The 55,934-nt window shown below is 65.7% G+C and carries 53 protein-coding genes (2 of these 53 cut by a window edge); 26 read left to right on the top strand and 27 right to left on the bottom strand.

The features are described 5' to 3' along the window. From FHR22_RS18465 to FHR22_RS18455, 3 genes are all read right to left on the bottom strand, one after another. Window positions 1-1,127: the 5' portion of a M2 family metallopeptidase gene (locus FHR22_RS18465; protein WP_166945158.1), read on the bottom strand. The gene continues 718 nt to the left of window position 1, outside the view; the window shows 1,127 of its 1,845 coding nt (coding positions 1-1,127); its start codon is at window positions 1,125-1,127; its stop codon lies off the left edge, out of view. A gap of 75 nt (window positions 1,128-1,202) precedes the next feature. Further along, window positions 1,203-1,967, bottom strand: coding sequence for an alpha/beta fold hydrolase (locus FHR22_RS18460; RefSeq protein WP_166945157.1), 765 nt, complete (start codon window positions 1,965-1,967; stop codon window positions 1,203-1,205). Window positions 1,968-2,009: 42 nt separating this feature from the next. Next, on the bottom strand, window positions 2,010-2,657 hold the full coding sequence (locus tag FHR22_RS18455; RefSeq protein ID WP_166945156.1) for a 2-hydroxychromene-2-carboxylate isomerase: 648 nt from the start codon (window positions 2,655-2,657) through the stop codon (window positions 2,010-2,012). 132 nt (window positions 2,658-2,789) lie between these two features. Between FHR22_RS18455 and FHR22_RS18450 the strand changes: the two genes are divergently transcribed. The 3 genes from FHR22_RS18450 to FHR22_RS18440 are packed head-to-tail and all read left to right on the top strand — an operon-like array spanning window position 2,790 to window position 6,002. After that, on the top strand, window positions 2,790-3,239 hold the full coding sequence (locus FHR22_RS18450) for a MarR family winged helix-turn-helix transcriptional regulator (protein WP_166945155.1): 450 nt from the start codon (window positions 2,790-2,792) through the stop codon (window positions 3,237-3,239). Continuing rightward, window positions 3,239-4,372 (top strand): HlyD family secretion protein, encoded by a 1,134-nt coding sequence (locus FHR22_RS18445; protein ID WP_166945329.1) that lies wholly within the window; start codon window positions 3,239-3,241, stop codon window positions 4,370-4,372. Before FHR22_RS18450 ends, FHR22_RS18445 begins: the two co-directional genes overlap by 1 nt. A gap of 40 nt (window positions 4,373-4,412) precedes the next feature. Beyond that, a complete protein-coding gene (locus tag FHR22_RS18440; RefSeq protein ID WP_166945154.1) occupies window positions 4,413-6,002 on the top strand; it encodes an MDR family MFS transporter in 1,590 nt (529 codons plus the stop codon). Window positions 6,003-6,148: 146 nt separating this feature from the next. Here FHR22_RS18440 and FHR22_RS18435 read toward each other — a convergent pair whose 3' ends face one another. Continuing rightward, window positions 6,149-6,346: a DUF1192 domain-containing protein gene (locus FHR22_RS18435; protein WP_166945153.1), complete on the bottom strand. Its 198-nt coding sequence runs from the start codon at window positions 6,344-6,346 to the stop codon at window positions 6,149-6,151. A gap of 140 nt (window positions 6,347-6,486) precedes the next feature. Here FHR22_RS18435 and FHR22_RS18430 point away from each other — a divergent pair, with 140 nt between their 5' ends. Next, window positions 6,487-7,485: an NAD(P)H-quinone oxidoreductase gene (locus FHR22_RS18430; protein WP_341786856.1), complete on the top strand. Its 999-nt coding sequence runs from the start codon at window positions 6,487-6,489 to the stop codon at window positions 7,483-7,485. Window positions 7,486-7,545: 60 nt separating this feature from the next. Here the strand turns inward: FHR22_RS18430 and FHR22_RS18425 are convergent, their stop codons facing one another. After that, window positions 7,546-7,692 carry a DUF4177 domain-containing protein gene (locus FHR22_RS18425; protein WP_166945152.1) on the bottom strand — a complete coding sequence of 49 codons (147 nt, stop codon included), beginning with the start codon at window positions 7,690-7,692 and terminating at the stop codon, window positions 7,546-7,548. Between the two features lie 11 nt (window positions 7,693-7,703). Further along, window positions 7,704-8,837, bottom strand: a complete 1,134-nt coding sequence (locus tag FHR22_RS18420) for a dipeptidase (protein WP_166945151.1) — start codon at window positions 8,835-8,837, stop codon at window positions 7,704-7,706. Between the two features lie 247 nt (window positions 8,838-9,084). Between FHR22_RS18420 and FHR22_RS18415 the strand changes: the two genes are divergently transcribed. The 3 genes from FHR22_RS18415 to FHR22_RS18405 are packed head-to-tail and all read left to right on the top strand — an operon-like array spanning window position 9,085 to window position 11,828. Next, a complete protein-coding gene (locus FHR22_RS18415; protein WP_166945327.1) occupies window positions 9,085-9,714 on the top strand; it encodes a DUF1013 domain-containing protein in 630 nt (209 codons plus the stop codon). A gap of 3 nt (window positions 9,715-9,717) precedes the next feature. Further along, complete coding sequence (locus tag FHR22_RS18410) at window positions 9,718-10,857, top strand: MBL fold metallo-hydrolase (RefSeq protein ID WP_166945150.1); 1,140 nt, start codon at window positions 9,718-9,720, stop codon at window positions 10,855-10,857. Next, window positions 10,854-11,828, top strand: a complete 975-nt coding sequence (locus FHR22_RS18405; protein WP_243853844.1) for a TraB/GumN family protein — start codon at window positions 10,854-10,856, stop codon at window positions 11,826-11,828. Before FHR22_RS18410 ends, FHR22_RS18405 begins: the two co-directional genes overlap by 4 nt. Here the strand turns inward: FHR22_RS18405 and FHR22_RS18400 are convergent. Then, on the bottom strand, window positions 11,800-12,075 hold the full coding sequence (locus tag FHR22_RS18400; protein ID WP_166945149.1) for a hypothetical protein: 276 nt from the start codon (window positions 12,073-12,075) through the stop codon (window positions 11,800-11,802). The genes FHR22_RS18405 and FHR22_RS18400 overlap by 29 nt on opposite strands. A 130-nt stretch (window positions 12,076-12,205) precedes the next feature. Between FHR22_RS18400 and FHR22_RS18395 the strand changes: the two genes are divergently transcribed. Next, window positions 12,206-13,387, top strand: a complete 1,182-nt coding sequence (locus tag FHR22_RS18395) for a DUF481 domain-containing protein (protein ID WP_341786852.1) — start codon at window positions 12,206-12,208, stop codon at window positions 13,385-13,387. Window positions 13,388-13,775: 388 nt separating this feature from the next. On the opposite strand, the gene FHR22_RS18390 is transcribed toward FHR22_RS18395, so the two are convergent. From FHR22_RS18390 to FHR22_RS18335, 12 genes are all read right to left on the bottom strand, one after another. Then, on the bottom strand, window positions 13,776-15,272 hold the full coding sequence (locus FHR22_RS18390) for a M20/M25/M40 family metallo-hydrolase (RefSeq protein WP_425057479.1): 1,497 nt from the start codon (window positions 15,270-15,272) through the stop codon (window positions 13,776-13,778). Between the two features lie 123 nt (window positions 15,273-15,395). After that, window positions 15,396-15,881 carry a hypothetical protein gene (locus FHR22_RS18385; protein WP_166945147.1) on the bottom strand — a complete coding sequence of 162 codons (486 nt, stop codon included), beginning with the start codon at window positions 15,879-15,881 and terminating at the stop codon, window positions 15,396-15,398. Window positions 15,882-15,966: 85 nt separating this feature from the next. Further along, window positions 15,967-17,502 carry a M20/M25/M40 family metallo-hydrolase gene (locus FHR22_RS18380; protein WP_166945146.1) on the bottom strand — a complete coding sequence of 512 codons (1,536 nt, stop codon included), beginning with the start codon at window positions 17,500-17,502 and terminating at the stop codon, window positions 15,967-15,969. A gap of 249 nt (window positions 17,503-17,751) precedes the next feature. After that, a complete protein-coding gene (locus tag FHR22_RS18375) occupies window positions 17,752-18,042 on the bottom strand; it encodes a GIY-YIG nuclease family protein (protein WP_166945145.1) in 291 nt (96 codons plus the stop codon). A gap of 290 nt (window positions 18,043-18,332) precedes the next feature. After that, window positions 18,333-19,856, bottom strand: a complete 1,524-nt coding sequence (locus FHR22_RS18370) for a fumarate hydratase (RefSeq protein WP_166945144.1) — start codon at window positions 19,854-19,856, stop codon at window positions 18,333-18,335. A 229-nt stretch (window positions 19,857-20,085) separates the two neighbouring features. Next, window positions 20,086-20,808 carry an acetoacetyl-CoA reductase gene (phbB, locus tag FHR22_RS18365; RefSeq protein WP_166945143.1) on the bottom strand — a complete coding sequence of 241 codons (723 nt, stop codon included), beginning with the start codon at window positions 20,806-20,808 and terminating at the stop codon, window positions 20,086-20,088. A gap of 150 nt (window positions 20,809-20,958) precedes the next feature. Further along, a complete protein-coding gene (locus tag FHR22_RS18360; protein WP_166945142.1) occupies window positions 20,959-22,629 on the bottom strand; it encodes a DUF1963 domain-containing protein in 1,671 nt (556 codons plus the stop codon). A gap of 90 nt (window positions 22,630-22,719) precedes the next feature. Beyond that, a complete protein-coding gene (hemH, locus tag FHR22_RS18355; protein ID WP_166945141.1) occupies window positions 22,720-23,715 on the bottom strand; it encodes a ferrochelatase in 996 nt (331 codons plus the stop codon). Beyond that, the gene (locus FHR22_RS18350; protein WP_166945140.1) at window positions 23,712-26,000 is read right to left on the bottom strand and encodes a xanthine dehydrogenase family protein molybdopterin-binding subunit; all 2,289 of its coding nucleotides are present in this window, start codon (window positions 25,998-26,000) and stop codon (window positions 23,712-23,714) included. The genes hemH and FHR22_RS18350 overlap by 4 nt, the downstream gene beginning before the upstream one ends. 102 nt (window positions 26,001-26,102) lie before the next feature. Continuing rightward, window positions 26,103-26,825 (bottom strand): SIMPL domain-containing protein, encoded by a 723-nt coding sequence (locus FHR22_RS18345; RefSeq protein ID WP_166945139.1) that lies wholly within the window; start codon window positions 26,823-26,825, stop codon window positions 26,103-26,105. 85 nt (window positions 26,826-26,910) lie between these two features. Next, the gene (locus FHR22_RS18340; protein ID WP_166945138.1) at window positions 26,911-27,333 is read right to left on the bottom strand and encodes a CoA-binding protein; all 423 of its coding nucleotides are present in this window, start codon (window positions 27,331-27,333) and stop codon (window positions 26,911-26,913) included. Window position 27,334: 1 nt separating this feature from the next. Then, on the bottom strand, window positions 27,335-28,315 hold the full coding sequence (locus FHR22_RS18335; protein ID WP_166945137.1) for an Mrp/NBP35 family ATP-binding protein: 981 nt from the start codon (window positions 28,313-28,315) through the stop codon (window positions 27,335-27,337). Between the two features lie 90 nt (window positions 28,316-28,405). Here FHR22_RS18335 and hflK point away from each other — a divergent pair, with 90 nt between their 5' ends. The 7 genes from hflK to FHR22_RS18300 all read left to right on the top strand — a co-directional run bounded on the left by hflK (window position 28,406) and on the right by FHR22_RS18300 (window position 36,721). Then, complete coding sequence (gene hflK, locus FHR22_RS18330; protein WP_166945136.1) at window positions 28,406-29,575, top strand: protease modulator HflK; 1,170 nt, start codon at window positions 28,406-28,408, stop codon at window positions 29,573-29,575. Then, window positions 29,575-30,426 (top strand): protease modulator HflC, encoded by an 852-nt coding sequence (gene hflC, locus FHR22_RS18325; RefSeq protein WP_166945135.1) that lies wholly within the window; start codon window positions 29,575-29,577, stop codon window positions 30,424-30,426. The genes hflK and hflC overlap by 1 nt, the downstream gene beginning before the upstream one ends. 135 nt (window positions 30,427-30,561) lie before the next feature. Continuing rightward, a complete protein-coding gene (locus FHR22_RS18320) occupies window positions 30,562-32,058 on the top strand; it encodes a Do family serine endopeptidase (protein WP_166945134.1) in 1,497 nt (498 codons plus the stop codon). A gap of 139 nt (window positions 32,059-32,197) precedes the next feature. Beyond that, entirely contained in the window at window positions 32,198-32,509 is a 312-nt protein-coding gene (locus FHR22_RS18315; RefSeq protein ID WP_166945324.1) for a VOC family protein, read from the top strand. Between the two features lie 819 nt (window positions 32,510-33,328). Further along, entirely contained in the window at window positions 33,329-34,924 is a 1,596-nt protein-coding gene (locus FHR22_RS18310) for a helicase HerA-like domain-containing protein (RefSeq protein ID WP_425057468.1), read from the top strand. 150 nt (window positions 34,925-35,074) lie between these two features. Next, window positions 35,075-36,361 carry a cytochrome P450 gene (locus tag FHR22_RS18305; RefSeq protein ID WP_166945133.1) on the top strand — a complete coding sequence of 429 codons (1,287 nt, stop codon included), beginning with the start codon at window positions 35,075-35,077 and terminating at the stop codon, window positions 36,359-36,361. A gap of 126 nt (window positions 36,362-36,487) precedes the next feature. Beyond that, window positions 36,488-36,721 carry a hypothetical protein gene (locus FHR22_RS18300; RefSeq protein WP_166945132.1) on the top strand — a complete coding sequence of 78 codons (234 nt, stop codon included), beginning with the start codon at window positions 36,488-36,490 and terminating at the stop codon, window positions 36,719-36,721. Between the two features lie 69 nt (window positions 36,722-36,790). Here FHR22_RS18300 and FHR22_RS18295 read toward each other — a convergent pair whose 3' ends face one another. Together FHR22_RS18295 and queF are read right to left on the bottom strand one after the other, a co-directional pair. Continuing rightward, window positions 36,791-37,201, bottom strand: a complete 411-nt coding sequence (locus tag FHR22_RS18295) for an acyl-CoA thioesterase (protein ID WP_166945131.1) — start codon at window positions 37,199-37,201, stop codon at window positions 36,791-36,793. Between the two features lie 70 nt (window positions 37,202-37,271). Beyond that, window positions 37,272-37,742 carry a preQ(1) synthase gene (gene queF / locus FHR22_RS18290; RefSeq protein WP_166945130.1) on the bottom strand — a complete coding sequence of 157 codons (471 nt, stop codon included), beginning with the start codon at window positions 37,740-37,742 and terminating at the stop codon, window positions 37,272-37,274. Between the two features lie 124 nt (window positions 37,743-37,866). Between queF and FHR22_RS18285 the strand changes: the two genes are divergently transcribed. From FHR22_RS18285 to FHR22_RS18270, 4 genes are all read left to right on the top strand, one after another. Then, window positions 37,867-39,192 (top strand): hypothetical protein, encoded by a 1,326-nt coding sequence (locus FHR22_RS18285; protein WP_166945129.1) that lies wholly within the window; start codon window positions 37,867-37,869, stop codon window positions 39,190-39,192. 469 nt (window positions 39,193-39,661) lie between these two features. Then, window positions 39,662-40,504 (top strand): 3-mercaptopyruvate sulfurtransferase, encoded by an 843-nt coding sequence (gene sseA / locus FHR22_RS18280; protein WP_166945128.1) that lies wholly within the window; start codon window positions 39,662-39,664, stop codon window positions 40,502-40,504. 92 nt (window positions 40,505-40,596) lie between these two features. Beyond that, a complete protein-coding gene (metC, locus tag FHR22_RS18275; protein ID WP_166945127.1) occupies window positions 40,597-41,802 on the top strand; it encodes a cystathionine beta-lyase in 1,206 nt (401 codons plus the stop codon). After that, window positions 41,799-42,725, top strand: coding sequence for a mechanosensitive ion channel family protein (locus FHR22_RS18270; protein WP_166945126.1), 927 nt, complete (start codon window positions 41,799-41,801; stop codon window positions 42,723-42,725). Before metC ends, FHR22_RS18270 begins: the two co-directional genes overlap by 4 nt. Window positions 42,726-42,829: 104 nt before the next feature. Here FHR22_RS18270 and ppa read toward each other — a convergent pair whose 3' ends face one another. The 3 genes from ppa to FHR22_RS18255 all read right to left on the bottom strand — a co-directional run bounded on the left by ppa (window position 42,830) and on the right by FHR22_RS18255 (window position 46,302). Beyond that, the gene (gene ppa / locus FHR22_RS18265) at window positions 42,830-43,366 is read right to left on the bottom strand and encodes an inorganic diphosphatase (RefSeq protein WP_166945125.1); all 537 of its coding nucleotides are present in this window, start codon (window positions 43,364-43,366) and stop codon (window positions 42,830-42,832) included. Between the two features lie 274 nt (window positions 43,367-43,640). Beyond that, complete coding sequence (locus FHR22_RS18260) at window positions 43,641-45,578, bottom strand: M61 family metallopeptidase (protein WP_166945124.1); 1,938 nt, start codon at window positions 45,576-45,578, stop codon at window positions 43,641-43,643. An 85-nt stretch (window positions 45,579-45,663) separates the two neighbouring features. Next, the gene (locus FHR22_RS18255; protein WP_166945123.1) at window positions 45,664-46,302 is read right to left on the bottom strand and encodes a DUF1345 domain-containing protein; all 639 of its coding nucleotides are present in this window, start codon (window positions 46,300-46,302) and stop codon (window positions 45,664-45,666) included. Between the two features lie 78 nt (window positions 46,303-46,380). Between FHR22_RS18255 and hisS the strand changes: the two genes are divergently transcribed. The 6 genes from hisS to FHR22_RS18225 all read left to right on the top strand — a co-directional run bounded on the left by hisS (window position 46,381) and on the right by FHR22_RS18225 (window position 53,718). Beyond that, entirely contained in the window at window positions 46,381-47,628 is a 1,248-nt protein-coding gene (gene hisS / locus FHR22_RS18250) for a histidine--tRNA ligase (protein ID WP_166945122.1), read from the top strand. Beyond that, window positions 47,628-48,695, top strand: coding sequence for a peptide chain release factor 1 (prfA, locus tag FHR22_RS18245; RefSeq protein ID WP_166945121.1), 1,068 nt, complete (start codon window positions 47,628-47,630; stop codon window positions 48,693-48,695). The genes hisS and prfA overlap by 1 nt, the downstream gene beginning before the upstream one ends. Further along, on the top strand, window positions 48,688-49,512 hold the full coding sequence (gene prmC, locus FHR22_RS18240; RefSeq protein ID WP_166945120.1) for a peptide chain release factor N(5)-glutamine methyltransferase: 825 nt from the start codon (window positions 48,688-48,690) through the stop codon (window positions 49,510-49,512). The genes prfA and prmC overlap by 8 nt, the downstream gene beginning before the upstream one ends. Before the next feature lie 269 nt (window positions 49,513-49,781). Then, window positions 49,782-50,657 (top strand): DUF4167 domain-containing protein, encoded by an 876-nt coding sequence (locus FHR22_RS18235; protein ID WP_425057478.1) that lies wholly within the window; start codon window positions 49,782-49,784, stop codon window positions 50,655-50,657. 90 nt (window positions 50,658-50,747) lie between these two features. Continuing rightward, a complete protein-coding gene (locus FHR22_RS18230) occupies window positions 50,748-52,124 on the top strand; it encodes a DUF4139 domain-containing protein (protein WP_425057477.1) in 1,377 nt (458 codons plus the stop codon). A gap of 28 nt (window positions 52,125-52,152) precedes the next feature. Then, a complete protein-coding gene (locus tag FHR22_RS18225; RefSeq protein WP_425057476.1) occupies window positions 52,153-53,718 on the top strand; it encodes a DUF4139 domain-containing protein in 1,566 nt (521 codons plus the stop codon). A gap of 370 nt (window positions 53,719-54,088) precedes the next feature. Here FHR22_RS18225 and FHR22_RS18220 read toward each other — a convergent pair whose 3' ends face one another. Both FHR22_RS18220 and FHR22_RS18215 read right to left on the bottom strand, forming a co-directional pair. Then, entirely contained in the window at window positions 54,089-54,484 is a 396-nt protein-coding gene (locus tag FHR22_RS18220) for an acyl-CoA thioesterase (protein WP_166945117.1), read from the bottom strand. A 268-nt stretch (window positions 54,485-54,752) separates the two neighbouring features. Beyond that, complete coding sequence (locus tag FHR22_RS18215) at window positions 54,753-55,049, bottom strand: hypothetical protein (RefSeq protein WP_166945116.1); 297 nt, start codon at window positions 55,047-55,049, stop codon at window positions 54,753-54,755. 127 nt (window positions 55,050-55,176) lie between these two features. Between FHR22_RS18215 and FHR22_RS18210 the strand changes: the two genes are divergently transcribed. Beyond that, window positions 55,177-55,602 carry a CBS domain-containing protein gene (locus FHR22_RS18210; protein ID WP_166945321.1) on the top strand — a complete coding sequence of 142 codons (426 nt, stop codon included), beginning with the start codon at window positions 55,177-55,179 and terminating at the stop codon, window positions 55,600-55,602. 37 nt (window positions 55,603-55,639) lie between these two features. On the opposite strand, the gene FHR22_RS18205 is transcribed toward FHR22_RS18210, so the two are convergent. After that, window positions 55,640-55,934, bottom strand: the 3' end of a protein-coding gene (locus FHR22_RS18205; RefSeq protein WP_166945115.1) for a lipopolysaccharide biosynthesis protein. Its footprint extends 1,217 nt past the window's final position; the window shows 295 of its 1,512 coding nt (coding positions 1,218-1,512); the start codon falls outside the window, past its right edge; the stop codon is at window positions 55,640-55,642.

Raw genomic sequence — 55,934 nt, 5'->3', positions numbered from 1 at the left:
TCGGCATTCACCTTGATGCACATCTTGATGCGGATATCATCCTTATTGTCGATATCCCACGCCGAGGCGTGGCAGATGACCTCGCGGTCGGCGGGCTTCACGAACTGGCTGCGCTTCCAGAAGGTTTCGGGCAGCGGCGCCATGCCGAGCGACGAATAGAAATTCTCGCCGGCCTTGACCATGTCGAGCGGCTTCTTGCCCTGTGCCGTCAAGAGGTCGCCAACGTCATAGCCGAGGTCGCCCGACCCCGCGGGCGTGACGAGCGGATAGATATTGCCCCATTCCTGCGCCCACATATTGCCGAGCAGGTCGGCGCGGATCGGCCCGGTCTTGGGCTGGACCGCATCGCCATATTTCTCGTTCAGTTTCCAGCGCACATAGGTGTGGAGCGCGAGATAGAGCGGCTTTACTTCCTGCCACAGGCGTTCGGTGGTCTTCGCGAAATCCTCGGGCGACATGTCGTAGCCCGACCGCCACATCGCGCCGGTGTTCGCAAAGCCCAGTTCCTTCGCGCCTTCGTTGGCGATGCCGACCATCTTCGCATAGTCGTCCTTCATCGGCGCGCCGACCTTGTCGTGCCAGCTCGTCCACATTTCGGCGAACTGCGCGGGCGTGTTCTTGAGGTCGCCCATCTCGGCCTCGATGTCCGATCCCGAGATTTCCTTGCCGTTCAGCGTGCCGCGGCCCTTGCCATATTGCGATTGGAGGCTGGTCGCGATGTTGTTGAGTTCGGTCGCGGCGCCGGGCTTCGTCGGCGCGGGCAGGACAAGCCCGGTGCGCAGGATGTCGAGCTTGCGCCTGGTGTCGGGGCTGAGGCCCGCGACATCCTTGTACTTCGCCGCCTCAAGGGCATATTTGACCGACTTTTCGGTGCCGACCGCGTTGATCCGTGCCGCCATCGCGTCGGTATCCTCGGTGATATAGGTCGCGTTGACCCAATTCACCTGGCTGCCCTCGACCGTATAGTCGAACAGGTCCTTTTCGGCGGCAGCGATGAAGGCGTCGGCGTCGGCCGCGGTCGGCTTTGCCGCTTTGGCGGCCGGGGCGTCCTTCTGCGCCTGGGCGAAAGCGGGGCCGGCAACCGCGAGCGACAGGGCAAGCGATAGCGTTGAAATCATGGCTTTCATGGGGGTGCGTCCTCTGATTTTCGATGGCGCTCTGTGGCGCGATGGCGGGCAATCTGAACCGCCGTCGCGGCCGGGTCAAGCGGTCACAAATGCAACGATCGCTTCGCCCAGCTCGGGCTCGGTCACGCTCGACATATGCGTGCCGGGGATCGTCACCAGCCGCGCATCGGGCAGCGCCGCGGCCAGTTCTTCGGCCGATCCATTATCCTGGTCCTTGTCACCGCAGACGAGCAGCACCGGCATCGTCAGCGCGGCGAGCATGTCGGGGGTCGTATCGGTGAAGCTGTCGAGCAGCAGCGACGCCGCGACGCGGTCGACCTTCATCGTCTTCATGAACTGGATCGACAGCCAGGTATCGTCGCCGCGCTTCGCCGTTTCATATTCGGCGATGACGCGCTGGAAGAATTGTCCGCGCCGCTGCCAGCCGGCCAGTCCCGCGAGCCCCATGCCGCCCAATATCAGCCGCCGCGGCCGCATGCCCGCGACCACCGCGCGGACGCTCGTCCGTGCGCCGAGCGAGAAGCCGCCGAGATCGAAGTCGGTCAGCCCCAGATGCGCGACCAGATCTTCCAGGTCGTGTACCAGCACGTCGGGCGGGTAATTTTCGGGCTCGTGCGGTGCTGCGCTTGATCCATGGACGCGCAGGTCGGGCATGATCACGCGGTGCCCCGCCGCCGCGATGCGCGCCGCCGTGCCGAATTTGATCCAGTTGACCTCGGCGCTCGAAAACAGGCCGTGGAGCAGCACCAGCGGGCGGCGGTTGCCCGTTTCGGGCCCCATCTCGCGCCAGGCGAGGCGCACGCCGTCGCGCGCTTCGAAAAATTGCGGTTCGATCGTCATGCGCGGCCTATGCGCCTTTGGCGCCGGGTTGGGCAAGGCCGATCAGCGCGGCTGCAGCCCCTTCTGTTCCATCCGCCAGCGCGCCATCTCGATCCGGTCCTGCCCGAAAAAGGGCTCGCCGTCGAACACCAACGTCGGCACGCCCCAATGCCCGGCGATCTCGAGCGCCACCTGGTTGGCGGCGAGTTCGGTATCGAGCGCGGCCGCATCCGCCTCGGCTTCAGCGTCGAGTATGGCGAGGTCGAGCCCCGCCCGTTTCGCGGCGCCCGCGAGATGATCGCCGAGATGCCAGTCCTGCGCCCCGCCCCAGATGAGCTGGGCGACCTCATGCGCGAAGGCGAGGCCCTTGCCGCGCCGCGCCGCTGCCTGTCCCATGCGCGTTAGCCGGTGGATATAGGGCTGTTCGGCGGCGATCGCGCGGGTGGTGAAATCCTGGACGATCGGGTCGGGGCGCGGCGGGCCGAACGGGATGCCGTGAAACTGCGCGACGCGGATCATGTCGCGCATCGTGTAACTCAGCCAATTGGGGTGGTTGCGTTCGAAGAAGTCGGGCTGGCGAATCGCCAGCGGATAGACGGGGCGCAGGTTGATGACGACATCGTGGCTCGCCGCGAGGGCGCGGTAGCGGCCGATCGCGAGATAGGAATAGGGCGAGCGGAACGACCAGAACAGGTCTGCGGCGAGACTCATGGCGGCATCCTGCCCAAAAAAGAGCATCGGGCGCAAGCGTTGCCGCGATGTTTTTGCGCCGAAGTGGAAGTTGTCGAAGGTGCCACGCAGCGTGGCTTGTCCATAGTAGCAATTGCTATTATATCGCATGCCATGAGCGAGACGATCGGCTTCCTGCTGAACGACACGGCGCGGATGTTCCGTCGCGCCTTCAACGCGCGCACGCGCGACAGCGGGATCACCGCGCTGCAGTCGCGCGTGCTGACCTATCTGGCGCGTTATCCCGGCATCCGGCAGGGGCCGCTCGCCGAACTGATCGAGGTCGAGCCGATCACCTTATCGCGGATGATCGACCGGCTCGAGGAATCGGGGCTGGTCGAGCGCCGCGCCGACCCCACCGACCGCCGCGCATGGCAGCTTCACCTGACCGCGCAGGCCGAGCCCTTGCTCGATAATCTGCGCCAGACGGCGAAGGCGGTCGTCGCCGAAGCTACCGAAGGGTTGAGCGACGCCGAACGCGACGAACTGGCACGGCTCGTCGAACGCGTCCGCACCAACCTGTCCCGGCGCATGTGCCCAAAAAACCAAAAAGAGCCCATATGATGGATCAGATTTCTCCCGACCGTCCCGCCGCCGAAGAAGCGAAGCCGCCGAAGCCGGCGCCGAAGGCGGATCCGGTGCCGCCCGTCCAGACGGGTGTCGCGCCCGAACCCGCGGCGAAAGAGGCGCCGAAATGGCGAACCCGCCTGCTGATGTTCAGCGTGCCGCTGGTGCTGATCGCCGCGGGCGGATATTATTGGCTGACCAGCGGCGGATCGGTGTCGACCGACAATGCCTATGTCCAGATGGACAAGGTGTCGGTGGCCGCCGAAGTTGGCGGGCGGATCACCGAAGTTGCCGTGCGCGACGGCCAGATCGTCAAGGCGGGGCAATTGCTGTTCCGCATCGACGGCGAACCCTATGCGCTGACCGTCGCCCAGGCGAGCGCCGCGATCGACGCGGCCGAGGTCGAGGTCGGCAATCTGTCGGCGAGCGCGAACACGTCGAGCGTCGATATCGCCGCGGCGCGCGAGGACGTCAAATTTGCGCAAGTGACCTTCGACCGGCAGGCGGCGCTGATGGAAAAGGGTTTCACGACCAAGGCCGCCTATGATGCGTCGCGCCACGCGCTCGCCCAAGCGCGCGAGAGCGTCCGTCAGGCGGAAGCCGCCGCCACCGAAGCGCGCACGAAACTGGCGGCCGGGCCGTCGAGCGGGATCAATCCCCAGGTCGAGGCGGCGCGCGTCCAGCGCGCGCAGGCCGAGGTCAATCTGGGCCGTACCGAAGTGCGCGCGCCGAGCGCCGGCCGCGTCGCGCAGTCGGACCGGCTGCAGATCGGGCAGATGATGGTCCAGGGCCTGCCCGCGGTGACGCTGGTCGACACCGCGCATCCGTGGGTCGAGGCGAATTTCAAGGAAACCGACCTTGCCAATATGCGCGTCGGCCAGCGTGCCGAAATCGGCTTCGACGCCTATCCGGGGCTGAAGGTGCGCGGCCATGTGCTGACGATCGGCGCGGGCACCGGCAGCGAATTTTCGGTGCTGCCGGCGCAGAACGCCACCGGTAACTGGGTCAAGGTGACGCAGCGCGTGCCCGTGCGCATCGCCTTCGATGAAACGCCGTCGCGCGAAATGATCGCCGGGCTGTCCGCCGACGTGCGGGTGTTTACCGATGGCGGGCCGGTGGCGGGGAAATAGGGTGACTTTGACGAACCAACAACTCGTCATTGCCTGAGCCATGGCAACCCGCGCCTTTTCCCGCCGTTCCGCTGCCGCCGCGCTGCCCGAGGACGACAGTGTCCCCTTGCACGAACGCGTGCGTTACCGGGGGCTGCTGACCGTCGCCGTGATGGGCGCGTCGGTGATGCAGATCCTCGACACGACGATCGCCAACGTCGCCATTCCGCATATGCAATCGTCGCTGGGCGCGACGAGCGAGACGGTGAACTGGGTGCTCACCAGCTATATCATCGCGAGCGCCGTCGCGATGCCGATCACCGGCTGGCTGGCCGACCGGATCGGGCGCCGCCAGCTGTTCCTCGCTGCGGTCGCGGGGTTCATTATCGCGTCGATGGCGTGCGGTGCCGCGCAAAATCTGGAAGAAATGGTGGCGTTCCGCTTTCTGCAAGGGATCAGCGCCGCCTTCATCGGGCCGCTATCGCAGTCGGTGATGCTCGATATCAACCCGCCCGAACGCCATGCGCGCGCCATGTCGATCTGGGGCATGGGGATCATGGTCGGGCCGATCCTCGGACCGATCCTCGGCGGCTGGCTGACCGAGCAGGCGAACTGGCGCTGGGTCTTTTACGTCAACCTCCCCGTCGGCCTGTTGACGCTGGCGATGATGTGGGCGTTGCTTCCCGCGACAAAAACGACGCGCCGCCGGTTCGACCTGTTCGGCTTTTCGATGCTCGCGCTGGGGCTCGCGGCGCTGCAGCTGATGCTCGATCGCGGGGCGAATCAGGACTGGTTCAACAGCATCGAAATCTGGATCGAACTCGGCCTGTGCCTTGCCTGCCTGTGGATGTTCATCATCCATCTGCTGACCGCGCGCGCGCCGCTGTTCAACCGCGCGATGCTGAACGACCGCAATCTCGTCACCGCGATGGGATTCATGATCGTGATCGGCGTCGTCATGTTCTCGTCGATGGCGCTGCTGCCGCCGATGTTGCAGCGGCTGTTCGACTGGCCGGTGATCGACACCGGGCTGGTGCTTGCGGTGCGCGGCGTCGGCATCCTGCTGAGCATGTGGGTCGCGGGTCAGTTGCTCGGCAAGATCGATGCCCGCTGGATGGTCGGCACCGGGCTGATCGTCGCCGCCTACTCGCTGTGGCAGATGAGCCATTGGTCGCTGATGATGGGCAGCTGGCCGGTGGTGGTCAGCGGGCTGGTGCAGGGGGTCGGCATGGGGCTGATCTTCATTCCATTGAACACCATGGCCTTTGCGACGATCCCGCCGCAATATCGCACCGACGGGTCGAGCCTGCTCAACCTGTTCCGCAGCGTCGGGGCCTCGGTCGGCATTTCGGTCGTCACCACGCTGCTCGGCGTGAACACCCAGACGAGCCACGCGGATCTGGCCCAGCATATCACCAACTCTTCGGTCAGCCTGCTCGACCCGTCGACCGCCGACCGTTTCGGCATCGTCGGCGACACGGCGCTGGCGATGGTCAATGCCGAGATCAACCGGCAGGCGGCAATGGTCGCCTATATCGACGATTTCTGGCTGATGATGTGGATCACGCTGGCGTCGGTGCCGCTGGTCATGCTGCTGCGCCCGCCCAGGCCGGGGGCGCAGGCGGCGTCGGCGGCTGACATGGGGCATTGAGGTTGATGGGGCGGCGTGTCAAGATCGCGTCGCCCCCGCGCAGGCGGGGGCCGCTGGCAACCTTGTGCTAGGCCGATGGCGGCCCCCGCCTGCGCGGGGGCGACGATTATTTGGCCAGCATCCGCTCCCAGCCGGAACCCGCCCGCCTACCCCTTTTTGAACAACGCCTCGGCGACCGCCTTGTGGCTCGACGCGGCCGCCCGGTGCGCCTTGACGCGTTCGATCTCGGCTTCCAGCACCGCAATGCGTTCGCCCAGTTCGTCGACCGACAACGGATCGAGCGGCTGCCGGGTCAGTGCCGCGAGCACATCGTCGCGGCGGCGGGGAAGGTCGTCATCGTCCATGGCGTATCCTCTCTCGCCAGTCGGTCCGGTCCTGGCCCTGATTTGAAGCTGCGCGACTGTTGACCCGCGGCCTTGCACTGTCAATAAGGCGTGCCGAGGGACCAGCGCCGGACTTTGGCGTGGAAAGTGGGGGATTTAGCGTGACCAGCGTGCCGACCAGCATGACCGCCATCGCGATAAGCGAGGCCGGGGGACCCGAGGTATTGCAGCCGGTGGAGCGGCCGGTGCCGCAGCCGGGGCCGGGCGAGTTCTTGATCCGCGTGGCGGCGGCGGGGGTCAATCGCCCCGACGTGCTGCAGCGCATGGGCTTTTATCCGCCGCCGCCGGGGGCGTCGGACCTGCCGGGGCTGGAGGTTGCGGGGACAATCGTCGCGGTCGGGCCGGGCGGCGACAGCGAGCATCTGGGGCAGGCGGTCTGCGCGCTCGTCGCGGGCGGCGGCTATGCCGAATATTGCGTCGCGCCGGCGGGAAGCTGCCTGCCGGTGCCGAAGGGCTTTTCGATGGCCGAGGCGGCGGCGCTGCCCGAAACGATCTTCACCGTGTGGCATAATCTGTTCGAGCGCGCCTGGGTGCTCGAGGGCGAGACGGTGCTCGTCCATGGCGGCACCAGCGGTATCGGGACGACGGCGATCGGGCTGTGCAAATTGTTCGACATCAAGATCATCGTCACCTGCGGCAGCGCCGATAAATGCGACGCGGCGCGCGCGCTGGGGGCCGATCTGGCCATCGATTATTCGGCCGAGGATTATGTCGAGGCGGTGAAGAGCTTCACCGGCGGCCGCGGCGTCGATGCGGTGCTCGACATGGTCGGCGGCGATTATGTGCCGCGCAATCTCGCTTGCCTTGCCGACGACGGGCGCCACGTCACCATCGCCTTCCAGCGCGGGGCGAAGGTCGAGATCGATATTTCGCAGCTGATGCGCCGCCGTCTGACGATGACCGGATCGACGCTGCGCGCGCGTAGCGCCGACTTCAAGGCCGCGCTTGCCGACGAGATTCACCGGACGCTGTGGCCGCGTCTCTCGGAAGGCGCGTGGAAGCCCGCGATGGACCAGAGCTTCGCGCTCGCCGAAGCGAGCGCCGCGCACGCACGGATGCAGGCGGGCGACCATGTCGGGAAGATCGTGCTGACGATCTGATCTCGATCGGCGGCATCCCGAAATATCCGCGAACCTGCCCCTGCGCGGCGCGCGGCGCGATCAGGATCGTATTGCGCGCTTGAAAAAATAATGAAGCACGAAATGCGCAGGGGAGACGACGGCGACAAGCTCCCAGCCTTCGGCTCCCAGCTTGTTCAGTTCGCTGTCGTCCACGGCGTTCTGGATCGTCAGATATTCCCAATACATCGTCTCTCCTATCAGCCGACGACGTCGGCGATGATGCGCAGCCAGTTGCCGCCGAGGATCTTCAGGATATCGGCTTCCTTGTAACCGCGCTTGATCAGGCCGGCGGTGGCGTAGCGCCATTTCTTCGCATCGTTCATGCCCTCGGTGCCGAACGGATAGCGGAAGCGGTAGCTCGACTTGAAATAGGGTTCGCCATAGGCGTCGAGGAATTCCTGCTTCTGCTTCGGGTCGGTCGGCCAGCCGCGGATCAGCGTGTCGGTGCCGAAGCCGACATGGTCGACGCCGACCAGCTTGACGATATGGTCGACGTGATCCAGCCAATCCTCCATCGTCACCGGGAATTCGCGCTTCACCATCGTGTTGACCGTGGTCAGTCCCATCACGCCGCCCTTCTTTGCCAGCGCGCGAATGATCTCGTCCGACTTGGTGCGCGGATGCTCGTTGAGCGCCGCACAGTTGGAATGCGAGATGATCGGCGGGCGCTTCGAATAGGTGATCGCGTCCATCGTCGTCTGGGCGCCCGAATGCGACGAATCGACGAGAATGCCGACCTCGTTCATCCGGTGCACCGCGGCGATGCCGAAGTCGCTGAGCCCGGCATTGGTGCGTTCGGTCGATCCGTCGCCGAGCAGGTTGCGTTCATTATAGGTGACCTGCATCGTGCGGATGCCAAGGCCGTGGAACATGTCGATATTGTCCAGCTCGCCGTCGATCGGCGCGTTCTGGAAGTTGAGCATCACCGACGTCTTGCCCGCTGCCTTGGCGGCGCGGATGTCGGCGGCCGAGCGCGCCGGGGCGATGATCGTGCTGTTCTCTGCGATGAACTTGTTCCACGCCACGCAGTCGGCGATGCCGTTGTCGCGGGTGAAGCCGTTCATCATATAGCTGCCGCGCGGGCTTTCGGGCCGCCGCACGCCGAGCGTGGTGCTCATCGTGGTGAGCCCGCTCTGCTTGATCTGCTCGAGCCCGCTGGCGTCGCGATATTCGTCGCACAGCATGTCGATGACGATCGCTTCCTGATAAAGCGCGTCGGCGTCTTTCATCAGCGGTGCGACGTCCGTCGCCTTGCCGAGCGCGGGGAGGGCCCACGCGAACGCCGCCATCGCGCCGCCGCCCCGAATGATATCGCGCCTGCTGATCGTCATCGTCCTCACCTTTCCCGTGTTTCGAGCCGGCCTGGCGGCTTTCGTCTTATATATCGAATTTAGTATACGATATATCGGTGATTGCCTAGGGGGTATGAAGTCCGGCGGGCGAGCGAAGCGCTGGGGCCTTGCCGCAATGGGCAATCCGGTTTACAGCGCCCACCATATTCGGCCGCCCCGCGAGGGGCGGCCCTTTCATTTCCGCTTGGAGAAACCAGCCATGGCCAATGTCGATGCCACCCCGCTGATGCCGCACGCGACCGCCGCCTGGCTGGTCGATAACACCGGCCTCACCTTTGTCCAGATCGCCGAATATTGCGGCATCCACATCCTCGAGGTCCAGGCGATCGCCGACGAGACCGCCGCGACCAAATATACCGGCCGCGATCCGGTGCGCGCGCACGAACTGTCGATGGACGAAATCGAAAAGGGTCAGAAGGACCCCAATTACAAGCTCAAGATGAGCAAGCAGGCGCAGGACACGATCCGCCGCACCCGCGGCCCGCGCTATACGCCGGTCAGCAAGCGCCAGGACAAGCCCGACGGCATCGCGTGGATCCTGAAGAACCACCCCGAAGTGTCGGACGGCGCGATCGGCAAGCTGATCGGCACGACGCGCAACACGATCGGCGCGATCCGCGACCGCAGCCACTGGAACAGCGCCAACATCGTGCCCAAGGATCCGGTGACGCTGGGCCTCTGCTCGCAGCGCGAACTCGACGCGCTCGTCGCCAAGGCGGCGAAGAAGGCGGGCATCAAGGCGCCCGAGGACAGCCGTTTCGAAGGCGACCGCGAAGCGCTGCTCGAAGAATTGCGCGCCGAACGCAGCGCCGCCGCCGAAGCGCGCGCCGCCGAAGAAGCCGACGGCGAAGCCTGACGCATGGCAAGCGGCGACGAGGATGATATTCCGGCGGCCAGCGGCTCGCCGGACGCTTCGTTGACGCAGGACGACAGCTTTACCGCGACAAGCCGCGCCGGGCTCACCTATCCGTGGGGCGATGCCGCGCCGGGGGCGGGCGAGACGATCCGCATCGCGAACGGGATCAGCTGGGCGCGCATCCCGATGCCGGGGTCGCTTGGCCATATCAACAGCTGGCTTTTGGACGATACCGCCGAGGATGGCGGCGAGGGCGTCGCGGTCGTCGACACCGGCGTCTGCCTGACCATCTGTTCGGACGCATGGAAGGCCCTTTATGCCGGGGCGCTCAAGGATGTGCCGGTCACGCGCGTTATTGGCACGCACCTGCACCCCGACCATATCGGCCTGGCGGGATGGATCGCGAAGAAGAAGGGCGTCCAGCTGTGGATGACGCGCGGCGAGATGCTGACCGCGCGGATGATCGTCGGCGACGCGAGCGAGACCGTGCCCGACGAGGCGCTGGTCCAGTCGCGCGCCGCGGGCTGGAACGAAGAGCAGATAGAGGCGCAGAAAAACGGCGGCTGGGGCCGCTTCGGCCTGGTAACCTATCCGCTGCCGCGATCCTATGTGCGGATCAAGGACGGCGACGTGCTCGACATGGGCGCGCACCGGTGGCGTGTCGTCGTCGGGTCGGGACATAGCCCCGAGCATGCGTGCCTGTGGAACGAGCGCGAGGGCGTGCTGGTGTCGGGCGACCAGGTGCTGCCGCGGATCAGTTCGAACGTATCGATCAACATCACCGAACCCGATGCCGATCCGCTGGGCGAATGGCTCGAATCGATCGACAAGCTGCTGGGCGCCGTGCCCGGCGATGTCACCGTCTGCCCTGCGCATGGCGAACCGTTCAAGGGTCTCCACGTGCGGTTGATGGCGCTGCGCGACGAGCATCGCATGCGGCTTTATAATCTGGCCGAAGCGATCGCAAAGGCGCCGATGCGCGCGGTCGAAAGCTTTCCCCTGCTGTTCAACCGGCCGATCGGCCCCGAACAACTCGGCATGGCGACGGGCGAAGCGCTCGCGCATCTGAAGCGGCTCGAGGTCGAAGGCCGCGTGCAGCGCGAGGATCGCGACGGGGTGTGGTGGTACCACGGGGTCGCATGAGCCTGATCCAAGCCTTGATGCTTGCCGCCGCGACGGCGACCATGCCGCCTGCCGGTGCGGCTGCGGCAGAGACGCCCGCAGCGGACGCGAGCGACGAGATCGTCGTCACCGCGCGCCGGTCGGGCGCGCCGATGTGGACGATCCCGACGAAGGCCGGTGTCGTCATCCTCGTCGGCGAGATCGCCGAGGTGCCCAAGGCGACGCCATGGCGCCCCGAACGGCTGGAAGGCGCGACCGACCGCGCGCAGCGCGTCATCCTCGGCACCAAGGCGAAGGTCTCGCCCGGCGACATATTGCGGCTGATCTTCAAGGGCGGGGCGCTGACCAAATTGCCGAAGGGGCATGTCGCCGCCGACTATCTCGACGCGCGCCAGATGCAGCGGCTGCGCGCGCTCGAAACGCGGTTCGATCAGGATTATGCGCGTTCGAATTTCCTGATGACGGCGTTCGACCTGCTGTCGAAGCGGCTGGCGTTCAACAAGGACACCGCCGACGACGCGTCCGACGTCGTGCGCAAGGCGGCGCGCCAGTCGAAGATACCGACGCAGCCCGTCGGTGAGGTGCGCGGCGAGGATATGCTCGACAATCTGTTCGCCGCGCCGCCCGAAACGCATATCGCATGCCTCGACGCGGCGATGGCGGCGACAGAGGCGGGGGGCGATGTCGTGACCGACCGCGGCCGGGCGTGGACCGAATTCGATGTGCCGGCGGTGATGGCCAATCCGCTCGAGGAAGCGCTGGGGCGCTGCTGGCCGTGGACCAACGACGGCTTCGGCGCCGCGATCCGTCAGCAATGGGTCGGGGCGATCAACGATGCCGCGGCGCAGCCCGGGGTCACGCTGGCCGTCGTTCCGTTGCGGGTGCTGGCCGAAAAGGACGGCGTGCTCGACCGGCTGAAGGGTCAGGGACTGGCGATCAGCGGGCCCGTGTGGCGCGCGGGCGTCATTTCGGCCGGTTCATCACCCAACTGAACGCCATCGCGTTGAAGATGGTATAAAGGCCATAGACCATCAGCGCGGTGAACCAGTTCCGCGTCGCGATCGCCATCGCGCCGACCAGCAGCAGATATTCGAAGACGTAGGTGATGTTGGGACCAACCCTGTCGGCCATCGGTTTCACCATCTGCTGTACGAGCGGATCGTCACTTTCCATGAACGCGCGGTGCATCGCGAAATTGCCGATGCCGGCGCAGAAAATGGCGAAGAGCGCGATGTACATGGGTTTGCAAATGGGGCAGGCGGGGTGGAAATGCCAGTCTCTTTGGGGTTATAAGGCACTCGCAGCGGCAACAGGTCGCGCCCGACGTTCGAACGAACCCGATCCTGCCCCCCAGAGAAGGACATCTTCGGTGAGACCTCTCCCCCGCCTGGCCGTGCTTTGCCTGCCGTTTGCCTTCACCGCCCAGCCGGCGCTTGCGTCGCAGGAGCCGGCCGATCCGTCGCAGCCCAATCCCGCGCTGGTCGATCCGCTGATGGTCAATCCCATTCCGACGATGCTGATGCCGTCCGACCCGCCGCTGCCCGATGCGGTGCGCGCGATGATCGACGCCGCCTTCGCGGGCGGCGAGGATGTCGAAGTCGAAGCGGTGCTCAAACTCTCCCGGATGACCAATCCCGGCAGTCTGCGCGAAATCAACGCGATGGTGGCTTATTATCAAAGCGCGCAGCCGCCGGCGGCGGCGCCCGACCCGGTGCGCGACATGCTCGCCGCCGCGATGGCGAGCGGCAAGGATGGCGATGTCGAGGCAGTGGCCAAGCTGGCGAAGGCCGCCAGCCCCGACCTGGCGGCGGACATCGACGCGCGGGTCGTCGCCTATCGCGCCGAACGGCAGCGGCTGAAGGACGAGGCGGCGGCCGCGGCCCGCGCGAAACTGGCGGCCGCGAAAATCTGGCAGAACTGGAAAGGCGAAGGCCAGATCGGCGCGACGCTGGCCAGCGGCAACACCAGTTCGAGGGGGCTGAGCGCCGGGCTTGCCCTCGCGCGCAAGGGATTGGACTGGAACCATCGGTTCCGCGCGCAGGCCGACTATCAGCGGACGAACGGGCGCACCTCGGTCGAGCGTTTCCTGGTCGAGGTCGAGCCGCAATATAAGGTCAGCGACCGCGCCTTCGTCTATGGCCTGACCCGCTGGGAGCAGGATCGCATCCTTGGTTATGACACGCGATGGAATGTGTCGGGCGGTCTCGGTTACAAACTGATCGACAAGAAGACGATGTCGCTCAGCCTGAAAGGCGGGCCGACCTGGCGGTATACCGATTATCTGAGGGGCCCTACCGATAGCGAATTGACCGGGCTGGCGGGGGTCGATTTCGGGTGGCAATTGTCGCCCGCCCTGCGGCTGACGCAGGTCGCATCGACCACCGTCGGCGAACGCAATACCGCGGCGAGTTCGCTGACCGCGCTCAGCGCCAAGCTGACCGGCGCCCTGTCGGCGCGCCTCGCCTATTCGGCCGAACTCGACACCAATCCGCCGCCGGGGATCGAAAAGGTCGATACGCTGACGCGCTTTACTTTGGTGTACGGGTTTTAGGGTCAGGACCCATTGATTGCAGGTTCGACGTCGCTTCGCGATTTGACCGATTTTGCGCATGGCGTCGTCCGAAAGTCTTGAAATATCGACATATTTCTACACCTTGCCTCCTCGCCCTGAGCAAAATCGCTTCAAACCTCGAACCTGCAATTAATGGGTCCTGACCCTAAGGGGTGGTGGCTGTGTCCGGCCGTTAGTTGCCGTTCCATTCATCGTCACCCCGGACTTGATCCGGGGTCCCGCTTGATCTCGAAAACGGCTGGCGCCTCCAAAAAGCGGGATCCCGGGTCAAGCCCGGGATGACAAAAGGGTTAGGAAATAGCCGCCAAATCCGTTGGCGGCGGCGCGGCCGGCGTCAATCTAACGATCTCCCGCCAAGGATGGCTCCCTATTTGATCGCGGCGAGCGTGTAGAGGAATTCGGCATAGCCGATCGTCGCGTCAACGAGCCCCGCAACCTTCGGGTTCGTCGAATCGATCAGATAATATTCGTCGGGGGCGTGCGCGCCCGAACCATGGCCGATGCCGAAATGCCCCGCGGGGATCGACACCGGCGGTGCGGTGAAGGTCGCGCCGGGCCAGCTTCCCGCCATCCGCGCATTGAGGCTCGCGTGCACGCCAAGCCGCTTGTAGGTCGCCAGTTCGGCGCGGACGAGGCTGCTCTTTTCGTCGACCTCGGTCGGGTCATAGCCACCCGACACGTTCATCTCGACATCGGTGAAGCCATGTTTGTCGAGATGCGCGCGCAGCTTCTTCTCGGCCTCGGCGCGCGTCTGGTTGGGGACGAGGCGCAGGTCGAGCTTGGCGACCGCGCGGCCGGGCAGCACCGTCTTGCCGCCAGGGCCGGTATAGCCCGCGACCAGCCCCTCGATATTGACCGTCGGTTCCTGCGCCAGGCGGATCAGCGCGTCGTCGTACGACAGATTGTCGATCCAGTGGGTGACTCCGAGCGCCGCCTTCATCTGTGCTTCGTCGTTGTCGGCCTTCGCCGCTTCGCGGATCAATGTCTTCTCGCGTTCGGTCAGCGGGCGGACATTTTCGAACCAGCCCTCGATCGCCGGCTTGTTGCCATCGGGGGTCACCAGCGTCTGCAAGGCCTGCACCAGCCGCCATGCGGGCGAATCGACCATCGCCTTCAGGCTCGAATGCACATCCTTCTTCGGCCCGCGGCCCCATTTCTCGCCGCTGGCGACGAGTTCGAGTTCGATGATCCCCTTCGATCCCAGATTGACCGCGACATTGCCGCTGCTGTCCTGCCCCGACATCGGGATGAAGATGCCGTCGCATTTCTTGAGTGCGGCGAGGATATTGGGCTTGGTCGCGATCTGGCGGAAATGCGGCGATCCGATTTCTTCCTCGCCCTCGCAGACGAGGACGATGTTGACCGGCAGCCCCCGCCCGGCGGCGCGGATCGCGTGGAGCGCGGCGAGGAAGGTCGCCTCGGGGCCCTTCTGGTTCACCGCGCCGCGGCCCATGATCGACTGGCCGAAGCCGGGGCGGTCGACCATCTTGCCCTCGAGGGGCGGCGACGACCATTCAGCCGGGTCGAACTGTTTGACGTCGTACATGAAATAAATGCCGAGCGTGCGCTTGGCGCCGGCGTCGATCGTCCCGAACACGCCGGGATGGCCGTCGGTCGGCACGATCTCGACATTGGTGAAGCCCGCATCCCTTGCCAGCTCGGCCATATAGGCGGCGCCTTCGGCCATGTTGCGGTTCTCGGCGGCGATCGAGGGAAGGGCGATCCAGTCGCGGATGCGCTTGATCGATGCGTCCTTGCCCGCTTCGGCGGCCTTGCGGATATCCGCCATCGATCCCGATTGGGCGAGCAGCGGCAACGGTTGCATGAAGGCGGCGCCGGCGCCCAGCATCGCGGTGCCGCGCATGACGTCGCGGCGGTTCAAGCGGTTCAAATCATGGAATTCCATCGTGCGTCCCCTGCCTGGTTCATATGCGAAGCAATGTGCCGATCCCGTTAGGAAACGCAAGCGCGTGGCGGGGACTTACCGTTACGTGAGCGGACGCGCGTCGATTTCGCGGGCGAGGAAGGCGAGAATCTTCGCCTTGTCTTCTTCCGGGGCGGGCTGGGCGCGAAAGGCGGCGAGGCCGGCGAAGATCATCAGGAGCGGGATGCCGGCGAAGAAGGTCGCGAACAACCCGGCGCCGGGGATATAGATAAAGGCGAGGATGCCGCCGATGACGAACAAGGACAGGAAGCCGACCCAGATATAGGGGAAGTAGCGCGCCCCCGGCGGCGTGCCGAAGGTGCCGGTGATCCGCGTGCCGCCCTTGTACGAGTCCATGGCGGCGGTGAGCACGGGCTCCATATTGGTGCGCGAATTGCGCTGGCGGTAGCGCAGCGTCATGTCGCGCTCGCTGCCCTTGCCGAAGACGCGGGCCTTCGCGCCCGGCATCGGGTCGTCCATGATCCGCTTGAGCGTGCGCGCGATCTGTTCGGGCGCATGGGGCGAATAAAGGTCGATGGCTTCTGGCATGGGCCGGCGTCATTCTCCGGGTCGGGTGACACGGAGAATGAACGAAAGCCCGGCCGGCGCAAGCCCCTCGCGCACCGCCGCTATGCTATTTGACCGCCGCGAGCGTGTAGAGGAATTCGACATAGCCCATCGTCGAATCGACGAGCCCCGCAACCTTCGGATTGATCGAATCGATCAGATAATATTCGTCGGGGGCGTGCGCGTTGCCGCCGGTGCTGAGCCCGAAACGGCCGACCGGAACCGATACCGGCGGCTGGGTGAAGGTGCCGCCGGGCCAGCTTCCTGCGAGGCGGACGCTGAGGTTCGGCCGGATGCCGAGCTTTTTATAGGTCGCGATTTCGGCGCGGATCAGGCTGCTGTTTTCGTCGGTTTCGGTCGGATCATAGCCGCCCGAGATGTTCACCTCGACGTCGTTGAAGCCGCGTTTGTCGAGGTGGGCGCGCAGCTTTTGCGTCGCTTCGGCGCGCGTCTGGTTGGGGACGAGGCGCAGGTCGAGCTTGGCGACCGCGCGGCCGGGCAGCACCGTCTTGCCGCCGGGGCCGGTATAGCCCGCGACCAGCCCTTCGATATTGACCGTCGGTTCCTGCATCAGCCGGACCATTGCATCCTCGAGCGAGAGATTGTCGATCCAGTGGGTGACCCCCAGATCGTCCTTCATCTGCGCTTCGTTGGTGGTTTTGATCGCGTCGCGGATCATGGCCTTTTCGCGCTCGGTCAGCTTGCGGACATTTTCGAACCAGCCGTCGATCGCCGGGGTGTTGCCGTCTGGGGTGACGAGCGTCTGGAGCGCTTGCACCAGCCGCCAGGCCGGCGAATCGATGATCGCCTTCAGGCTGCTGTGCACGTCCTTCTTCGGCCCGCGTCCCCATTTCTCGCCGCTCGCGACCAGTTCGAGTTCGATGATGCCCTTGGCACCGAGTTCGATCGTCGCGCCGCCGTCCATGTCCTGCATCGCGGTGGGCATGAAGACGCCATCGCATTTCTGGAGCGCGGCGAGGACATTGGGCTTGGTGACGAGCTGGCGGAAATGCGGCGAACCAATCTCTTCCTCGCCTTCGCAGATCAGGACAAGGTTGACGGGCAGCTTGCGTCCCGCGGCGCGGATCGCGTGCATCGCGGCGAGGAAGGTGCCCTCGGGGCCCTTGTGGTTCGCGCTGCCGCGCCCGACCATCGTCAGCCCGAGATTCTTGCGTTCGACCATCTTGCCTTCGAGCGGCGGCGACGACCATTCGGCGGGGTCGTACTGCTTGACGTCGTACATGAGGTAGAGGCCGAGCGTGCGCGGCGCGCCGACATCGAGGGTGGCGAAGACGCCCGGATGACCGTCGGTCGGCACCACTTCGACGTGGGTAAAGCCCGCATCCTTCGCGAGTTCTGCGAAATATTTCGCGCCCTCGGGCATGTTGCGGTCCTCGGCCGCGATCGACGGAAGGGCGACCCAGTCGCGGATGCGCTTGATCGACGCTTCCTTGCCGGCGGCGGCGGCTTTGCGGATATCGCCGAGCGATCCCGCCTGCGCGAAGAGCGGCAGCGGCTGGATGAAGGCGGCGCCCGCCCCCAGCATCGCGCCCCCGCGAATGATGTCGCGGCGGTTCAGTCGATCGAAGTCGCGAAAGTCCATCTGGCGTCCCCCTTATGATTTGGAATTGGGGGGCGTTTTCGAACGCGCGGGCGCGGAAGGCAACGCGACAATGCCTATGGCTGAGGCTGAGTTTGTCTTGGGGCGGGGCTGTCGGGGACTTAGATGATGTCATCCCGGCGAAGGCCGGGATCTCGCCGGCGCGGAGGTTCTGGCCGTTAGATTGAGACCCCGGCCTTCGCCGGGGTGACAGAAAAGTGAAGGTGGCGAAATGCTGTGGAGATTTTTGCACTATCCGAGCAGCGTATCGAACAGGTCACTCCACTCTGGATTGCTCTCGCCAATCAACCGTCGCTTCCAGTCGCGATGCCACTCCTTCAGAGCTTTCTCGCGCGTGATGGCTTCGTACATCGTCGCGTGGAATTCGACATAGACAAGTTTGCGGATGTTGTAGCGCTGGCAATGTGCCGAGCCAGTTCCGGCGCGATGCTGCGTCATCCGCACGGCGATGTCGCTGGTGACGCCCACGTAGAATAAGTGGTTATTGCGATTGGTGAGGATGTAAACGCAGGGTTGGCGCATCGCCCGAACCTACCCCACATCGTCATCCCGGCGAAGGCCGGGATCTCGCCGGTTCGGATGTTTCTGGCCGTGAGGGCGAGACCCCGGCCTTCGCCGGGGTGACGGATAAAGTTGAAAGCGCAGCTTGCGATTCCGCTGGCTGCAGTATTTTAGCCGTAGGGGTTCATCACGATTGCCGTTTTCGTCGCGCATTTTGTTCGGTCCCTTTTTGATGGGACTCTTTGACTAATGCGCTGCATATCAGCGCTCAAAGTTACAACCCTGTAAGAGCGCTCCTTACAAGGAAAGCCTCACGCCTTCTCCAGCAGCCCTTCGTCCTTGATCCGCTTCTGCCACAGCGCGGGGGCGTTGACGTGGACGTTCTGGCCTTCGCTGTCGACCGCCACCGTCACCGGGAAGTCCTGGACCTCGAATTCATAGATCGCTTCCATGCCGAGGTCGGCGAAGCCGACGACCTTGCTTCCTTTGATGGCGCGCGCCACGAGGTAAGCCGCGCCGCCGACCGCCATCAGATAGGCGCTCTTGTGCTTGGCGATCGATTGCGTCGCGGCGGGGCCGCGTTCGGCTTTGCCGACGCAGGCGAGCAGGCCCTGTTCGAGCATCATGTCCATGAACTTGTCCATGCGCGTCGCGGTCGTCGGGCCCGCCGGGCCGACGATTTCCTCAGCCACCGGATCGACCGGACCGACATAATAGATGACGCGGCCCTTGAACTCGACGGGCAGTTCCTCACCCTTCGCCAGCATGTCGGCGATCCGCTTGTGCGCGGCGTCGCGGCCGGTGAGCATCTTGCCATTGAGAAGGATGCGGTCGCCCTGTTTCCAGCTTGCAACCACTTCAGGAGTCAGCGTGTCCAGATCGACCCGGATCGCCGCCTTGTCAGGTGTCCAGTCGATCTGCGGATAATCTGCGAGGACGGGCGGTTCGAGGAAGGCCGGGCCGCTGCCGTCGAGCGTGACATGCGCGTGGCGTGTCGCGGCGCAGTTCGGGATCATCGCGACGGGCTTTGACGCGGCATGCGTCGGCCAGTCGGCGATCTTGATGTCGAGCACGGTGGCAAGGCCGCCGAGCCCCTGCGCACCGATGCCGAGCGCATTGACCTTTTCATACAGCTCGATGCGCAGTTCCTCGGTCGGATTGCTCGGGCCGCGCGCGAGCAGTTCGGTCATGTCGATCGGGTCCATCAGCGACTGTTTGGCGAGCAGCATCGCCTTTTCGGCGGTGCCGCCGATGCCGATGCCGAGCATGCCGGGCGGGCACCAGCCGGCGCCCATCTGCGGCACCATTTCGAGCACCCAGTCGACGATCGAATCCGACGGGTTCATCATCTTGAACTTCGACTTGTTCTCGCTGCCGCCGCCCTTCGCGGCGACGTCGATCACGACCTTGCTACCCGGGACCATCTCTACGTTGAGGACCGACGGGGTGTTGTCCTTGGTGTTCACACGGCTGAATGCGGGATCGGCGAGGATCGAGGCGCGCAGCTTGTTTTCGGGGTGGAGATAGGCGCGGCGCACGCCCTCATCGACCACCTGCTGCAAGCTGCGCGGGCTGTCGAGGCGGCAGTCCATGCCCCATTTGATAAAGACGGTGACAATGCCCGTGTCCTGGCAGATCGGGCGGTGCCCCTCGGCGCACATGCGGCTGTTCGAGAGGATCTGCGCCATCGCGTCCTTCGCGGCAGGCGACACTTCGCGTTCGTACGCGGCGGCGAGCGCACGGATATAGTCCATCGGGTGGAAATAGCTGATGTACTGGAGCGCGTCGGCGATCGTTTCGACGAGATCGTCCTCGCGGATGATGATGGTGTTCATGCGCAGTCTTTCCCCCTTTTGGCAGGATATGCGGGTCTCCCTAGACCCGGTTGGCCGCGACGGGAAGGGGGTGTGGAGCGTGATCGGCTTTAGGAACGCCACCGGCAAGGCGTTCCGGTCGCTCAACGCCAGCGAGAAATGGACCGCCGTATCGAAGGCGGTCCGCACCCCGCCCCGGCGCCTAACTTGTCGTCACATTGCGAGCGCCTTCGTTACGCGCCCGCCACCGTCAGTACATATGCTGTCCGCCATTGATCGACATCGTCGATCCGGTCACGAACCCCGCGTCCTCGCTGCACAGGAAAGCAACCCCGCGCGCGATTTCGTCGGCCTGGCCGAGGCGGCCGACCGGGATCTTGGCGACGATCTTTTCGAGCACCGGCGCGGGCACCGCGGCGACCATGTCGGTGTCGATATAGCCCGGCGCGATCGCGTTCACCGTGACGCCCTTCCTGGCGCCTTCCTGCGCCAGCGCCTTGGTGAAGCCGTGGATCCCCGATTTGGCGGCGGCATAGTTGACCTGGCCATATTGGCCAGCCTGCCCGTTGATCGAGCCGATGTTGACGATGCGGCCCCAGCCGCGTTCGACCATGCCGCCGAAGGTCGCCTTCGCCATGTTGAAGCAGCCGCCGAGGTTGACGCGCATGACGTCGTCCCAATCGTCATAGCTCATCCGCGCGAGGGTGCCGTCGCGGGTGATGCCGGCGTTGTTGACGACGATGTCGATGGGGCCGAATTCCTCGGCGATGCGGGCGCAGCTGTCGAGGCACGCCTGATGGTCGCCGACGTCCCATTTCCTGGCCGCGATGCCGGTCCGTTCGGTAAATTCGCGCGCCCTTTCGTCATTGCCGCCATAGTTGGCGACGACGGTGACGCCCCGTTCCTGCAGCTTCAGCGAAATGGCTTCCCCGATGCCGCGGCTGCCGCCGGTGACGATTGCGATACGTGCCATGAATCAAGCTCTCCCACAGAGTTTTGTGCCGCCCAGACTTAGGACGCACCGCGGGGCGCCGCAAGTTTACCGGCACGTCAATCGCAAAGCTTTTTCAGGGGGCTAGAGTCTCTCCAGGACTGACTCTCGGCGGGTGGGGAACGGGTCGCGTTAATTGCTGATCTGGGCGACCGGCCGGTCGAGCCGGCCCGCGGCCAGATCGGCCTTGCGCATCGTCAGCACCAGATGGTCGGCGTCGCCGAACATCCAGCTCATCAGCCCGCTCGACGGCAGTTCGATCATCGTCGCATCGCTGCCGGCGTCGAACTGGTGGACATAGGCGAAAGGGACATGGCCGATCCCTGCCATCTCGCGGTTTGCGAGTTCGCGGCAATAGGGTTCGAGCACCGCGAGCGCTTCGGCCGGCAGCGCGTCCGATCCGGCGGCATAGGCGTGCTTTGCATGGTCGAACCAGACCGCATGATAATCATGGACCCACAGCGGTGCATCGGGGTGATGTTCGGTGAGCGAGAGGGTGAGTGTCTCGATTCGCTCGGCGCCGGGGCGGCCGCCCGGATCAGGCTTGCGGTTCACCTTCATCCAGCGGATCGTCTGCAGTGCGCCCATGACCGCGGCGGCGGCGGCGGGCGAGAATTCATCGCGGCCCGCGCTTTCGCGGACGATCGCGATGATTTCCTGCGCGTTGGACAGTGCCACGCGGTTCGTTTCGGCGGCGGCGCGCGATGCGGCGACGAGTTCGGTCAGCGCGGCATGCTGGTTTTCAAGCAGCGCCCGGGCGGCGGGTTCGCCTTCGGCATCGTCGGAGGTAGCGAGGCGGCGTTCGACATTCGCCAGCTGGACCTCGATCGGTGACGGCCCGTCGCCGGGCTCGCGCCAGAAGCGGGTGATGCGCATGTCGAGAATCTCGGCCATCGCGGTCATGCTGTCCCAGTCGAAGGGATGCCAAGCCTTGTCGGCGACGTCATAACCCGCGCGATACAGGCGATGGTCCGGTCCGTCGTCGCCTGCTTCGGCGTCGCGCGGATCGGGATCGCCGGGACGGACCGCAACAAGGTCGACCGGCCATAAAGGAAAGGCGCGGCGGGTAAAGGGCAGCAGGTCGCCGAAGCGCAGCCCGCCGTGCGGCGCGAAGAAGCTGTCGGGATCGTCCAGCGGTCGTGGCGGCCCCACGGGATCGCCGGGCTGGGCGATATGGACGACGAGCATGTCGCCGTCGCGCGGATGAATGAAGAAGGCGAGCGCGCCGCTGCGCGGACCAAGGCCGTCCCACAGGTCGGCGGGCAGCGCGGCGCAATCGATCTGCGCGAGAAAGTCGGCGGGGGTCTCGCGTATCGCGGGCCAAGCCATGCGCGGATCAAGGCGCGGGCTGCCGCCGAGCCAGCTCGCCGCGACGCCGATGTCGCGTGGCGGGATTTGCGGGACGAGGCGGAGCGAGACCGTTTCGGCGCCGCGCCGTTCGACCATATCGGCTTCATGTTCGACCTGGGCGACCATCGACGCGAGCATCGCTTCGGCCATGTGCTGCGTTTCGGGGTCCGGCGGCGGGGCCGCATGGTCGGGTCCGCCCTCGCTCATCCGGTCGAACGGCGCCTTGCCGCTGATCCGCGCCAGCCGCGACGGCGAGACTTCGACTGGTTCGGCCTCGGCCGTCCGGTCCTGGCGCGATAATTTGGGCAGTTTGAACGCGCGCGGCGTGTCGCCGGACTCCGGTGCTGCCGGAACCGGCTCGGCCCGGCGCTTCCGCCAGAGGAAATAGACGATCAGGAGAAAGGCGAGCGTCACCCCGATCAGCTTCAGCGCTGCCGATTCGACCTCGTTCATGGGCGACCTCCGAATGAAGCGCGCGCCGTATCGGCACCGCATCGGACGAACCTAACGCCAGGACCTAAACAGGAGGTAAGCGATTGGCTTTTAAAGCCATCCCGCGAGTTCGCGCCGGATCAGCGCTTCGAGCATCGCCATGCCGGGCACGGCGTCGTTCAGGCAGGGGAGATAGGCGAAATGCCGCCCGCCTGCAGCCTCGAACTGCTCGCGGCCGCGGATCGCCAGTTCCTCGAGCGTTTCGAGGCAGTCGGCGGCGAAACCCGGCGCAAAGATCGCGACGCCGCACCCTTCGCCGCCCAGCCGCGCGAGCGTCGCGTCGGTCGCGGGTTCGAGCCATTTGGCGCGGCCGAAGCGCGACTGGAACGCGACCTCGATCGGCCGCCCCAGCGCGTCCGACAACCGCCGCGCGGTATCGCGGCACTGGTCGTGATAGGGATCGCCCAGCGTGCGGGTGCGTTCGGGCATCCCGTGGAAACTCGCGAGCAGCACGTCGGGGGTAAAATCGAGCGCCCCCAGCCCGGTCTCGACCGATGCCGTCAATGCGGCGATATAGGCGTCGTCGTGCGAATAGGGCGGCACGAACCGCAGCGCCGGTTGCCAGCGCAGCGTGGCGAGATGCGCGTTTGCCGCGTCGGCGACGGTGGCGGTCGTCGCGGCGCAATATTGCGGATAGAGCGGTGCGATCAGGATGCGGCGGCACCCGGCGGCGAACAGCGCGTCGATGCGCGCGCCGATCGCCGGCTTGCCATAGCGCATCGCGTGCGAAACGAGCACGGCGTCGCCGAGCGCGGCTTGCAATTTTTCGGCCTGCGCGCGGGTGATCGCGGCGAGCGGCGATCCCGCCTCGGTCCACACCTGCGCATAGGCATGGGCCGATTTCTTCGGCCGGGTGGTCAGGATGGCGCCGCGCAGGATCGGCTGCCACAGCCATTGCGGAATCTCGACAACGCGGCGGTCGGACAGGAATTCGGCGAGATAGCGGCGCACCGACGGCGCATCGGGCGCATCGGGGGTGCCGAGATTGACCAGCAATACGCCGATCCGGTCGGCGGCGCTCATGCCGGGTGCGCCGGCATTTGTCATAGCGGCTGCGCCGTCAGCGGCAGGCGCCGGATGCGACGGCCGGTCGCGGCGAACATCGCATTGGCTATGGCTGGAGCGACGACGGGCACGCCGATCTCGCCGAGCCCGCCGGGGTCGCGATCGCTGTCGACGAATTCGATCAATATCTGCGGACATTGCGACAGCCGCGGCAGCCCGAGCTGGCCGAATTTACGCGCGGTCGCGATGCCGCCTTCATAATCGGTCGTCGCGCCGACCGCCGCGGCGAGGCCGAAGATCAACCCGCCCTCGACCTGCTGGCGCGCGATCGCCGGATTGACGAGGCGGCCGGCGTCGACGACCGCCACCAGCTGTTCGACTTGCAGCCCCTTGTCGCTTTGCCGTGCGGTCGCCATCAGCGCGATATGGCTGCCGCGCATGCTGTGGCAGGCCAGCCCCTGCGCGGTGCCCGACAGGCCGCCCTCCCAGCCGCCGAGACTGGTCGCGGTGAGCAGGCAGCGCGCGAGCAGCGGGGCATCACCGAGCATCCCCATGCGATAGGATAGCGCATCGATTCCCGCGCGCGCCGCCATTTCGTCGACGAAGGATTCGGTGAAGAAAGCGGTGTAGCTGTCGGCGTTACCGCGCCACCGCGCGGTGGGCAGGCCGATGTCGGCCGGGCAATGATCGACCGCCAGATGACGGATCGCATAGCGGCCCGCCGCGCCCTCGACCGCGACCGCATCGGGCTTCCCCGCCGCGTCGCGCTGCGCCACGTCCGCCGGACTGTTGTCGAACAGCCGCGCGCGGACTTCATGGTTGGTCGAAGGAACCGCGATGCGGGCGACCAGCGCGTCGATCCCGCCCGCGGCATTGAGCGTCGCGGTCATCCTCGCGTGCGCCGGTGCGCGCGGCGGCACGCGCATGATTTCCTCGGCGCGCGACCAGGCGAGCTGGACCGGGCGTTTGATTTGCAGCGCGATGATCGCCGCCTGCACCGCGACACTGTGATCAAGGCAGGCGTCGAACGAGCCGCCTGCCATCATCGGGAACAGGGTGACGGCCGCGGGTGCCAGACCCGTCGCGCGAGCGATCGCATCGCGGCACTGCGCGGGCGCCTGCGTCGCAACCCAGACGCGCAATTTCGCGCCGTCGGGCGCGGCGGTCGCGGTGCGCGTTTCGACGCCGGCATGCAGCGCGGGGGCAGCGGCATATTCGGCGGAGATTTTGGTGCGCCCTTCCATTGCCCCGGCGACGTCGCCCTCGCTCTGGATGCGCCAGCCGTCCGCCTTGAGCGCGGCTTTCAGCGCCTTTTCGATCCGGTCGCTCGAAACCGGCGTCCCGGTCGTTTCAAAGACGGGGGCAAAGCGGTCGAGCGCGCGGTTCGCCGCCCACCAGTTGCGCGCGACGGTGGCGATCCAGCGCTCATGCTCGACGATATGGAGCAGGCCGGGCGATGCCATGCCCGCCTTGCGGTCGATGCTCTTCAGCCGCGCCCGGCCGACGGGCCCCTGGCGGACTGCGGCGAAGACCATGTCGGGCAGGCGGATGTCGCCGGCATAATTGGCCGAGCCGTCGACCTTCGCCGGCAGGTCGAGCCGCGTCAGCTCCTTGCCGTAAAGCGGGTCGGCGCTCGACGCGCGATAGACCGGTTCGGCGGGCGGTTCGAGCCGCGCCGCCGCCGCCGCGACCTCGCCGAAGCGCAGCTTCTTGTTGCCGAAGGTGACGAAACCGTCCTGCGTATCGCACGCTTCCCAGTCGGCGTCCCAGCGGCGCGCCGCCGCCATCATCAACAGCGCGCGCGCCTGCGCCGCCGCGTCGCGGCACGGCGCCTCGAACATCCGCACCGACGAACTGTTCGCGGTCAGCATCACCGCGTGGCGCACCGCCCATTCGCGGCGGACCCAGCCGCGCACGTCATGGACGAAATCGGGGACGCCGGCGCGCGGGGTGAAGACTGCGCTATCCTCGTCGACCAGCAGCGTGTTGGTGTAGAGCGGGCTGATCGGTGCGGTTTCGACCGCGATCGTCCGCCAGTCGGCGCCCAGCTCGTCGGCCATGATTTGCGGCAGCAAGGTGGTGACGCCCTGGCCCATCTCGCACTGCGGGATGATGGCGCTGATATGCCCGTCGTCACCGATCTTCAGGAAGGCGTTGAAGATATGCTCGTCGGGTGCAGCGGTCAGGTTCGGCTGATAAGCGCGCGGCCACAGGCCCCACGCGATCGCCAACCCGCCCGCGGCGGTCGCGCCGACGAGCAGCGAACGGCGGCTGACGGGCGGCAAAACCGCTTTGTTTTTCCCCACCGTGTCGCGAATGCCCGCCATCCCTGCCGCTGATAGTCGGCGCGAGTCGGGAGGGCAAAGGGTTTCGGAATAGATCGCGGCTCCCGCGCAGCGTCGCCCCCGCGTTCGAAGGGCGACGCTATTTCATTTCTCCGACAGCGCGAAATCGACCTGCACCGATACCTGCGATTCGCTGACGCCCGGGTTGAAGGGCGGCGCCGCGGCAACCGCCTGCGGGGCGACGCGGTTGGCGGCATCCATTTCATAATAGGGCATCGGCGGCGCGGCGCCGCCGCCGTCGCGGATCGTCAGCACGCGGTCGATCTTCAGCCCCGCCGCCCCGGCATAGGCTTCGGCGCGCGCCTTGGCGGCGCGATAGGCGGCGGCATAGGCTGATTTCGTCGCCGCTTCCTGATCGGATACGCGCAGCGTCGGCCCCGACAGGACATTGGCGCCGGCGCGGGTGGTCGCGGCGATGGCTTCGCCGGCCTTGTCGACGGCGCGCATCCGCACCTCGACCTGGTTGACTGCCTCATATTTGCCCTTGTTCGCCCCCCAGTCGATGCGGTTCACCGTCAGCTGCCGCGTCTGGAGATCCTTTTCGGCAACGCCGAAGGCTTTGAGCGCCTCGCTGACCTTGCCCATCGTTTCATTGTTGCGCCGCGTTGCCTCTTCCGACGATGCCGCGATGGTGCTGACGCCCGCGGTGAAGCGTGCCTCGTCCGGGCGCGTTTCGGAGCGGCCGCTCGCCGAGACCGACAGCAAAGTCTCGTCATGACCGACCCCGCGCGGGTCGGGCGCCTTGTCGCCGCAGGCGGCGAGCGCAAGCAGGGGCAGCACGGTCAGAAAACGAAAGCGATATGGCATGAAATCTCTCCCATCGATCGCCTGTCTAGCGCGCAATCGGGCAGAGGGTTCCCGCGATGATCGCTATGGGGGCGGCCCCGCAGCGTTAGCGCAGCAGGCCGAGGCGGGGAATCTCGACCTTCGGGCAGCGATCCATGACCACCGCCAAGCCCGCCGCTTCGGCGCGCGCCGCGGCGGCTTCGTCGATCACCCCCATCTGCATCCACACCGCCTTGGCGCCATGGACGATCGCTTCGTCGACCGCGCTGCCGGCGTCGGCGCTGTTGCGGAAAATGTCGACCAGCCAGGCGGGGGGCTCGACATCGGCGAGCGTCGCGACGACGGGCGCGCCGTGGATCGTCTTGCCCGCGTGGCCGGGGTTGACCGCGATCACGTCGTGACCCTGGCGCATCAGGAAAGCGAGCACCTCGTTCGAAGCGCGCGCGGGGTTAGGCGAGGCGCCGACCACCGCGATCCGCCGCGGTTCGCCCAGCAATTCGCGGATTTCGGCTTCGTCGTTGATCGCCATGCTATTTCCCCTGCTTGCGGGCACCCAGCCATTCGGCGACCTTCGCCGCTATCGCGTGGAACGGTTCGCCCGTGGGGTCGGTTCCCGCCGCGGGCGGCACCCCGCCGTCGCTCGCGAGGCGGATACCCATCGACAGCGGCACGCGGCCGAGGAAATCGATGTTCATCACTTTTGCCGCGGCCTCGGCGCCGCCGCTGCCGAACGGGTCGCTGACCTCGCCGCAATGCGGGCAGGCGTAGCCCGCCATATTCTCGACCAGCCCGATGATCGGCACGTCGGCCTGTTCGAACAGGCTGATCGCGCGCGTCGCGTCCATCAGCGCCAGATCCTGCGGCGTCGATACGATGACGGCACCTGCGGGCTTGTGCTTCTGGATCATCGTCAGCTGGACGTCGCCGGTGCCGGGGGGCAGGTCGACGACCAGCGTGTCGATGTCACCCCAGCTTGCATCGACGAGCTGCTCCAGGGCCTTGCCCGCCATCGGGCCGCGCCATGCGATCGCCTGACCCGGCGCCGCGATTTGCCCGGTCGACAGCATCGGTACGCCATAGGCATTGGGGACGGGAACCAGCTTCGATCCGCGCGATTCGGGCTTCACGCCCTCGCTGTCCATCAATCGCGGTTGCGACGGGCCATAGATATCGGCGTCGACCAGCCCGGCCTTCACGCCGAGCCGGTGAAGCGCGACGGCGAGGTTGGCGGCGAGGGTCGATTTACCGACGCCGCCCTTGCCGCTGCCCACCGCGATGATCGTCAGCGCCTTTTTCTCGGCGGTCATCGCGACGCGGACCTGCGACACGCCCGGCCGCGCCAGCAGGCCGGCGCGCAATTTTTCCTCGAGCGGCGTCCGCTCTTCCGCCGCCAGCCCGGTGACGTCGAGTATGATCGCGAGCGTGCCCTCCTCGTCGAGGAAGCGGAGGCCCGAGGTGCGGCCGCCGCTAAGGTCGGCGGCGATGCTGGCGAGGGGAGCGGTGTCGGTCATGTCCCGCGCAGATAGGCATGGAGCGCGCGATTGCCAGCCATTTTCGCTTGCCCCCCTGTTAATCGCGCCCGCCGCCCCTATAAAAGCAATATGAACGAGAAGATTGACGGTAGCATGGGACGCCGCAGCCCGAGGGGATTGCGGCAATTTTTCCATCAGATCAGCCAGATGGCGAACAGTCCGTGGGGCAGCGGCCCCAAGGGCGGCAACGACGATGGTTCGGAAGGCGGCAAGAAGCCCGGCCCGCGCAATCCCTGGGTCACCCCCGATCCCGCCGAACCGCGCGCGCGCAAGCCGCGCGGCCCGTCGGCGCTCGACGAACTGCTGCGCAAGGGACGCGGCTTCGGCGGCGGTGGTTCGGGCGGCAGCGGCGGGGGAATGAACCTGCCTGAATCGGCGCGGCTCTGGAAATGGGGCGTCGGTGCGGTCGTTATATTGTGGGTGCTCTTTTCCTCCTTCCATATCGTCCCGCCCGAAAAGGAAGGCGTCGTCACCCGGCTCGGCAGCTATTCGCGTACCGTCGGCCCGGGCGTGAAATTCACGTGGCCGGCGCCGATCGAGCGCATCCGGCTCGAGGACGTCCGCGCGATCCGCACCATGGCGGTCGGCTCGCCCAATGCCACCGACGAGAATTTCGTGCTGACGCGCGACCAGAGCATCGTCGACCTTGCCTATGAGGTCCGCTGGTCGGTGCGCGATCCCGAGCTGTTCTTCTTCCAGCTCGCCGATCCCGAAGGCACGATCCGCGAGGTCGCCGAAAGCGCGATGCGCGCGACGGTCGCCAATTTCGACCTCGTTCAGGCGATCGGTCCCGGCCGCGTCGAGATCGAGACGCAGGTACAGGCGCGCATGCAGGAGCTTTTGAACCAGTATCGCGCCGGCGTCACGATCCAGGGTATCGCGATCCGTCAGGCCGACCCGCCGAGCCAGGTCGACGAAGCGTTCAAGGAAGTCACCGCATCGCGGCAAGAACGCGAATCGGCAATCAACCTCGCGCGCGCCTATCAGCAACAGGTGCTCGAACGCGCACGCGGCGACACCGCGGCGTTCGACAAGATTTATGAACAATATAAGCTCGCGCCCGCGGTGACGCGTCAGCGGCTTTATTATGAAACGATGGAGAATGTGTTGTCGAACGTCGACAAGACGATCGTCGAACCGCGGGGTGTTACCCCCTATCTGCCGCTGAACCAGGTCCAGCGGCGCGTGAGTGACGCCGCGACCCCCGCGCCCGAAGCGGCGACGAAGGGAGGTCAGTGATGTTCGAGGCCCTCTTCCGCAACCCGCTTCGCCTGCTCGTCGGCGTCCTCGTCCTGCTCGTCATCCTGTCGCAGTCGCTCGCGATCGTGCCCGAAGACAAGCAGGCGCTGATCCTGCGCTTCGGCGAGATCGAGCGCACGGTGAACCGCTACAAGCCGAACGAGGACTTTGGTCGCTCGGGCGCCGGTCTTGTCCTGCGCGTGCCCTTCACCGATGGCATCCAATATATCGACAAGCGCATCCTTGGCGTGAACATGGAGCGCCAGCAGGTATTGTCGACCGACCAGCAGCGGCTGCAGGTCGACGCCTTTGCGCGCTTCCGCATCACCAATCCGGTGCGCATGTACACCGCGATCCGGACCGAGGATAAGCTTCAGGCGCAGCTTGCGACGATCCTCGGCTCGTCGCTGCGCAACGAACTTGGCAAGCGGACCTTTGCAACGCTGCTGTCGGCCGAACGCGGGGCGGTGATGGACAATATCCAGGTCGCGCTCAATCGCGAGGCAAAGAAATACGGCGCCGAGATTATCGACGTGCGGATCAAGCGCGCCGACCTGCCCGAAGGCGCGACGCTCGAAGCGGCGTACAACCGCATGCGGACGGCGCGTCAGCAGGAGGCGATCTCGATCCGCGCCGAAGGGCAGAAGGAAGCGCAGATCATCCGTGGCAGCGCCGACGGCGAAGCGGCGCGCATCTATGCCGAAAGCTTTGGCAAGGATCCCGAATTCTACGATTTCTACCGCGCGATGCAGAGCTATCGCCAGACCTTCTTGGGTGAGAACAACAAGGGCGGGACGTCGATCATCCTGTCGCCCGATAATGAATATCTGAAGCGTTTCCAGGGAGGTTGACCGGGCGGCGCGCCCGATGAACGGACGGTACAACAACGTTCATGTTCAAACGGCGTTCAGCCAGCGGCGAGCAGACAGCATCGCGCCGGGATTAGGACCTTCAACGGTTTTCGTAAGAGAAAAGGATTTGCGATCGTGCGTTATGTTTATGGCATCACTTCGGCCTTGCTGGTGGGTGGCACGGCGCTGGCGCTGGTAACCCAATCCCCCGTCGGCGCGCAGGTCGCGCAGAATGAGAAGAGCGAGATCGCCAAGGTCGTGCCCCGATCGGGCGCCCCCGAAAGCTTCGCCGACCTCGTCGAGCAGCTCCAGCCCGCGGTGGTCAACATCTCGACCAAGCAGGAGGTCACGCTGGGCGTGCGGCTCAATCCCTTCGCCGGGACGCGCGAACCGATCACGCAGGAACAGCAGGGCGGCGGCTCGGGCTTCCTGATCTCGACCGACGGTTATATCGTCACCAACAACCACGTCATCTCGGGCGGTCCGCGCGGCGAGGCGGTCAATCAGGTGACGGTGACGCTGACCAACCAGAAGGAATATAAGGCGACGATCGTCGGCCGCGACGTCGCGTCCGACCTGGCATTGCTCAAGATCGATGCGACGGGGCTGCCCTTCGTCAAATTCGCCGACAGCAGCACCGCGCGCGTCGGCGACTGGGTGGTCGCGATCGGCAATCCGCTCGGTCTCGGCTCGACGGTGACCGCGGGGATCATCTCCGCCGTGCAGCGCAACCTCGGCAGCGGCGGCGCCTATGACCGCTATATCCAGACCGACACCGCCATCAACCGCGGCAACTCGGGCGGTCCGCTGTTCGACCTCCAAGGCAATGTCGTCGGCATCAACAATATGCTGATCTCGCCCGTCGGCGCGAACATCGGCGTCAATTTCGCGATTCCCGCCGATGCGGCGATCCCGGTGATCGATTCGCTGCGCTCGGGTGCGAAGATCGAACGCGGCTATCTCGGCATCGGCATCGCGCCGGTCGACGAGGATCTCGCGGCGGCGCTCGGCCTGCCCAAGGATCGCGGCGAATTCGTCCAGCGCGTCGAGGACGACGGCGCGGCGGCCAAGGCCGGGCTGAAGCGTGGCGACGTCGTGACCAAGGTCAACGGCAAGGACGTCACGCCGCAGCAGACCTTGTCGTACATCGTCGCCAATACCAAACCGGGCACGCGCATCCCGCTCGAAATCGTGCGCGACGGCAAGACGATGACGCTGAACGCCATCGTCGGCACGCGCCCGCCCGAGGAACAGCTGGCGGGGACGAATTTCGACCCCGAGGAAGAACAGACGCTGCCCGACGATCCGTCGGGGGCAGCCGACACGACGATCCAGGAAACGCTTGGCCTCGCAGTGCAGCCGCTCACCGCCGACATCGCGCGCTCGATCGGCGTCGATGCGAACAGCAAGGGTCTGGTGATCGGTGCCGCGTCGGCGAACAGCGATGCGGGCCGCAAGGGCCTGCGCCGCGGCGACGTGATCGTCAGCGCCAACCGCACGCCGGTGACGACAAGCGACGCGCTGGCGAAGATCGTTTCCGACGCCAAAAAGGCCGGGCGCGACGCCGTCCTGCTCGAAATCCTGCGCCGTGGCGGGCCCTCGGCCTTCATCGCGGTACGCGTGAAGCCGTAACGCGCCCGCCTGCCCGCTTGTGGGACGGCCAGCCATCCGGAAGGGGTGCCGCGACCTTCGGGTCCGGCGCCCTTTTTGTTTGCGCGCGCGGTTCATGTTCTTATTATGTTCCGATAACATCGAGTCGGGAGAAGAGATGATGATCGGTTATGTGACATTGGGAACGCGCGACCTCGCCAAGGCGGCGGCCTTTTACGACGCCATCGCCGCCGAACTGGACACGCCGCGGATGATGGAATTCGACGGCTTCATCGCATGGGGAAAGCCCGACGGCGGCGCCGGCATCGGCCTGACCAGGCCGTTCGACGGCAATCCGGCGAGCGTCGGCAACGGTGTGATGGTCGCGCTGCAGGCAAGGGACCAGGACCAGGTCCACCGCCTCTACGATATCGCGCTGGCGAACGGCGGCACGTGCGAAGGCCAGCCGGGACCGCGCGGCGAAGGCTTCTAAGCGGGCTATTTCCGCGATCCCGACGGCAACAAGCTCAACGCCTTCGTCATGGGGTGAGGGCGGGACGGGAATGTCGGCATTGGGGTGGGGAGCGGGCGTCGCTTTCTACAGCTTCGTCATCCCGGGCTTGACCCGGGATCCCGCTTTTTTTGGAGGGCGCCGACGGTTTTCGAGGCCAAGCGGGACCCCGGATCAAGTCCGGGGTGACGATGGACGGAACGGCAACTCCCGGCCGAAACCCGCTGTCCGCTCCCCCAAATACCGCTTTCCTAAAAAATACCGGCATGATCTATCCTGCCGGATGAAACGATCGGCGATCCGCTCCGGCCTTAAGGCCACAAAAGCCACAATTCCGATCCGCGCATGCGGGGCTTTTGTGGCTTTAAGGATGCAGACGCCTTTGATCGTCCTGCAGAAAGATGCGCTTCAGTGTGAAGTTACGCAGTTTTCCGCCCTTCCGCCCGCGTCGCCGAATCGCGCCGGTTGCCGATTGCCTGACCTGCGCCGCCGTTCTAGAGTCTGTCCTGGAGAGATTGAGACATCGTGACGGAGTTGATTTTGGCTCAGGGCAAGGAGCGAGGAGGGAGCCATGCCGAAGCATAGTGACCGACGAGCGACGCGGCCCTGGGCCAAAATCGGCCCGCCGCGAAGCGGTTGCCCTGGGAAGTCCGCCGGACTTCGTCGCGTCGCTGGCAGGGGCCGCCGGCCCCTGCTGCACGCCGCTCCTGGCCGGCGGACTTCCCAGGGCAATCACGACGTCTCAATCTCTCCAGGACAGACTCTAGACCTTCGACAAGGCTTTCAAATGGAGGATAGCGAGTGAGCGACGCGAGCACGGCAAGCGAAATCTATATCGGCCTTGGCGGCGGCGGGGCTCCCGATGGTCCGCGCCAGTCGCTGGTGCTCAAGCGCGCGAACCGCCACGGGCTGATCGCCGGTGCGACCGGGACCGGTAAGACGGTGACCTTGCAGGGACTTGCCGAGGGCTTTTCCGCGGTCGGGGTCCCGGTCTTCGTCGCCGACGTGAAAGGCGACCTTGCCGGCATGGCGATGGCGGGCAGCCCGACCGCCAAGACGCACGAGATTTTTGCCGCGCGGGCCGCTGAAATCGGCGACAGCGAATGGGCCTATCGCGATAATCCGGTGATCTTCTGGGACCTGTTCGGCGAGCAGGGGCATCCGGTCCGCACGACGATTTCGGAAATGGGGCCGCTGCTGCTCGCGCGGCTGATGGGACTCAACGAAGTGCAGGAAGGCGTGCTCGCGATTGCGTTCCGCGTCGCCGACGAACAGAATCTGCTGCTCCTCGACATGGGCGATCTGCAGGCGATGCTCGCCTGGTGCGCCGAAAATGCCGACGAACTGACGACCAAATATGGCAATGTGTCGAAGGCGACGGTGGGCACGATCCAGCGCCAGCTGCTGACGCTCGAAAGCCAGGGCGGCGATCATTTCTTCGGCGAGCCGGCGCTCGATATCCAGGACATGATCCGCACCGACGAAAACGGCCGCGGCTATGTGAATATCCTTGCCGCCGACAAGCTGATGGCGAGCCCGAAGCTTTATGCGACCTTCCTGCTCTGGCTTTTGAGCGAGATGTTCGAGACGCTTCCCGAGGTTGGCGATCCCGACAAGCCGAAGCTCGTCTTTTTCTTCGACGAGGCGCATCTGCTGTTCGACGACGCGCCGCCCGCGCTCGCCGAAAAGATCGAGCAGGTCGTGCGCCTGATCCGCTCGAAGGGCGTCGGCGTCTATTTCGTGACGCAGAACCCGATCGACATACCCGAGGATGTCGCGGGTCAGCTCGGCAACCGCGTCCAGCATGCGCTCCGCGCGTTCACCCCGCGCGACCAGAAGGCGGTGAAGGCTGCCGCCGATACCTTCCGTCCCAACCCGAAAATCGACGTCGCGCGCGAGATCACCGAATTGAAGGTCGGCGAGGCGCTCGTCTCGCTGCTCATGGCCGACGGCGCGCCGTCGCCGGTCGAACGCACGTTGATCAAGCCGCCCTGTTCGCGCGCGGGTCCGCTCGACGCGAAAGAGCGCGCGATCATCAAGTCGATCTCGCCGGTCGAGGGCAAGTACGACACCGTCGTCGATCGCGAAAGCGCCGAGGAACTGCTCGCCGCCAAGGCCGAACAGGCGCATGCGGCCGCGGTCGAGGCGAAGGCGCAGGTCGAGGCCGACAAGCAGGCCGCGATTGCCGCGAAGGAAGAGGCGAAGCGCAAGGTCGCTGAAGAAAAGGTCCGCCTCCAGCAGGAAAAGGTCGCGGCGCGCGAAGCCGCAAAACCGAGCTTTGCGGAGAAAATGGTCCAATCGGCGGCGCGTTCGGCGGCGACCAATCTTGGCCGGCAGGTCGCGGGCAAATTCGGCGGCCAGCTGATGCGGGGAATTCTCGGCAGTCTGTTCAAATGAGCAATGCACGGGCGGTGGGGCACGGCCTCGCCGCTGTCGCCGAGCTCGTCATGCCCGGCCCGCGCGAACGCGCAGCCAAAATCTGATCGGAGAGGCTGCCTTCCCCGGTAGTGGCTCGACAAGCGTCCCGCGTTGCGGCAGTTTCGTTGCATGACAAAACCTATATTGCCTGGAGAGGTAGCCGCCGCCGTCATCGATCCCGTCGCCTATGGGGCGTGGGATCCGCTGCACGAGCAACTTGCCTGGGCGCGTGCCAACGCGCCGCTTGCGGTCGCCGAGAACCATGACCATGAGCCCTTCTGGCTGGTCACGCGGCATGCCGACATCATGGCAATCAGCCGTGATCCACAGCGATTCGCGAACGGCGTCCGCCCGACCGTGCTGACCAACCGCGATGGTGAGGCGCTGGCGCGCGCCGCGACGCCGAACAATGACGGGCACCTGATCCGCTCGCTCGTCCAGATGGATGCCCCCGATCATATGAAATACCGGCTGCTGACCCAGAGCTGGTTCATGCCCAAGAATCTGAAGATGGTCGAAGACCGCATCCGGCGACACGCCCGCGAAACGGTCGATCAGATGCTGGAGTCGGGCGGTGAGACCGACTTTGCGCGCGACGTCGCGGCGCATTATCCGCTGCGCGTCATCATGGATATCCTGGGCGTCCCGCCCGAGGATGAGCCGCGCATGCTGATGCTGACGCAGCAATTGTTCGGCCCGACCGACCCCGAGCTCAACCGGAGCCGCGAGGCGATTACCAGCGCCGAGCAGGCGATCGCGATGCTGAACTATGTCATCGCCGATTTCGAAAATTATTTCGGCGCGCTCACCGCCGACCGCCGCGCCAACCCGCGCGAGGATATCGCGACGGTGATCGCCAATGCCATGGTCGGCGGCGAACAGATCCCCGACCGCGAGCTCGCCGGCTATTATATGATCATCGCGACCGCGGGTCATGACACGACGAGCGCCTCGACCGCCGGTGCGATCATGGAACTGGCGAAGAACCCGGCGCTGTTCGAACGCTTCCGCGCCGTCGACAGCGACAAGGGCGGGTTGATCGATGAAGCGATCCGCTGGACGACGCCCGTCCAGCATTTCATGCGCAGCGCCCGGCAAGACGTCGAGATCGGCGGGCAGACGGTCCGCGAAGGCGACTGGCTGATGCTGAATTATGTTTCGGCCAACCGCGACGAAGGCGTGTTCGCCGATCCGTTCACCTTCGATCCCGACCGCGCAAAGAACCAGCAGATCGCCTTCGGCTTCGGCGCGCATGTCTGCCTCGGCCAGCATCTCGCGCGCATGGAAATGCGCATCCTGATGGAAGAATTGCTGCCGCGGCTGAAGCGCGTCGAACTTGCGGGCGAGCCTGCCCGCGTCGAATCGGTCTTCGTCGGCGGATTGAAGCGCCTGCCGCTGCGATTTGAGGCGGCGTGAACGATGGCCTAACGGTTCACCGGCCGCTTTTTCGCGATGAAGTGATGAAGCGGACGGAACCCGGGCCGCACCTCGATCGATAGTCGCTAAGCGTGTCCGCGCCCAAGGCTATCGACGGAGTTTATAATGCATATTATGAAAAAGGCCGCGGTTTCGATCGCCGCGGCATCGATGATCCTGTCGCCGATGGCTGCGTCTGCCGCTCCCGCGCTGGATAGCGCGCGTGCGACAACCGCCGCCGACGGCACGAACGAGCTCAGCGGTTCGAGCTGGCTGCCTGCCTTGCTGGCGGTTCTCGTTATTGCCGGCGGTATATGGCTGATCGCCGATAACGACGACGACGCGCCCGTCAGCCCGTAACGGTGCGAATCGAACGACCCGAAGGCCCCGTCGCAAGGCGGGGCCTTTTGTCATGGGAAGGCGAAGGTTTTAGACCTTCTCGCCGGGAAAGAAGCGTGCGACAACCTCACTTGCCAGCCGCGCGGGGCGGAGCGTTTCGGCATCGATGCAGCACCAGCTCGATTTCACTTCGGCCAGCACGTCCTCGCCGCGCTTGATGATCGTTTCGTAAAAGGCGCGCGCGCCCTGCACCTTTTCGAGGATCACCGTCGCAATGACCTGATCGTCGAGGAACGCCGGGCGGCGATAGGTAATCTCGTGTTTCAGTGCGACCCACAGGTGCGCCGCGACCGCATCGGGCGGCGCGATATGGCGCCAATGAGACAGCACCGCTTCCTGCACCCAGCTCAGATAATGGGCGTTGTTCACATGCCCCATGAAATCGATCTGGTCGGCACCGACGGCGATCGCATGGTCGTGCGGAAGGGAGGCTGCGGTCATAACGTTGACACTAGTGTCAACTATTCGTGACGGAAAGATGAAATCCGACGAATTTCGTTGTAATTAACGCTCAACCGCGCCCGCGATAGGGCGCGACGCCTTGATCGGGCAGCCACAGCGCTTCGGGCGGCGCGCCCGATTGCCAGAAGACGTCGATCGGGATGCCGCCGCGCGGATACCAGTAACCGCCGATGCGCAGCCATTTGGGTTGCATCTCGTCGTACAGGCGGCGGCCGATGCCGACGGTGCAATCCTCGTGGAAGCCCGCATGGTTGCGGAAAGACCCGAGGAAAAGCTTGAGGCTCTTCGATTCGACGATCGTTTCGCCGGGCGCATAATCGATGACGAGATGCGCGAAATCGGGCTGACCGGTCACCGGGCAGAGCGAGGTGAATTCGGGCGCCGCGAAGCGCACGAGATAAAGCTCGTTCGCGCGCGGATTGGCCACATAATCGAGGATCGCCGCTTGCGGAGAGGCGGGAAGGTCGCTGGATCGGCCCAAATGCTTCGGGGCGAGCGGGGGATGGCTGGAATCACTCATGGCTTTCGTCTAGTGCGCAGCGCGGCCAATGTCATCGCCTTGCATGACGCGATGCGACGGGCCGGGTTCAGCACCGATTCAGCGGTGCGGACGAATATGGGTCGATTGGGGTCGCGAAGACGGCATGACGATGATGCGGATCGGGCAGGAACGGAGGGCGGCCGGCGCGTCGCTGATGGCGCTGGCGTTGATACTCGGCGCCGCAAGCATGCCCGCCGCAGCGCAGCAGGCCGAAACCCCGACGCCCGCGCCCCCGTCCACATCCCAATCCGGCCGCCCGATCGATTTTCGCCTGCCGCCTGCCGACGAAGGACGCACGCCTGGGGTGCAAGGTCCATCGGACAATGGCTTGCCGCCTGTCGCACCCGGCGAACGGCGCGGTGTCCCGGCGCCGCAGCCCGCACCGCCGCGCGTCGCCCCGACGCAGCCGGCACCCGCGGCGCGTCCGGCGACCGCCACGCCCGCGCCTGCACCCGGGCGGCGCGAAACCCCGGTCGCGGCATCGCGGTCCGCTTCGAACGACCAGCCGGCCGCACCCGCGCAAACGGCGACGCCGGTTGATGCATCACCCCCGCCCGCTCCGGTTACGGCGGCGCCCGCTCCGCAGCTATCAGCGCCGGTGGATGATGTCGCGGCGCCTCCGGCACCGGCCGCCGGCCAGGACGGTACGCCGATCTGGGCGTGGCTGCTTGCCGCACTCGCGGCGCTCGGTGCGGGTATCTGGTATTGGCGCCGGCGGCCGGTCGCGGCGGGCGAAGTGCCCGCCGAATTCGTCCCGCCGGTTCGCCCCGAAACGCCGGCGGCCACACCCCGCGCCGCGACCCCGGCGCCCGCCGCGACCCCAGCGGCGACACGGACCGCTCCGCAGCCGGCCGCGCCCGCTCCGGCGGCGGACCGCACCCCGTCGCCGCTGGTCACCCGGCCGATGGACGAGCAACGCGCGCTGGTCGCCATGACACTTGAAATCCGGGATATCCGCATGACGGCGGACCAGGTCATCGTCGCGCTCGCGCTCAACCTCGCCAATCAGGGGCCGGTCGCGGCGACCGGGCTGATGGTGCGCATCGCGCTCGGTCAGGGATCGGCGATGCCCGAGGCGGTGCTCGCGCGCTTCTTCGACGGCGCGGGCGGCAGCGTGCTGCGCGACGATATCGCGATCGAGCCCGGCGCAGGCGAGCAGGTCACGGCCGAGGTCGTGCTGCCGCGCGCGACGATCGAGCCGTTGACGATCGCGGGGCGGCCGATGCTCATACCCGTCGTTGCATTCGACGTGACCTATCATTGGGACGGCCCCGGCGACGCCTTCGGCCAGAATGCGGGCAGCTTCGTGCTCGGCCGCGAGCAAGGGGCGAGCGGCGGCGAAAAGCTCGCGCCGCTCCCGCTCGATCGCGCGGCGCACCGGGTCGATCGGCCCGGAGTCCGCGCTACCGCGATTCGCCGCGCGCAATAGACCGCCGCAAAGGCGGTGCGGTTCGCCACATACCGCTCCTTTTTTGTTGCGGCGCACCATCGACTGGGGCAGGACGCCACTGCGCTTGAAAAAGGGCAAACGGGGGCATAGGCTTGCCTTCCCCGGAAAGGATGGGGGCAGAACCCGCTCTTGGCGCGTTCGAGGTTTGAAGCGATTTTGTTCAGGGCAAGGAAGCAAGGCGCAGGCATATGTCGATATTCCAAGACTTGCTGACGCAGCCATGGACACAATCGGTCAAATCCCGAAGGGACGCCGAAATGGCTTCGATCTCGTCTCCGCGCGGCCTTGCAGATGGAACCACCATCTGCGGCGGCCGCGCGAAGCCGATATCTTCGCCATTTCGGCGCCTCGAACGCGCCAAGAGCGGGTTCTGACCCCGAGGCCGTAGCAGGAGGCCGTCGAGGGAACAGGGCACAAAGTTCCCGGACGGTCGCAACAGGAGCATGACATGGACGCCTTGGTCTCAACCGACTGGCTGGAACGCGAACTGGGGGCATCGGACCTGCGGGTCGTCGATGCGACGAAATTCCTTGCCGACGAAGGCCGCGACGCCCGCGCCGAATATGAGGCTGGGCACATTCCCGGCGCGGTCTTCATGGATCTGGCCGAACTGACCGACGCGTCGAACGCGATCGAGAACATGGCGCCGCTGGCCGAAAAATTCGCCAGCCGCATGCAGTCGCTCGGTCTCGGCGACGGCAGCCGCATCGTGCTGTACGACGACAGCCCCTCGAAAAGCGCGGCGCGCGCCTGGTGGCTTCTCAAATTATTCGGTGCGCACGACGTTGCGTTGCTCGACGGCGGCCTCGCCAAGTGGAAAGCCGAAGGGCGCGGGCTCGAAATGGGCAAGCAGACGCTGCGCCACCGCCACTTTACCGTCTGGCGCGACGCCAAGGCGGTGCGCACCAAGGAACAGATGCTCGCGAATGTGGGCAGCGGCGCCGAACAGGTCGTCGATGCGCGTTCGGCGGCGCGCTTCACCGGCGAAGAACGCGACCCGCGTCCCGGCCTGGCGCCCGGCCATATCCCGGGCTCGCGCAGCCTGCCGCACGGCCAGCTGTTCAACGCCGACGGCACCTGGAAGCAGGGTGACGATCTGAAGGCCGCCTTCGACGCCGCGGGGGTCGATCTCGACAAGCCGCTCGTCACCACCTGCGGCAGCGGCATGACCGCGTCCGCGATCGCCTTCGCCGCGCACCTGCTCGGCAAGGAAGATGTGGCGGTCTATGACGGCAGCTGGGTCGAATGGGGTGCCGATCCGGCGACGCCCAAGGCGACCGGCGCGGCCTGAAAAAATCGGACACGCCGCCCTCGCGCGGGCGGGGGCGGCGGTCGTTTCGGCGACCACTGGCTTTTGGCCCGCGCTCCGCTAACAAGGCGGGGATGAGCAAGAGCAACGATGATAGCCTCCGCCCCGCGACGAAGCTGGTACAGGGCGGGCGCCGGCCCGAATGGACCGGCGATCCGCGCCTCGGCGGCAGCGTCGTCAATCCGCCGGTCTGGCGGGCGTCGACGATCCTCTACGACAATATCGCCGACCTGAAGGCGCGCGGCCATGCGACGCACGACAAGCTTTATTACGGCCGGCGCGGGACGCCGACGGTCTGGGCGCTCGCCGATGCGCTGACGCAGCTGGAGCCCGGCGCCGAAGGCACCCTGCTCTATCCGTCGGGCGTCGCCGCCAATTCGGCGGGGCTTCTTGCCTTGCTCGCGCCGGGCGATCATCTGCTGATGGTCGACAATGCCTATGAGCCGACGCGGCTGTTCTGCAACGGGCTGCTGAAGCGCTACGGCGTGACGACGACCTATTATGATCCGCTCATCGGGGCTGGTATCGCCGATCTGATCACCCCCGCAACGAAGCTCATCTTCCTCGAATCGCCCGGCAGCCTGACCTTCGAGGTGCAGGATATTCCCGCGATCACCGCCATTGCGCGCGAACGCGGCGTCCTGACGATGCTCGACAACACCTGGGCGACGCCGCTGCTGTTTCCGGCGCTCGCGCATGGCATCGACGTAACGATGATGAGCCTCACCAAATATGTCGGCGGGCACAGCGACGCGATGATGGGATCGCTCACCGCGACGCGCGCGGTGTGGCCGAAGCTCAGGAGCGCCGCGTATCAGCTCGGCCAGTCGGTATCGCCCGACGATTGCGCCTTGATGCTTCGCGGACTTCGCACCCTCGACGTTCGCCTGCAACGCCATGGCGAAAACGGGCTCATGGTCGCGAACTGGCTTGTGGCCCGGCCCGAGGTTGGGCGCGTCCTGCACCCGGCGCTTCCCGGCGATCCGGGGCATGCGATCTGGGGGCGCGACTTTACCGGCACCAGCGGGCTGTTCGGCTTCACGCTGAAAGGCGTCGACGAGGCGGCGCGGACGCGCTGCATCGATTCGCTCGCGCATTTCGGCATCGGGTTCAGCTGGGGCGGCTTCGAAAGCCTCGTCGTGCCCAGCGACCCCGCGACGATCCGGACGGCGACCGGCTGGACCGACCTCGACCCGCTGGTTCGGCTGTCGATCGGGCTCGAGGATCCCGCCGACCTGATCGCCGATCTCGAACGCGGCTTGAGGGCGATGCGCGCATGAGCGCGACGGACCGGCTGCGCGAAGGCGCGCTGCGCACGGTCGAGGCGATGCAGGCGATCGGCATTGATGTCGGTTCCTACCGCCTGTCGCTCTATGGACTATTTTCGACGATCGTCGTCGCGGTGCTGCTCTATGGTGCGGTGCGCGTCATCCTGCGCTCGATCAAATGGCTGCTCCGCCGCAACACCCAGATCGACGCGACGCAGCGGCTGCTTGCCGAGAAATTGATCGCGATCGCGCTGTTCGTCTTTGCGATGCTGTTCGGCATCGACCTGCTCGGCATCGACCTGACCGCGCTTGCGGTCTTTTCGGGCGCCGCGGGGCTCGCGATCGGTTTCGGGTTGCAGAAGACGGTCGGCAATCTGATCGCGGGAATCATCCTGTTGATGGACCGCTCGATCAAGCCCGGCGATATCGTCGTCGTCGGCGACGGCAGTTCGATGGGGGGATCGGCGCTGCCGGGCGGGGTGCCCAATGTCGGGCGCGTCGCGAAGATCGGGGTGCGCGCCGTCAACGTCATCACCCGCGACGGCAAGAAGCATCTGATCCCGAATGAGTTGCTGATGACGCAGGCGGTCGAGAATTGGAGCTATGCGAGCCCCGAGGTACGCGTGCGGATGCGGGTGCCCGTCGGTTACGACTGCGACCTCCGACTTGCGCAGCGGCTGATGGTCGAAACGGCGAAGGACAATCCGCGCATCCTGAACGAGCCCGAGCCAGTGGTATGGATCACCGCCTTCGGCGAACGCGCGGTCGAACATGAACTGCGCTACTGGATTTCGGATCCCGAGGCGGGGCTCGGCAACATCCAGGGCGAAGTGTTCCTGGGCATCTGGGACCGTTTCAAGGAGGCGGGGATTCGCATTCCCTATCCGCGGACCGACGTGCGGATGGTCGGGGCGGAAAAAGCGGCGGCTGAATAGAAGAACTGCGTGCTCCCGCGAAGGCGGGAGCCCATCATCTGTCGGCGCGGTATGCAACCGGCGGGAGATGGGTCCCCGCCTTCGCGGGGACACGCGAAAACCTATTAAAATCCCGCCGTCTTCGCGCGCTCGATGCATTCGACGATGATGCGCTTGGCTTCGTCGACATCGCCCCAGCCGTTGAGTTTCGCCCATTTGCCGGGTTCGAGGTCCTTATAGTGGCTGAAGAAATGCTCGATCTGCTGCAGCACGATTTCGGGCATGTCCTTGTAGGTCGCGACCTTGTCATAATAAGGGAAGGTCTTGTTGACCGGGACGCACAGCAGCTTTTCGTCGCCGCCGGCATCGTCTTCCATCATCAAGACGCCGATCGGGCGGCATTTGACCACCGCGCCCGCGACGATCGGCGAGCGGGCGACGACGAGGGCGTCGAGCGGATCGCCGTCCTCGCCCAGCGTGTGCGGGACGAAGCCGTAATTGGCGGGATAGCGCATCGGCGTGTGCAGGAAGCGGTCGACGAACAGCGCCCCCGATGCCTTGTCGAACTCATATTTCACCGGTTCGCCGCCGATCGGCACCTCGATTAGGACATTGAGGCTATGGGGCGGGTTATCGCCGGCGGGGATGAGGTCGATGCGCATGGGAGAGCAGTCCTTTGTTTTTGATTCGCGGGCGCCTTAGCCGCTTGAGGTCCGAAAAGTCGAGGCGGTTCGGTTAGGGGGTGGCATTGTCGACAAAAAAACCGCGTGCTCCCGCGGAGGCGGGAGCCCATCTCCTGCCGGTGCTATTTTGAACCGACAGGAGATGGGTCAGCATCGGGTTGACCATGCCCCGCATGGTCAAGGATCGTCCGGGGGACGGTCCGACCCGATGCTCCTTCGCGGGGACACACTAGAAAGGTAAAATCAAACTCGCTTAGAGCGCCCGGCGCGGCGTCAGCAGCCGGTCGAACCAGTCGGGGCCGCCGCCGGCTTTCTCGAGATGCGGCCAGCGCAGCCCGGCGTGATAGTCGATGTCGACATTGCGATAGCGGCCGCCGCGTTCGACGAGCAGGCGCACGGGAGTCTTGCCGTCGGTCGCGGTGCGCACCGCGGTTTCCAGGCGCTCGCGGCTATAGCTCATCCCCTCGACGGCCAATATCTTCGTCCCATTGACGATATCGGCGCGAAAGGCGGGGCCGTCCCACAATATGCTGCCCGCGACGCCATCCTTGTCGACGACCATCCCCAGGCTGTGCGTCAGGTCGGCGTTCTTCGCCTGCGCCATGCGGTCGCGGTCATAGACATTGGGGGTATCACGCCAGACGAGGCGGTATCCCGCGCGCTCGAACCCGGCGACCGGCGCCGGCTGGTTCGGGGCCTGCAGCCGGTCGCGCAGGAACTTCGCCCAGTCATGGGGGTGGACGGCGTTCAAGGCCGCGACGACATCGTCGAAATCATAGCTGTCCTGCCCCCAGTCGCCCTCGCGCCCGCCGAAAAAGGCGCGCGCGAAATCGTCGAGGCTTTTCGCATTGTTTGTGGCCTGGCGAATCAGCATGTCGGCTTCGAGCCAGGTCAGCGATCCCTCGTTGTAATAATCCTCGCCGCGCGACCAGCTGGGCCAGGGCTTGGGCTTGCGCGCCGCGATGACCGGGTCGAGGGTCGTATCCTCGACCGAGCGCCACTGCCGTCCCGCCTGCGCGCTGTAGAAACCGGCGTTGGTTGCCCATTCGGCGAGCACCATCTCCTTCGACTGCATCCCCGACCGTCCGGCAAGGACGAGGTCCCAGAAGCTGGTCTGCCCTTCATAGACCCACAGCAGATTGTCCTGCATCGGAGTGCGGAAATCGGGCGTCCACATCCTGTCGGGACGGCGATATTTGCCGTTCCAGCTGTGCGTCAGCTCGTGCGGCAACAGCCCGCGTTCGCTGTCATTGTCGTTCCATTTGGTGAAATAGTCCGGGTTGCGGCTGTTCTCGCTGCTGCGATGATGTTCGAGCCCGATCCCGCCGAGTTCCTCGGTGAGCGCGAGGAGAAACTCGTAGCGGTCGAAATGGCGCACCCCGAACAGCGCGACCGCTTCGCTCACCAGCGCCGCATGGCGCGCGATATGATCGGGGCTCGCCTCCAGATATTTCGCCTCGTCGGCGACGACGTTCAGCGTCACCTTGTTGCCGAGATCCCATTTGCGATAATATTTGCCCGCGAACATCGGGCTGTCGACCAGCACCTCGTAATTGGTCGGCGCATAGCTGTAGCGGTTGCCCGAAACCTTGAGCCCGTCGAGCGCCGAAGCTCCCGTCCAGCCGTCGGGCAGGGTCACGTCGAGTTGTACCGGAATCTGGCGGGTGAAATAACCCGCGGGATAGAGGCTGACCTGTTCCCATTGCAGGTTCATCATCGCCGGGGTGACGACGACGCGGCCTTCGCTGGTCCGCGTCGGCGACAGGAAATCGAACGCGACGTCGATGCTCTTGACGCCTGCGGGCACCTCGACGTCGAAGGCGTAGACGTCGGTCGGCTGGCGCGTCCAGACGAGCGGTTTGCCGCTTGCACTCGCCTTGAACCCCGCCAGTTCGGCAATCGCGCCGCGCGGCGCATGCTTGCCGGGCAGCCATTCGGGATAAAGCAGGGTCAGCTTGCCGGCGCGGGCAACAGGGATGGTCTGCCGCACATGGAAGATGCCGCGCGCGACGTCGGTCGCGTCGACCTTCAGCGCCATCGTGCCGGGATAGGGCTTGTCGGCCGGCAGCGGGATCGTCAGCGGCTGGACGACCGGTTGCGGGCGGCTGTTGCCTTCCTGTGCATGGGCGGAAGGGATGAGGGCGAAGGCCGGGGCGATCAGGGCGGCTGCGACGAACGGTGCTTTTTTCATGGCCATTCTCTGCGCCCAAATGGCGATCAGGTCCAGCGCACGCTCTGCAAGCGCGCCTTGCCGTTCGACGAAAGCCCCGGGCGCTTCAGCCCCCGGCGATCATGTTGATCGAGAAAGCCAATATGCCGATGTTGAAGATGAAGGCCTCCAGGCAGTGCCAGGTCGACACGCGGCGGATCGCGCGGCTGGTGATGTCGATATCGGCGGTCTGGAAGGTCATGCCGAGGATCAATGCGAAATGGAGAAAATCGAAATAGTCGGGCGTGCTGCTGCTTGGGATCGACAGCCCGCCGGCATGGCCGCCATGCGCTTTGCCGGGGGTGTAGAAGAGATGCGCATAATGGATCGCATAGACGGTGTTGGCGAAAAACCAGGCGAGCGCCAGCGTCACGATGACGAGCGGCTTCGAATATTGGCCGGTGCCCGCCACAAGCTGCGCGAGCGCGCCGAGCACCACCGCGCTTACCGCGACCGAGATGATGAGCAGCGCGACGCGGTTCGCGTCATTCTCGACCGCATGCCGTTTCAGGACCTGCGGATCGTGGGTCCGGAACAGCGGGATCGTCGACACGAGGAAGAGCGCGGTGACGATGTCGAAACCGATCAGGAAATCCTGTAGCGCCGATCCGTCCTGCACGATCGCCCAGGAAGCGACGAGGACCAGTCCCGCCGCATAGGCGACGAAGCGGGGAGGGGCGATGCGGTTGCCGATGGTACGCGCCATGGGCCGAACCTGCCCCGCACACGAAACCTGCGCAAGCCCGCTTTGCCTTTCGGTGAAAACCCATTAGACGCGCGGCGCATGAGCAAGGATAAATCCGCCAAAATCGCGACCCCGCAGGCCGTGCGCGGCACGCAGGACATGCTCGGCGATTTCGCCGACCGGTTCCAGCATGTCGTAGATAGGTTCGAGCATGTGCGCCGCCTCTATGGCTACAAGCGCATCGAGGTGCCGGTGATCGAGCCGACCGCGGTGTTCGCGCGTTCCCTCGGAGAAACGACCGATGTCGTGTCGAAGGAAATGTATTCGTTCGAGGATCGCGGCGGCGAGGGGGTCACCTTGCGGCCCGAATTCACCGCCGGAATCGCGCGCGCCTATATCACCAATGGCTGGCAGCAGTTCGCGCCGCTGAAGGTTGCAACGCACGGGCCCTTGTTCCGTTACGAGCGGCCGCAAAAGGGCCGTTACCGCCAGTTCCACCAACTCGACGCCGAAACGATCGGCAGCGACAGCCCGCTTGCCGATGCCGAACTGCTCGTGTTCGCCGACCAGTTGCTCAAGGAACTGGGCGTCGGCGAGGGCGTGACGCTGACACTCAACACGCTCGGCGATGCCGAAAGCCGTGATGCGTGGCGCACGGCGCTGGTCGAACATTTCATGGGCCATCGCGGAGACTTGTCGGAGGACAGCCTCGCGCGGCTCGACAAGAATCCGCTGCGCATCCTCGACAGCAAGGATCCGAAAGACCGTCCGATCGCCGACAGCGCCCCCGATATCGATGCGTACCTCACCAACGAAGCGCAGGATTTCTTCGCTGCGGTGACGGCGGGCCTCGACGCCGCGGGGGTTGCCTGGGAACGCAACGCGCGGCTGGTGCGCGGGCTCGACTATTATCGCCACACCGCGTTCGAATTCGTCACCGACCGCTTGGGTGCGCAGGGCACCGTGATCGGCGGCGGCCGCTACGACGGGCTGATCGAAACGCTTGGCGGTCCCGCGACTCCGGCGGTCGGCTGGGCGGCGGGGATTGAGCGGCTGGCGATGTTGCTGGACGCGGATGTGATCGACAACCGCCTCGACGCCGTGATTGCTGTCGAGGATGACGGCCAATTGGCGCTCGCAATGAAGGCTTTGACCGCCCTGCGCGGCAGTGGCTTTTCGACCGAGATCGTCGCAAGCGGTTCGCCGCGCAAGCGGTTCGACAAGGCCGCGAAGATACCGGCGCACGCGCTGATTTCGATCGGTACGCGTGATGGCGAGTCGTACATCAATATCCGCGGCGATAGCGAGCGAACGATAGCGGCCAAGGCAATCGTCCAGGCACTCTGATGGCCAACGTTTCCGAACGACAGATCGACGCCATCATCGAACGCCACGCCGCGCTGCAAGCGCGCATGGCGACGGGCGACATGGCGCCCGCCGACTTCGTCGCGGCGTCGAAGGAATTCGCCGAGCTCGAACCCGTCGCGACGGCGGCGCGCGAAGTGACGCGGCTGCGCGGTGAACTGGTGTCGCTGAACGCCATGCTGGCCGATCCCGAGATGAAGGCGATGGCGGCGGAGGAAATCGCCGCGATCGAGGACGCGCTGCCCGCCGCCGAGCATGACCTGGCGATCAGGCTGCTGCCGAAGGACGTCGCCGACGAACGCGCCGCGATGCTCGAAATCCGTGCCGGCACCGGCGGCGACGAGGCGGCGCTGTTCGCGGGCGACCTGCTGCGGATGTACGGCCGCTATGCCGATGGTCAGGGGTGGAAGGTCGAGATTATCTCGGCGAACGAGGCCGAGGTCGGCGGCTACAAGGAAGTCGTCGCGTCGGTCAGCGGGCAGGGGGTGTTCGCGAAGCTGAAGTTCGAAAGCGGCGTTCACCGCGTCCAGCGCGTCCCCGTCACCGAAAGCGGCGGGCGTATCCACACCAGCGCCGCGACCGTCGCGGTGCTGCCCGAGGCCGAGGAAGTCGACGTCGCGATCGCCGACAGCGACCTCAAGATCGATATCTACCGCGCTTCGGGCGCGGGCGGGCAGCACGTCAACACCACCGATTCGGCGATCCGCATCACGCATATTCCGACCGGCCTGGTCGTCATCCAGCAGGACCAGCGCAGCCAGCACAAGAATCGCGCCAAGGCGATGCAGGTGCTGCGCGCGCGGCTCTATGACCTTGAGCGCGAAAAGATTCACAGCGCCGAGGCGTCGGCGCGCAAGTCGATGGTCGGGTCGGGCGACCGCTCCGAACGCATTCGCACCTATAATTTTCCGCAGGGGCGGGTGACCGATCACCGCATCAACCTGACGCTCCACCGCCTGCCCGAAATATTGGAAGGCGCGATGGACGAACTGGTCGACGCGCTGATCGCCGAAGATCAGGCGCAGCGGCTGGCGGGGCTGGGTGAGTGAGGTAAGCGCCGCGCTGCGCGATGCGGCGGCGCGGCTAGCGGCGGTGTCGGATACCCCGCGCCTCGACGCCGAACTGTTGATGGCGCATGCACTGGGGATCGAACGGCAGGCGCTGCTCCTCGATCCGGCGCGCTTCGCCGTACCCGGCGATTTCACTGCGCTGATCGATCGCCGGATGGTGCACGAGCCGGTCGCCTATATCGTCGGCTATCGCGACTTCTGGACGATCCGCCTTGCTGTCGGACCGGGAATGCTAATCCCGCGCCCGGACAGCGAGACGTTGATCGAAGCGGCTATCGACTATTTTGGCGGCGGCGGCCCCGGTCGCATACTTGATCTGGGAACGGGGCCGGGAACCTTACTTCTTGCCGCTCTGGCACAATGGCCTGACGCGCACGGGCTGGGGATCGATGAATCGGAAAAGGCGGTCGCCTATGCCGAGGATAATGCGATCGACCTCAATATGGACGAGCGCGCGCGGTTTCGGGTCGGTGACTGGGCGTTGGCGCTTCAAGGCCAATTCGATCTGATCCTGTGCAATCCACCTTATATCGCCGATAGCGAGCAACTGATGCCCGATGTCGCGGAACATGAACCCGCCGGAGCGCTTTTCGCCGGACCCGACGGGCTCGACGATTATCGCCGGATCATCCCCGATTTACCGCGCCTGCTGGCGCCCGGCGGCATGGCGATCCTTGAAATCGGAGCCTCGCAGCTTATTTCAGTTTCTGCTCTTGCCGAAGCGGCGGGCTTTACCGTCCGGTGCCGCCGCGACCTCGGCGGCCGCGACAGGGCGCTTTTGCTGACCCGCACCTGAGCGCCGCCGCAATTATTCGCTTGGTTTACGCCGAAAAGCGCGGTAGGGGCAGCGCAGGACTGATCGGACACCCTTTGGCGATGCTTTGCATCGATACTGGCCCGGCAGGACTGCTTCCCACTTACGATGCTGGTACAGGACGTGGGTCCCGTACAAGCGGTAAAGGGCAAAGCCGCGCAGGAGCGCGGGCGCGACGCGCAAATGGCGCGGTCGGCCAAAAGGGGTTGGCATAGCTTATTTGGCTTTTCGACAGGATGTCTCAGTTGAACATGAACAACCGGCAGAGCGGTCGCCGTCGCGGCCGCAACAACAACAGCAACAACAATAATAATCGGCCGCAATCGGGCGGACGCGGTGGGGTCGACCAGGCCAACCGCATCGACAGCCGCGCGCGCGGTAACGGCGCTCAGATGATCGAGAAATACCGCAATCTCGCGCGCGACGCGCAGCTTGCCGGCGATCGGGTCCAGACCGAATATTATCTGCAGTTTGCCGACCATTATTTCCGCGTCGTGAGCGACTTCCGCGCCCGGCAGGAAGAAAAGAACGCCCAGAACGGGCAGGACCGTGGCCACGACCGCCAGCGCGAGATCCGCGGCGTCGAGGATTTCGACGGCCATGACGATACCGACGTCGATATCGACACCGATACCGGCCGCGACGACGGCGATAATGGCGACGATCGCGGCGAGCGGAATGATCGGGGCGACCGCAGCGATCGGGGCGACCGCGCCCCGCGTGAAGCCCGGGGCAATCGTGAGTCGCGCGGGGATCGTGACGATGATAGTCGCGGCAACCGCCAGCCGGCGCGGGCTCGCCCGGCGCGGGGCCGCGATGCGGATGACGGTCAGGGCGATCGCGATGAGCGCGCCGACGGCGGCAATGTCCGCGAAGAAGCCGCAGCCGAAGAACAGCCCGCGCCACGCCCGGCGCGCCGTCCGGCCCGCCGTCCGCGCAAGGATGAAGCGGCCGATGGCGCCGACAATGGCAATGCCGGCATCGATACCGCGGTGCTGCCGCCGGCGATCGGCCGCCCCGAACGCAGCGCCGAAGCCGATGCGGGCGAAGAAGCCCCCGCCGCCAAGCCGCGCCGCACGCGCCGCACGCTGGCGACCCGCGGCACCGGCGTCGAAGCGGCCGAATAAAACCGCGTTTTCGCGCTGGTCTTTGGACCGGACATGACATAGCCTCCCCGCACGACCACTGCGGGGAGGATGAATATGCGCGCATATGCAATGGCTTGCTTGCCGGTGGTGATCGCCGGGGCGGGCTTGGCCTTTCCCGCCGCCGCGCAGGACGCCGCAGCGGCCAATGCGCAGGGCGACGTCGCTGTTACCATCTATAACAACGGCCAGTCGCTGGTGCAGGACGACCGCCAGCTCAGCGTCGCGGCCGGACGCAACCGGATCGAATTTCCCGATGTGTCGGCGCGCATCCGCCCCGAGACGGTGACGCTGTCGGGTCCCGGCATCGGCATCGTCGAACAGAATTTCGATTTCGACCTGCTCACTCCCGACAAGTTGATGGACAAGGCGGTCGGTCAGTCGATCACCCTCGTCCGCACCAACCCGGCGACGGGCGCCGAACGGACCGAGCGCGCCAAGGTGCTCGCGGCGAATGGCGGGATCGTGCTCCAGATCGGCGAGCGGATCGAGGTGCTGCGCGACGACGGCCTGCCGGTGCGCGCGGTGTTCGATCGCCTGCCGCCCAATCTGCGCGCGCGCCCGACGCTGTCGGTCACCGTCGACGCGGCCAGCGCGGGCACGGTTCCGGCACGGCTCGCCTATCTTACCCCGAACCTTGGCTGGACCGCCGACTATGTCGCGCTGTTCGACGCCGCCAAGGGGGCGATGGACATCCAGGGCTGGGTGACGCTGACCAACAGCACCGGGACGACGTTCAGCAATGCGCGGACCTTGCTCGTCGCGGGCAACCCGGGCGGCGGAGGCGGCTTCGGCCAGATGAACGGCGCGATGGATTCGGCCGGGACCGAAAGCAATAATCGCGAGCGGCTCGGCGACTATTATCTCTATCCGCTCGCCGAACGCACGACGATCGCCAATGCGCAGCAAAAACAGGTCAGCTTCCTCGACGTGAAGAGCGCGCCCGCGCGCTCGACCTATGAATATGTCAACGGCTGGCTGGGCAGCAGCACCGAACCGGTGAGCACGGCCAGCGTGCTCCGCTTCTCGACCTCGCGGCAGGGCGGGCTGGGCGACCAGCTGCCCGCCGGCACGATTCGCGTCTATATGCGCGACGCGCGCGGCGACCCGCAGTTCATCGGCGAGAATCAGATCGGTCACACCCCGATGGGTTCGGCGATGTCGCTGCGCACCGGCGATGCCTTTGACGTGAAGGTGCAGACCACCGTCGTGTCGCGCACGCGCAAGAGCGATTCGCGCTGGATCACCAAGATGAAATATAGCGTCACCAACGCCCGCCCCGAACAGGTGACGGTGCTGGTCGCGCAGGACGGGCTGTATGGCGATGTCCGGATCAGCGACGAAAGCTTGAAGGGCGAACGCGTCTCCGCCGACCGCGTCGAATGGCAGGTGCCGGTGCCCGCCAATGGCAAGGCCGACGTCACCGTCACCTTCGACACCCGTTACTGAGCGCACGCAGGTGCGGGCCCGGCCCCTCCTGTTGACCTGGGCTGCGGCGCTGCTGGCGCCGTTGCCCGCGCTGGCGCAGGGCGATCCGGCGGTCGTTGTCTCGACGCGAATCGATGACGCCGCGGTCACCGTCTACCGCGCCCCCAATCGCGGCGCCGGGCCGATCAATCCGGCCTGGCCGCAGGGGTTCGCCTTCGTCACCGAAACGCGCAAGGTGACGCTGCCGGCCGGGGTGTCGATATTGCGCTTCGAAGGCGTCGCCGAAGGACTGCTTCCCGAGACCGCGGTCGTCAGCGGGCTTCCCGACGGGGTAATCGAAAAGAATCGCGACGCGCGGCTGCTCTCGCCTGCGGGGCTGGTCGATGCCTATCTGAAGCGCAGCGTCACTTTGCGCCGCACCAGCCGTGCGACCGGCAAGGTCGTCGAACAGGAAGCGGTGATTCAGGCGGGGCCGAACGGCGGCGTTGTTTTGCAGACCGCGGCGGGGTTCGAGGCGCTGGCCTGTTCGGGCCTTCCCGAGCGGATGCTCTATGCGCGCGTACCCAAGGATCTTTCGGCCAAGCCGACGCTGTCGATGCTCGTCGAAAGCAAGACGGCGCGAACGGTGACGGTGCAATTGCTCTATCTGGCCGAAGGATTCGACTGGGCGGCGAATTATGTCGCCGACCGCGGCGTCGACGGAAAGACGCTGGGCCTCACCGGCTGGATCACGGTGGCCAATGGCGGCGTGACGAGCTTTCCGGGCGCGCAGCTCAATGTCATCGCGGGGCGGCTGAGCAAGGTCTACAGCCCGCCGCTGCCGCGCAGCACCCCGGGGCCGCTGATCCTGAAATGCTGGCCGATGGACATCACCAGCACGCATCCGCTCTGGGAACTGCCGCCGATCATCGAGGTCGAGGCGAATTTCGGCGCCGATATGGCCGAAGAGGTCGTGGTGACCGCTCGGCGGCGCGAAGACAAGATGATGTACGCGATGGCACCGCCGCCGCCGCCGCCGCCGCCCGCGCCGATCTCGGCAGTCCCCGAAGATCTCGGCGACCTCAAATTCTATCGTATCCCGTTCCGCGTCGACGTGTCGGCAAAGGGACAGAAGCAGGTCGCGCTGCTGACCAAGGATCGCGTCGCGGTTGAACAATTATATGCCGGCACGCTGTACGCCAACGGCTCGCCGCGACCGCTGACGATGCGGCTCCGCGTCCAGAATCGCGAATCGGACGGGCTTGGCCTCGCGCTTCCCGCCGGTACGGCCGCGGTGTTCGAAAACATCGGCGGCCGGCGCCTCCTCGTCGGCGAAGCGCCGATCGGCGACAAGGCCAAGGACGAGCGCGTCGATTATGACATCGGGCAAAGCCCGGCGGTGCAATTTCGCGCGGTGGTCAAGGATCGCGACGCCAAGGGCAATTTCCAGACGTGGGACGTCGTGCTGACCAACGCGCGGCCGTTCGACGCCGAGGTCGAGATGCTGATTCCCTTCGCGATCGATCCGCCGCCCGGGGGATGGGAACGGCGCGGCAGCAACTGGGTGTGGCGCGTCCGCGTGCCTGCGAACGACAAGGTCATCCAAAGCTTCCGGCAGAAATTGAAGGACGGCTGATTCGGCTTGGAGTGTGTTTCAGCTATACTGACATGGAACCAGCACCGGCCCGCTCCCTTGCCTGGCCTCCCTTAGGTCGCGCGGACAAATTCGCAGCTTGTCGACGGCGGCTTTGGGGTGGAGAGGGGCCATAGGCACCACCCATTTTCGTCACCCCGGGCTTGACCCGGGATCCCGCTTTTTTGAAGGTGGCGCAGGTTTCGACGTCCAGCGGGACCCCGGGTCAAGTCCGGGGTGACGAAAAAGGAAACGGCAACTTCCGGCCGATAACAGACATTCGAATTTGTCCAAGCGGCCCAGGCTACTATCGTCAGGGAGGCCGGGAGGGGGAGCGAGCCAGTGCCGATTCCACCGTCAGTGGATAAAGACTCTAAACGACCGGCGGCAGCGGGCGCGGCCGGTGATTCGCATCGAGCGCGACGAAGGTGAAGACGCCTTCGGTCACTTTCTCCTCGGTGCTGCCGCCATCGCGGGTCGCGATCACCTCGAGGCGAATCGCCAGCGACGTGCGTCCGCGGCGTTCGATATGTGCATAGATGGAGATGATGTCGCGGAGCAGGATCGGGGCGATGAATTCCATCGAATCGATGGCGACGGTGGCAACCGCGCCCTGCGCCTCGCGCCCGGCGACGATGCCGCCCGCGATGTCCATCTGGCTCAATACCCAGCCGCCGAAGATATGGCCGTTCGCGTTGATATCGGCGGGACGCGGGACGACGCGCAGGATCGGGTCGCGCGGGCAGTCGGGCTTATCGTTATCGGTCATGGCAAGGGTCCAGATTCACTATTTACGGGTCCGAGGCGTCGAAATGGCGAAGATATCGGGATCGGGTGGCCGCCGCGGGTAGCATCGCTACCCGCAAGGTCGCGCGAGCCTGAGATCGAAGCCATTTCGACGTCCCTTCGGGATTTGACCGATTTTGTCCATGGCTGCGTCAGCGAGCCTTGGAATATATTCATATGCCTGCGCCTCGCTTCCTTGCCCTGAACAAAATCGCTTCAAACCTCGGACCCGTAAATAGTGGATTTGGACCCTAGATATCCGGATCGTCTTCGAAAGGATCCTCGATCGCCTCGTCATGGCCGCTGCCGCTCGACAGGAAGACAAGGCCCATCAGCGCGGCGCCGAGCAGGACCGACAGTCCGACCCCGGCGGTGGTGGCGATGATCATGTGGATCGTCAGCGCATCCCCCATCGTGTAGCGCAGCCAGCCGAGCGCGAGGAGCACCGCGCCGAACGAGACCAGCGCCATGCCCTTCATCAGCCGGCGATAGCGGGCCCAGGCGACTGTCGACGTGTCGCGGTTGTCGAGCGGGGATCGTTTGACCATGCGCGCCGTCATGGACCAGCGGCGCGGCAAGACCAAGCGCGAATGGAATGCGGCGACCGGTTTCGGCTTTGCCGCGAATCATGTTAAGCTCGCGCTCCAGAAGAAGCGACATGGGGAGCGGCATGGTATGACGATCGGAGCGATCCTCCACGGGCGCACGGGCCCGGTGATTTCGGCACGGAAAGAAGACACGGTCCGCGCGGTGATCGACCTGCTGGCGCAGCACCGTATCGGTGCCGTGCCGGTGATGGAGGGCGATGCGATCGTCGGCATCTTTTCCGAGCGCGACATCGTCCGCCTGATGTCCTCCTATGGTCCCGAGGCGCTCGACCGTCATCTCGACGAGGTGATGACCAAATCGCCCGTGACCTGCGATTCGCAAATGGCGGTGATCGGCGCGCTGTCGCAGATGACGCAGAAGCGCATCCGTCATCTGCCCGTCGTCGATGGCGGCCGACTCGTCGGATTCGTGTCGATCGGCGACCTTGTCAAATATCGCATCGACCGGATCGAGGCCGAAGCCGCCGCGATGCGCGACTATATCGCGTCGTAGTTCTGGCTGACGCCAAAGGCGGCACCGGCAGGTGCCGCTACACGGGTTCCGAAATCTTCCGCCGCAGCACGAGTCGCAAGACCTCGGCGATGGCTTCGCGCTCGAGCAGCCAGAGCAGTCCGCCATAGAGCGCGACGCCCAGCCCGACGAGCAGCGCCAGCCGGATCGGCGCCGCGAAGTCGTGCGGCACCAGCCATTGCGCGGCGAGCCCGACCCCAATCGCCATGAGCAGCGCCGGCGCGAGACCCGGCAGCATCGCGCGGCCGATATCCCATAAGGTAACGCCGATCAGCGGCGCCGACAGCCGCGCGGAAACGATCAGAAGCAGCGGC

The organism is Sphingopyxis panaciterrae (genome assembly GCF_011762125.1).
GTDB classification, from domain to species: domain Bacteria; phylum Pseudomonadota; class Alphaproteobacteria; order Sphingomonadales; family Sphingomonadaceae; genus Sphingopyxis; species Sphingopyxis panaciterrae.
Note: the sequence above shows the minus strand (reverse complement) of the source record. Positions and strands in the feature narration are given on the sequence as shown.

What these genes read in the sequence shown, in the direction of transcription:
- FHR22_RS18460 (WP_166945157.1), bottom strand. Translation starts at nt 1,967, where the DNA reads ATGACGATCGAACCGCAATTTTTCGAAGCGCGCGACGGCGTGCGCCTC.
- FHR22_RS18455 (WP_166945156.1), bottom strand. Translation starts at nt 2,657, where the DNA reads ATGAGTCTCGCCGCAGACCTGTTCTGGTCGTTCCGCTCGCCCTATTCC.
- FHR22_RS18450 (WP_166945155.1), top strand. Translation starts at nt 2,790, where the DNA reads ATGAGCGAGACGATCGGCTTCCTGCTGAACGACACGGCGCGGATGTTC.
- FHR22_RS18445 (WP_166945329.1), top strand. Translation starts at nt 3,239, where the DNA reads ATGGATCAGATTTCTCCCGACCGTCCCGCCGCCGAAGAAGCGAAGCCG.
- FHR22_RS18440 (WP_166945154.1), top strand. Translation starts at nt 4,413, where the DNA reads ATGGCAACCCGCGCCTTTTCCCGCCGTTCCGCTGCCGCCGCGCTGCCC.
- FHR22_RS18435 (WP_166945153.1), bottom strand. Translation starts at nt 6,346, where the DNA reads ATGGACGATGACGACCTTCCCCGCCGCCGCGACGATGTGCTCGCGGCA.
- FHR22_RS18425 (WP_166945152.1), bottom strand. Translation starts at nt 7,692, where the DNA reads ATGTATTGGGAATATCTGACGATCCAGAACGCCGTGGACGACAGCGAA.
- FHR22_RS18420 (WP_166945151.1), bottom strand. Translation starts at nt 8,837, where the DNA reads ATGACGATCAGCAGGCGCGATATCATTCGGGGCGGCGGCGCGATGGCG.
- FHR22_RS18415 (WP_166945327.1), top strand. Translation starts at nt 9,085, where the DNA reads ATGCCGCACGCGACCGCCGCCTGGCTGGTCGATAACACCGGCCTCACC.
- FHR22_RS18410 (WP_166945150.1), top strand. Translation starts at nt 9,718, where the DNA reads ATGGCAAGCGGCGACGAGGATGATATTCCGGCGGCCAGCGGCTCGCCG.
- FHR22_RS18405 (WP_243853844.1), top strand. Translation starts at nt 10,854, where the DNA reads ATGAGCCTGATCCAAGCCTTGATGCTTGCCGCCGCGACGGCGACCATG.
- FHR22_RS18400 (WP_166945149.1), bottom strand. Translation starts at nt 12,075, where the DNA reads ATGTACATCGCGCTCTTCGCCATTTTCTGCGCCGGCATCGGCAATTTC.
- FHR22_RS18390 (WP_425057479.1), bottom strand. Translation starts at nt 15,272, where the DNA reads ATGCGCGGCACCGCGATGCTGGGCGCCGGCGCCGCCTTCATGCAACCG.
- FHR22_RS18385 (WP_166945147.1), bottom strand. Translation starts at nt 15,881, where the DNA reads ATGCCAGAAGCCATCGACCTTTATTCGCCCCATGCGCCCGAACAGATC.
- FHR22_RS18380 (WP_166945146.1), bottom strand. Translation starts at nt 17,502, where the DNA reads ATGGACTTTCGCGACTTCGATCGACTGAACCGCCGCGACATCATTCGC.
- FHR22_RS18375 (WP_166945145.1), bottom strand. Translation starts at nt 18,042, where the DNA reads ATGCGCCAACCCTGCGTTTACATCCTCACCAATCGCAATAACCACTTA.
- FHR22_RS18370 (WP_166945144.1), bottom strand. Translation starts at nt 19,856, where the DNA reads ATGAACACCATCATCATCCGCGAGGACGATCTCGTCGAAACGATCGCC.
- phbB (WP_166945143.1), bottom strand. Translation starts at nt 20,808, where the DNA reads ATGGCACGTATCGCAATCGTCACCGGCGGCAGCCGCGGCATCGGGGAA.
- FHR22_RS18360 (WP_166945142.1), bottom strand. Translation starts at nt 22,629, where the DNA reads ATGAACGAGGTCGAATCGGCAGCGCTGAAGCTGATCGGGGTGACGCTC.
- hemH (WP_166945141.1), bottom strand. Translation starts at nt 23,715, where the DNA reads ATGACAAATGCCGGCGCACCCGGCATGAGCGCCGCCGACCGGATCGGC.
- FHR22_RS18350 (WP_166945140.1), bottom strand. Translation starts at nt 26,000, where the DNA reads ATGGCGGGCATTCGCGACACGGTGGGGAAAAACAAAGCGGTTTTGCCG.
- FHR22_RS18345 (WP_166945139.1), bottom strand. Translation starts at nt 26,825, where the DNA reads ATGCCATATCGCTTTCGTTTTCTGACCGTGCTGCCCCTGCTTGCGCTC.
- FHR22_RS18340 (WP_166945138.1), bottom strand. Translation starts at nt 27,333, where the DNA reads ATGGCGATCAACGACGAAGCCGAAATCCGCGAATTGCTGGGCGAACCG.
- FHR22_RS18335 (WP_166945137.1), bottom strand. Translation starts at nt 28,315, where the DNA reads ATGACCGACACCGCTCCCCTCGCCAGCATCGCCGCCGACCTTAGCGGC.
- hflK (WP_166945136.1), top strand. Translation starts at nt 28,406, where the DNA reads ATGAACGAGAAGATTGACGGTAGCATGGGACGCCGCAGCCCGAGGGGA.
- hflC (WP_166945135.1), top strand. Translation starts at nt 29,575, where the DNA reads ATGTTCGAGGCCCTCTTCCGCAACCCGCTTCGCCTGCTCGTCGGCGTC.
- FHR22_RS18315 (WP_166945324.1), top strand. Translation starts at nt 32,198, where the DNA reads ATGATCGGTTATGTGACATTGGGAACGCGCGACCTCGCCAAGGCGGCG.
- FHR22_RS18305 (WP_166945133.1), top strand. Translation starts at nt 35,075, where the DNA reads ATGACAAAACCTATATTGCCTGGAGAGGTAGCCGCCGCCGTCATCGAT.
- FHR22_RS18300 (WP_166945132.1), top strand. Translation starts at nt 36,488, where the DNA reads ATGCATATTATGAAAAAGGCCGCGGTTTCGATCGCCGCGGCATCGATG.
- FHR22_RS18295 (WP_166945131.1), bottom strand. Translation starts at nt 37,201, where the DNA reads ATGACCGCAGCCTCCCTTCCGCACGACCATGCGATCGCCGTCGGTGCC.
- queF (WP_166945130.1), bottom strand. Translation starts at nt 37,742, where the DNA reads ATGAGTGATTCCAGCCATCCCCCGCTCGCCCCGAAGCATTTGGGCCGA.
- FHR22_RS18285 (WP_166945129.1), top strand. Translation starts at nt 37,867, where the DNA reads ATGACGATGATGCGGATCGGGCAGGAACGGAGGGCGGCCGGCGCGTCG.
- sseA (WP_166945128.1), top strand. Translation starts at nt 39,662, where the DNA reads ATGGACGCCTTGGTCTCAACCGACTGGCTGGAACGCGAACTGGGGGCA.
- metC (WP_166945127.1), top strand. Translation starts at nt 40,597, where the DNA reads ATGAGCAAGAGCAACGATGATAGCCTCCGCCCCGCGACGAAGCTGGTA.
- FHR22_RS18270 (WP_166945126.1), top strand. Translation starts at nt 41,799, where the DNA reads ATGAGCGCGACGGACCGGCTGCGCGAAGGCGCGCTGCGCACGGTCGAG.
- ppa (WP_166945125.1), bottom strand. Translation starts at nt 43,366, where the DNA reads ATGCGCATCGACCTCATCCCCGCCGGCGATAACCCGCCCCATAGCCTC.
- FHR22_RS18260 (WP_166945124.1), bottom strand. Translation starts at nt 45,578, where the DNA reads ATGAAAAAAGCACCGTTCGTCGCAGCCGCCCTGATCGCCCCGGCCTTC.
- FHR22_RS18255 (WP_166945123.1), bottom strand. Translation starts at nt 46,302, where the DNA reads ATGGCGCGTACCATCGGCAACCGCATCGCCCCTCCCCGCTTCGTCGCC.
- hisS (WP_166945122.1), top strand. Translation starts at nt 46,381, where the DNA reads ATGAGCAAGGATAAATCCGCCAAAATCGCGACCCCGCAGGCCGTGCGC.
- prfA (WP_166945121.1), top strand. Translation starts at nt 47,628, where the DNA reads ATGGCCAACGTTTCCGAACGACAGATCGACGCCATCATCGAACGCCAC.
- FHR22_RS18235 (WP_425057478.1), top strand. Translation starts at nt 49,782, where the DNA reads ATGAACAACCGGCAGAGCGGTCGCCGTCGCGGCCGCAACAACAACAGC.
- FHR22_RS18230 (WP_425057477.1), top strand. Translation starts at nt 50,748, where the DNA reads ATGGCTTGCTTGCCGGTGGTGATCGCCGGGGCGGGCTTGGCCTTTCCC.
- FHR22_RS18220 (WP_166945117.1), bottom strand. Translation starts at nt 54,484, where the DNA reads ATGACCGATAACGATAAGCCCGACTGCCCGCGCGACCCGATCCTGCGC.
- FHR22_RS18215 (WP_166945116.1), bottom strand. Translation starts at nt 55,049, where the DNA reads ATGGTCAAACGATCCCCGCTCGACAACCGCGACACGTCGACAGTCGCC.
- FHR22_RS18210 (WP_166945321.1), top strand. Translation starts at nt 55,177, where the DNA reads ATGACGATCGGAGCGATCCTCCACGGGCGCACGGGCCCGGTGATTTCG.